The organism is Streptomyces sp. NPDC056479, from assembly GCF_042795335.1.
Lineage (GTDB): Bacteria > Actinomycetota > Actinomycetes > Streptomycetales > Streptomycetaceae > Streptomyces.
Map to the genome: position 1 here is coordinate 96881 of NZ_JBHTRZ010000009.1, position 54890 is coordinate 151770.

At 70.2% G+C, this 54890-nt stretch carries 55 protein-coding genes and 1 pseudogene (1 of these 56 cut by a window edge); 35 read left to right on the forward strand and 21 right to left on the reverse strand.

The genetic code is table 11. The features are described from left to right. The 3 genes and pseudogenes from ACFQ6S_RS31935 to ACFQ6S_RS31945 all read left to right on the forward strand — a co-directional run. Positions 1–176: hypothetical protein (locus tag ACFQ6S_RS31935; RefSeq protein WP_383418262.1), on the forward strand; the 176-nt coding region annotated here is incomplete at its 5' end. A gap of 75 nt (positions 177–251) precedes the next feature. Next, positions 252–439, forward strand: a pseudogene (locus tag ACFQ6S_RS31940) (hypothetical protein); the annotation flags it as partial. A gap of 54 nt (positions 440–493) precedes the next feature. Next, on the forward strand, positions 494–1042 hold the full coding sequence (locus tag ACFQ6S_RS31945) for a hypothetical protein (RefSeq protein ID WP_383417479.1): 549 nt from the start codon (positions 494–496) through the stop codon (positions 1040–1042). Here the strand turns inward: ACFQ6S_RS31945 and ACFQ6S_RS31950 are convergent, their stop codons facing one another. After that, positions 1043–2401, reverse strand: a complete 1359-nt coding sequence (locus ACFQ6S_RS31950) for a M14 family metallopeptidase (RefSeq protein ID WP_383417481.1) — start codon at positions 2399–2401, stop codon at positions 1043–1045. A 348-nt stretch (positions 2402–2749) separates the two neighbouring features. On the opposite strand from ACFQ6S_RS31950, the gene ACFQ6S_RS31955 reads away from it, so the two are divergent. The 4 genes from ACFQ6S_RS31955 (at position 2750) to ACFQ6S_RS31970 (ending at position 7906) form a co-directional block, all read left to right on the forward strand. Beyond that, positions 2750–5101, forward strand: a complete 2352-nt coding sequence (locus ACFQ6S_RS31955; RefSeq protein WP_383417483.1) for an ATP-binding protein — start codon at positions 2750–2752, stop codon at positions 5099–5101. A gap of 61 nt (positions 5102–5162) precedes the next feature. Continuing rightward, entirely contained in the window at positions 5163–6077 is a 915-nt protein-coding gene (locus ACFQ6S_RS31960; protein ID WP_383417486.1) for an anti-sigma factor RsbA family regulatory protein, read from the forward strand. 76 nt (positions 6078–6153) lie between these two features. After that, positions 6154–6528 (forward strand): hypothetical protein, encoded by a 375-nt coding sequence (locus tag ACFQ6S_RS31965; protein ID WP_383417488.1) that lies wholly within the window; start codon positions 6154–6156, stop codon positions 6526–6528. A gap of 55 nt (positions 6529–6583) precedes the next feature. Next, complete coding sequence (locus ACFQ6S_RS31970; protein ID WP_383417491.1) at positions 6584–7906, forward strand: Nramp family divalent metal transporter; 1323 nt, start codon at positions 6584–6586, stop codon at positions 7904–7906. Between the two features lie 6 nt (positions 7907–7912). On the opposite strand, the gene ACFQ6S_RS31975 is transcribed toward ACFQ6S_RS31970, so the two are convergent. Further along, positions 7913–9049 (reverse strand): hypothetical protein, encoded by a 1137-nt coding sequence (locus tag ACFQ6S_RS31975; protein WP_383417494.1) that lies wholly within the window; start codon positions 9047–9049, stop codon positions 7913–7915. Positions 9050–9151: 102 nt separating this feature from the next. Between ACFQ6S_RS31975 and ACFQ6S_RS31980 the strand changes: the two genes are divergently transcribed. Continuing rightward, the gene (locus ACFQ6S_RS31980) at positions 9152–9529 is read left to right on the forward strand and encodes a hypothetical protein (RefSeq protein ID WP_383417497.1); all 378 of its coding nucleotides are present in this window, start codon (positions 9152–9154) and stop codon (positions 9527–9529) included. A gap of 11 nt (positions 9530–9540) precedes the next feature. Here the strand turns inward: ACFQ6S_RS31980 and ACFQ6S_RS31985 are convergent, their stop codons facing one another. Continuing rightward, positions 9541–11244 carry a chitinase gene (locus ACFQ6S_RS31985; RefSeq protein WP_383417500.1) on the reverse strand — a complete coding sequence of 568 codons (1704 nt, stop codon included), beginning with the start codon at positions 11242–11244 and terminating at the stop codon, positions 9541–9543. Between the two features lie 277 nt (positions 11245–11521). On the opposite strand from ACFQ6S_RS31985, the gene ACFQ6S_RS31990 reads away from it, so the two are divergent. The 14 genes from ACFQ6S_RS31990 (at position 11522) to ACFQ6S_RS32055 (ending at position 22635) form a co-directional block, all read left to right on the forward strand. Then, on the forward strand, positions 11522–12331 hold the full coding sequence (locus ACFQ6S_RS31990) for a hypothetical protein (protein ID WP_383418264.1): 810 nt from the start codon (positions 11522–11524) through the stop codon (positions 12329–12331). A 60-nt stretch (positions 12332–12391) separates the two neighbouring features. Then, positions 12392–13099, forward strand: a complete 708-nt coding sequence (gene cpaB / locus ACFQ6S_RS31995) for a Flp pilus assembly protein CpaB (RefSeq protein ID WP_383417503.1) — start codon at positions 12392–12394, stop codon at positions 13097–13099. Between the two features lie 9 nt (positions 13100–13108). Next, positions 13109–14374 (forward strand): CpaE family protein, encoded by a 1266-nt coding sequence (locus ACFQ6S_RS32000; RefSeq protein WP_383417506.1) that lies wholly within the window; start codon positions 13109–13111, stop codon positions 14372–14374. Between the two features lie 50 nt (positions 14375–14424). Beyond that, on the forward strand, positions 14425–14745 hold the full coding sequence (locus tag ACFQ6S_RS32005; RefSeq protein ID WP_383418266.1) for a pilus assembly protein: 321 nt from the start codon (positions 14425–14427) through the stop codon (positions 14743–14745). Between the two features lies 1 nt (position 14746). After that, positions 14747–15109: a TadE/TadG family type IV pilus assembly protein gene (locus ACFQ6S_RS32010; protein ID WP_383417509.1), complete on the forward strand. Its 363-nt coding sequence runs from the start codon at positions 14747–14749 to the stop codon at positions 15107–15109. 12 nt (positions 15110–15121) lie between these two features. Further along, entirely contained in the window at positions 15122–16459 is a 1338-nt protein-coding gene (locus tag ACFQ6S_RS32015) for a CpaF family protein (RefSeq protein WP_383417512.1), read from the forward strand. 10 nt (positions 16460–16469) lie between these two features. After that, positions 16470–17417, forward strand: coding sequence for a type II secretion system F family protein (locus tag ACFQ6S_RS32020; RefSeq protein ID WP_383417515.1), 948 nt, complete (start codon positions 16470–16472; stop codon positions 17415–17417). 28 nt (positions 17418–17445) lie between these two features. Next, positions 17446–18333 carry a DUF5936 domain-containing protein gene (locus tag ACFQ6S_RS32025; RefSeq protein ID WP_383418268.1) on the forward strand — a complete coding sequence of 296 codons (888 nt, stop codon included), beginning with the start codon at positions 17446–17448 and terminating at the stop codon, positions 18331–18333. 20 nt (positions 18334–18353) lie between these two features. Further along, the gene (locus tag ACFQ6S_RS32030) at positions 18354–19697 is read left to right on the forward strand and encodes a sensor histidine kinase (RefSeq protein ID WP_383418270.1); all 1344 of its coding nucleotides are present in this window, start codon (positions 18354–18356) and stop codon (positions 19695–19697) included. Beyond that, a complete protein-coding gene (locus ACFQ6S_RS32035) occupies positions 19694–20446 on the forward strand; it encodes a response regulator (RefSeq protein ID WP_383417518.1) in 753 nt (250 codons plus the stop codon). The genes ACFQ6S_RS32030 and ACFQ6S_RS32035 overlap by 4 nt, the downstream gene beginning before the upstream one ends. Positions 20447–20579: 133 nt before the next feature. After that, positions 20580–20777 (forward strand): Flp family type IVb pilin, encoded by a 198-nt coding sequence (locus tag ACFQ6S_RS32040; RefSeq protein ID WP_383417521.1) that lies wholly within the window; start codon positions 20580–20582, stop codon positions 20775–20777. Continuing rightward, on the forward strand, positions 20774–21385 hold the full coding sequence (locus tag ACFQ6S_RS32045; protein ID WP_383417524.1) for a pilus assembly protein TadG-related protein: 612 nt from the start codon (positions 20774–20776) through the stop codon (positions 21383–21385). Before ACFQ6S_RS32040 ends, ACFQ6S_RS32045 begins: the two co-directional genes overlap by 4 nt. 34 nt (positions 21386–21419) lie before the next feature. Continuing rightward, positions 21420–21998 (forward strand): hypothetical protein, encoded by a 579-nt coding sequence (locus tag ACFQ6S_RS32050; RefSeq protein ID WP_383417527.1) that lies wholly within the window; start codon positions 21420–21422, stop codon positions 21996–21998. A 7-nt stretch (positions 21999–22005) separates the two neighbouring features. After that, a complete protein-coding gene (locus ACFQ6S_RS32055; RefSeq protein ID WP_383417530.1) occupies positions 22006–22635 on the forward strand; it encodes an OmpA family protein in 630 nt (209 codons plus the stop codon). A gap of 16 nt (positions 22636–22651) precedes the next feature. Here ACFQ6S_RS32055 and ACFQ6S_RS32060 read toward each other — a convergent pair whose 3' ends face one another. Beyond that, complete coding sequence (locus tag ACFQ6S_RS32060; protein WP_383417532.1) at positions 22652–23017, reverse strand: DUF192 domain-containing protein; 366 nt, start codon at positions 23015–23017, stop codon at positions 22652–22654. 70 nt (positions 23018–23087) lie between these two features. On the opposite strand from ACFQ6S_RS32060, the gene ACFQ6S_RS32065 reads away from it, so the two are divergent. Continuing rightward, positions 23088–23966 carry an LLM class flavin-dependent oxidoreductase gene (locus ACFQ6S_RS32065; protein WP_383417535.1) on the forward strand — a complete coding sequence of 293 codons (879 nt, stop codon included), beginning with the start codon at positions 23088–23090 and terminating at the stop codon, positions 23964–23966. Positions 23967–24021: 55 nt separating this feature from the next. Next, positions 24022–24510, forward strand: coding sequence for a GNAT family N-acetyltransferase (locus ACFQ6S_RS32070; RefSeq protein ID WP_383417538.1), 489 nt, complete (start codon positions 24022–24024; stop codon positions 24508–24510). Here ACFQ6S_RS32070 and ACFQ6S_RS32075 read toward each other — a convergent pair. Further along, positions 24495–25037 (reverse strand): DinB family protein, encoded by a 543-nt coding sequence (locus ACFQ6S_RS32075; protein WP_383417540.1) that lies wholly within the window; start codon positions 25035–25037, stop codon positions 24495–24497. The two genes, ACFQ6S_RS32070 and ACFQ6S_RS32075, sit on opposite strands and share 16 nt — an antisense overlap. A 6-nt stretch (positions 25038–25043) precedes the next feature. Between ACFQ6S_RS32075 and ACFQ6S_RS32080 the strand changes: the two genes are divergently transcribed. Next, a complete protein-coding gene (locus tag ACFQ6S_RS32080) occupies positions 25044–25829 on the forward strand; it encodes a methyltransferase domain-containing protein (protein WP_383417543.1) in 786 nt (261 codons plus the stop codon). A 13-nt stretch (positions 25830–25842) separates the two neighbouring features. Here the strand turns inward: ACFQ6S_RS32080 and ACFQ6S_RS32085 are convergent, their stop codons facing one another. Continuing rightward, positions 25843–27030 carry a winged helix DNA-binding domain-containing protein gene (locus ACFQ6S_RS32085; RefSeq protein ID WP_383417546.1) on the reverse strand — a complete coding sequence of 396 codons (1188 nt, stop codon included), beginning with the start codon at positions 27028–27030 and terminating at the stop codon, positions 25843–25845. A 786-nt stretch (positions 27031–27816) separates the two neighbouring features. Here ACFQ6S_RS32085 and ACFQ6S_RS32090 point away from each other — a divergent pair. The 4 genes from ACFQ6S_RS32090 (at position 27817) to ACFQ6S_RS32105 (ending at position 32864) form a co-directional block, all read left to right on the forward strand. Then, positions 27817–28590, forward strand: coding sequence for an isoprenyl transferase (locus ACFQ6S_RS32090; RefSeq protein WP_383417549.1), 774 nt, complete (start codon positions 27817–27819; stop codon positions 28588–28590). Positions 28591–28934: 344 nt separating this feature from the next. After that, positions 28935–30260: a PhoH family protein gene (locus ACFQ6S_RS32095; protein WP_383417552.1), complete on the forward strand. Its 1326-nt coding sequence runs from the start codon at positions 28935–28937 to the stop codon at positions 30258–30260. A 400-nt stretch (positions 30261–30660) separates the two neighbouring features. After that, complete coding sequence (locus tag ACFQ6S_RS32100; protein ID WP_383417555.1) at positions 30661–31374, forward strand: transglycosylase SLT domain-containing protein; 714 nt, start codon at positions 30661–30663, stop codon at positions 31372–31374. Between the two features lie 137 nt (positions 31375–31511). Further along, positions 31512–32864 (forward strand): AI-2E family transporter, encoded by a 1353-nt coding sequence (locus ACFQ6S_RS32105; protein ID WP_383417558.1) that lies wholly within the window; start codon positions 31512–31514, stop codon positions 32862–32864. Between the two features lie 24 nt (positions 32865–32888). Here ACFQ6S_RS32105 and ACFQ6S_RS32110 read toward each other — a convergent pair whose 3' ends face one another. Continuing rightward, on the reverse strand, positions 32889–33428 hold the full coding sequence (locus ACFQ6S_RS32110) for an alkyl hydroperoxide reductase (RefSeq protein WP_383417561.1): 540 nt from the start codon (positions 33426–33428) through the stop codon (positions 32889–32891). A gap of 5 nt (positions 33429–33433) precedes the next feature. Then, the gene (locus ACFQ6S_RS32115) at positions 33434–33988 is read right to left on the reverse strand and encodes a peroxiredoxin (protein ID WP_370264283.1); all 555 of its coding nucleotides are present in this window, start codon (positions 33986–33988) and stop codon (positions 33434–33436) included. A gap of 135 nt (positions 33989–34123) precedes the next feature. Here ACFQ6S_RS32115 and ACFQ6S_RS32120 point away from each other — a divergent pair, with 135 nt between their 5' ends. After that, complete coding sequence (locus ACFQ6S_RS32120; RefSeq protein WP_383417565.1) at positions 34124–35071, forward strand: LysR substrate-binding domain-containing protein; 948 nt, start codon at positions 34124–34126, stop codon at positions 35069–35071. A gap of 3 nt (positions 35072–35074) precedes the next feature. Here the strand turns inward: ACFQ6S_RS32120 and ACFQ6S_RS32125 are convergent, their stop codons facing one another. The 5 genes from ACFQ6S_RS32125 to ACFQ6S_RS32145 form a co-directional block, all read right to left on the reverse strand. Beyond that, entirely contained in the window at positions 35075–37411 is a 2337-nt protein-coding gene (locus ACFQ6S_RS32125; RefSeq protein WP_383417568.1) for an ABC transporter permease, read from the reverse strand. Continuing rightward, entirely contained in the window at positions 37408–38097 is a 690-nt protein-coding gene (locus tag ACFQ6S_RS32130) for an ABC transporter ATP-binding protein (RefSeq protein WP_383417570.1), read from the reverse strand. Before ACFQ6S_RS32130 ends, ACFQ6S_RS32125 begins: the two co-directional genes overlap by 4 nt. Next, positions 38094–38618, reverse strand: coding sequence for a PadR family transcriptional regulator (locus tag ACFQ6S_RS32135; RefSeq protein ID WP_383417573.1), 525 nt, complete (start codon positions 38616–38618; stop codon positions 38094–38096). The genes ACFQ6S_RS32130 and ACFQ6S_RS32135 overlap by 4 nt, the downstream gene beginning before the upstream one ends. A gap of 105 nt (positions 38619–38723) precedes the next feature. After that, the gene (locus tag ACFQ6S_RS32140) at positions 38724–38969 is read right to left on the reverse strand and encodes a hypothetical protein (RefSeq protein WP_383417576.1); all 246 of its coding nucleotides are present in this window, start codon (positions 38967–38969) and stop codon (positions 38724–38726) included. Beyond that, positions 38966–39934: an SPFH domain-containing protein gene (locus ACFQ6S_RS32145; RefSeq protein ID WP_383417579.1), complete on the reverse strand. Its 969-nt coding sequence runs from the start codon at positions 39932–39934 to the stop codon at positions 38966–38968. The genes ACFQ6S_RS32140 and ACFQ6S_RS32145 overlap by 4 nt, the downstream gene beginning before the upstream one ends. A 267-nt stretch (positions 39935–40201) precedes the next feature. On the opposite strand from ACFQ6S_RS32145, the gene ACFQ6S_RS32150 reads away from it, so the two are divergent. Beyond that, positions 40202–42601, forward strand: a complete 2400-nt coding sequence (locus ACFQ6S_RS32150) for a transglycosylase domain-containing protein (protein WP_383417582.1) — start codon at positions 40202–40204, stop codon at positions 42599–42601. Positions 42602–42686: 85 nt separating this feature from the next. On the opposite strand, the gene ACFQ6S_RS32155 is transcribed toward ACFQ6S_RS32150, so the two are convergent. The 4 genes from ACFQ6S_RS32155 to ACFQ6S_RS32170 all read right to left on the reverse strand — a co-directional run bounded on the left by ACFQ6S_RS32155 (position 42687) and on the right by ACFQ6S_RS32170 (position 49143). Beyond that, entirely contained in the window at positions 42687–44810 is a 2124-nt protein-coding gene (locus tag ACFQ6S_RS32155) for a SpoIIE family protein phosphatase (protein WP_383417585.1), read from the reverse strand. 292 nt (positions 44811–45102) lie between these two features. Beyond that, a complete protein-coding gene (locus tag ACFQ6S_RS32160) occupies positions 45103–45780 on the reverse strand; it encodes a DUF402 domain-containing protein (protein WP_383417588.1) in 678 nt (225 codons plus the stop codon). Between the two features lie 90 nt (positions 45781–45870). Beyond that, positions 45871–47256: a class II fumarate hydratase gene (locus ACFQ6S_RS32165; RefSeq protein ID WP_383417591.1), complete on the reverse strand. Its 1386-nt coding sequence runs from the start codon at positions 47254–47256 to the stop codon at positions 45871–45873. 219 nt (positions 47257–47475) lie between these two features. Then, positions 47476–49143 (reverse strand): fumarate hydratase, encoded by a 1668-nt coding sequence (locus ACFQ6S_RS32170; protein WP_383417594.1) that lies wholly within the window; start codon positions 49141–49143, stop codon positions 47476–47478. Positions 49144–49314: 171 nt separating this feature from the next. Between ACFQ6S_RS32170 and ACFQ6S_RS32175 the strand changes: the two genes are divergently transcribed. Together ACFQ6S_RS32175 and ACFQ6S_RS32180 are read left to right on the forward strand one after the other, a co-directional pair. After that, on the forward strand, positions 49315–49998 hold the full coding sequence (locus ACFQ6S_RS32175; protein WP_383417597.1) for a DUF1707 domain-containing protein: 684 nt from the start codon (positions 49315–49317) through the stop codon (positions 49996–49998). A 175-nt stretch (positions 49999–50173) separates the two neighbouring features. After that, the gene (locus ACFQ6S_RS32180) at positions 50174–50551 is read left to right on the forward strand and encodes a WhiB family transcriptional regulator (RefSeq protein WP_383417600.1); all 378 of its coding nucleotides are present in this window, start codon (positions 50174–50176) and stop codon (positions 50549–50551) included. A gap of 57 nt (positions 50552–50608) precedes the next feature. Here the strand turns inward: ACFQ6S_RS32180 and glpX are convergent, their stop codons facing one another. Next, positions 50609–51646: a class II fructose-bisphosphatase gene (glpX, locus tag ACFQ6S_RS32185; protein WP_383417603.1), complete on the reverse strand. Its 1038-nt coding sequence runs from the start codon at positions 51644–51646 to the stop codon at positions 50609–50611. A gap of 128 nt (positions 51647–51774) precedes the next feature. On the opposite strand from glpX, the gene ACFQ6S_RS32190 reads away from it, so the two are divergent. Further along, a complete protein-coding gene (locus ACFQ6S_RS32190; RefSeq protein WP_383417606.1) occupies positions 51775–52296 on the forward strand; it encodes a DUF4245 domain-containing protein in 522 nt (173 codons plus the stop codon). A 66-nt stretch (positions 52297–52362) separates the two neighbouring features. Here ACFQ6S_RS32190 and ACFQ6S_RS32195 read toward each other — a convergent pair whose 3' ends face one another. The 3 genes from ACFQ6S_RS32195 to xseA form a co-directional block, all read right to left on the reverse strand. Beyond that, positions 52363–52953 carry a malonic semialdehyde reductase gene (locus ACFQ6S_RS32195; RefSeq protein ID WP_383417609.1) on the reverse strand — a complete coding sequence of 197 codons (591 nt, stop codon included), beginning with the start codon at positions 52951–52953 and terminating at the stop codon, positions 52363–52365. Between the two features lie 167 nt (positions 52954–53120). Next, positions 53121–53375 (reverse strand): exodeoxyribonuclease VII small subunit, encoded by a 255-nt coding sequence (locus tag ACFQ6S_RS32200; RefSeq protein WP_383417612.1) that lies wholly within the window; start codon positions 53373–53375, stop codon positions 53121–53123. Positions 53376–53384: 9 nt separating this feature from the next. Beyond that, a complete protein-coding gene (xseA, locus tag ACFQ6S_RS32205; RefSeq protein ID WP_383417615.1) occupies positions 53385–54605 on the reverse strand; it encodes an exodeoxyribonuclease VII large subunit in 1221 nt (406 codons plus the stop codon). A 71-nt stretch (positions 54606–54676) separates the two neighbouring features. Between xseA and ACFQ6S_RS32210 the strand changes: the two genes are divergently transcribed. Beyond that, positions 54677–54890: the beginning of a hypothetical protein gene (locus tag ACFQ6S_RS32210; RefSeq protein ID WP_383417618.1), read on the forward strand. It continues 410 nt past the right edge of the window; 214 of the gene's 624 nt are visible here — the first part of the coding sequence; it begins with the start codon at positions 54677–54679; its stop codon lies beyond the right edge, outside the window.

Consider the following 54890-nt stretch of genomic DNA (forward strand, 5'->3'; position numbering starts at 1 on the left):
GTCTCGCATGTCAACGACGGTGCCCGCGAGCGGAGCTCGCTGATGGTTGCAGCTGGATCGTCGCCAAGTACTTCGGCATCACCGAGCGGGACACGTTGAAGACGTGGACCGTGCTGGAGAGTGTGCTGTCGGTGGCGGGGTTCGTGGTGGCGGCGGTGTTGAGTCTGTTCGTCTAGCGGTGATCGCGCCTTGATCGGGAGGTGCGGGATGGAGGCGGCCTTCGCTGTGTTGGTGGGGGCCGCCGGCTTCTTGGCTCGGTCTTCGTCTCGCATGTCAACGACGGTGCCCGCGAGCGGAGCTCGCTGATGGTTGCAGCTGGATCGTCGCCAAGTACTTCGGCATCACCGAGCGGGACACGTTGAAGACGTGGACCGTGCTGGAGAGTGTGCTGTCGGTGGCGGGGTTCGTGGTGGCGGCGGTGTTGAGCCTGTTCGTATAACGATGCGGGGGCTGGTTGTGCGGGACACAGGGTTGTCGACCATACTGCTCGGCTGTGGAGCAGCGCATAGGTTCAGGCAGCCAGCCCCTGGAGGGCGCCGGGTTCGACCCGGCCTTCATCCCCGGGCTCACCTCGCCCGCGTCGAAGAAGGAGGACGCGGCCGAGGACGGCGACGTCGAGGAGACGGTCCTCGAGAGAGCCGAGGAGCCCGAGGCGAAGGCCGATGTCGAGACCGGCGACGAGACCTCGGACGAGACCTCCGAAGAGGCCGACGTCCAGGACGATGACGATGACGACGACGAGGAGACGCCCGCCGACGGGCCCGTCTTCGAGGCCGCCGATCGCCGGGCCAGAATCGTCGTCGACCACAAGGGCGTAAGGCTCACCCTGGACGACCAGGAGTGTGAGTTCCGCTGGGACGAGATCGGCGCCCTGGAGACCGAGTCCCCGCGCTTCGGGAAGCGATACACCGTCACGGTGCACACTCCTGACCGCCGCTGGTACCCGATCGAGATCGAGGCGACGGCCAGGAGCCGCTTCAAGGAGTGGGACGAGCAACTGGACGCGGTCCTCGACGCCTACTTCGAAGACGACGCCGAGTAACTAACCGCAGTACTGGGCCTCCTTGCCGATGGACCGGTACATGCAGTCCGAGTTCTCCAGCAACTGCAGCACCGCATCCCGGTTCCGGGCCGTCTCCCGCTCGATCACCTCGTCGGGCGGGTAGAACCCGCCCCCTCCGGACCTCGGGTACATCTCGAAGGTGTACGAGAAGATCTTCTGGTTGCCCCACAGCCAGTCGTCGATCGACCCGTCGGTGATGTACAGATCGCTGGCCTGCTCCGGCGTGTAGCCGTTGCTCGCGGCCATCTTCTGCCCGACCGCGGCGAACGCGTTGCGGTCGTCGGCCGTCATCCCGGTCGTGGTGTCGGAGTACGTGTACCCGAACGGCCACAACACCAGCTCGCTGTACGTGTGGAAGTCGATCCCGGCCGTGATCTGCTGCTTGCCGCCGACGACCCGGCTGCGCACGAAGTTCGCGACCACCTTCACCTCGGGCGCCGACTCGGCGGACGCGCCCCGGTACGTCTCCGAGGACGTCGACCCCGAGGAACCGCCGCAGCAGCCCCACCGGTAGTTCCAGTTCCGGTTGAGGTCGGTCCCCACGGCCGACGAACCCGAGTTGGGCTGCCGGTTCTTGCGCCACGACCGGTAGGAGCCTGTGGCGATGTCGTACTCGCCGCCGTCCGGATTGAGGTCGGGCACGATCCAGATCTCCCGGTTGTTCACCATGCCGGTGACCCGGGAGTCGCTGCCGTAGTCGGAGGTCAGCTCGCGCAGCAGATACAGCGCCATCTCGACGGTGAGGTGCTCACGGGCGTGCTGGTGATGGGTGAACAGGACCTCCGGCTCGGCCTCGTCGGAGCCGACGTTGTCGCTGATCTTGATGGCGACGATGTTCCGGCCCTGGTACGACGTGCCGATGACCCGCTGGCTCGCGATGGAGGGGTTGGCCGAGACGATCGAGTTGATCTCGCTCGTCATCTCCGCGTAGTTGTGATAGCGCGAGTCGCCGGACGGGAAGTCGTACAGGCGTACGTCGTCCTCGCCGGCGGACCGGTCGGGGACCGCGCCGAGCGGGGTGACGTCGTAGCCGAGTGCCCTCAGCTTCTTGATCTGGTCCGCCCGGCCGGAGACGACGACGCCGTGGTCGTCGCTGGCGTCCACGGTCACGCCGGCCCGCTGAAGTGCCGTGCGGTCCTTGGCGGTCGCCTGCAGCCGGACCTCGTACTGCCGGATGTCGTCGGCCGACGAGGCCGCCTTGGCGGAGCCGTCGGCGCTGTCGGCGTTGGCCGACACGTTCGCCGAGAGCGGTGCCGCGAGGGTCAGGGCGAGCAGGGCGGCGAGGGCGGCGGTCCGTCTGCCGCTCCCGGCGCCTGAGCCGCGTATGCGAAGTCGCATGAATTCTCCTTGTGGGAGTGGGGGGTGGGGTTCAGTGCGACGTGCGGGTACGTGGTGCGGGTGTGGCGCTCATCGTGCGGCTATGGCATGAACGGGTCAAGAGCGGGCGGGGTGCCGATGGCGTGAACCATCCGAAAATCGGCCGCGCAGTGTACGCGCGCGGCCGCTGTGCGGAGCGGTCCCGGGGGAAGTCCACCCCGGGGTGTGATCCGGGCGTGCAAGGCGGCGCCGGGTGGGGGGAGTGTGGTGATCCGCGCAAGGGGAGAGCGGTGGGAGCGACGGAGTGGCGGGGACCGGCGCACCCACCGCCTCCCCAGCCTTCGACCACACCCGGAGGAACAGCTGATCATGGGCGGATCAGCGCCACGACGGGATCACCGACTGCCGGTCGAGACGACCAGCTTCGTCGACCGGCGCGCCGAACTGGCCGCCGGACGCGAACTGCTGGCGAGGACCCGGCTCGTCACGCTCACGGGCCCCGGCGGCGTCGGCAAGACCCGCCTCGCCGCACGCCTCGCGGCCGGCGTACGGCGCACCTTCCCCGACGGCGTGCGCTTCGTGCACCTCTCCGGCCTGGAGGACCCGGCGCTCGTCCCGCTCGCCGCCGCCGACGCGCTGGACCTGCACGACCACACCGCGCAGCCGCCGCTTCAGGCGCTGGTGGAGCGGTTGCGGGACCGCCGGCTGCTCCTGCTGCTGGACAACTGCGAACATCTGCTGCCGGCCTGCGCCGAACTCGCCGGGGCCCTGCTGCACGGCACGACCGGCGTACGGATCCTCGCCACCAGCCGCCACCGGCTGGGCCTGACCGAGGAACACCTGCTGGACGTACGCCCCTTGCCGGTCCCCGACCCGGACGGCGGCCCGGCCCTGGCCCTCTTCGCCGACCGGGCCGCCGCGGTGGTCCCCGGCTTCCGTCTCACCGCCGCCAACCGCGCCTCCGCCGCCCGTCTGTGCCGCCGCCTCGACGGCCTGCCCCTCGCCATCGAACTCGCCGCCGTCCGGATGCGCGTCCTGGACGTCGACCAGTTGCTCGCCCGCCTCGACGACCGCTACCGCCTGCTCACCGGCGGCAGCCCCACCGCCCTGCCCCGTCACCAGACCCTGCGCGCCACGGTCGACTGGAGCCACGAACTGTGCACCGGGGGCGAGCAGTCGGTATGGGCCCGGCTGTCGGTGCTGGCGGGGAGTTTCGACCTGGAGACGGCGGAGGCGGTGTGTGCGCGGGAGGCGGGGGCGGACCCTGAAGGGGCGTCGGCTCACGACCATGACGTCCTCGACGCCATCACCGGCCTCGTCGACAAATCCGTCCTGTCCCGGGAGTCCGGGCCCGACGGCATCCGCTACCGCCTCCTCGACACCCTCCGCCACTACGGCCTGGACCGTCTGCGCCGGCTCCCCGGCGAGGAGGCCGCGGCCCGGCGGCGCCAGCGGGACTGGATGCTGCGCCGCGCCGCGGCCTGTGAGAGCGCCTGGTTCGGGCCGGGGCAGCGGGAGATCGTCGCCCGGCTCCGGGCCGACCAGGACAACCTCCGTACCGCCCTCGACTTCAGCCTCACCACCCAGGGCGAATCCCTCACCGGACTGCGCCTCGCCGGCACCCTGTGGTTCTACTGGCACGCCTGCGGCGCCCCGCGCGAGGGCCGGATCTGGCTCGAGCGCGCCCTGGCCGCCAACCCGGAGCCCACCGGCGAACGGGCCCGCGGCCTGTGGATCGCGGGGCTCCTCGCCGCCGCCACCCACGACCTCACCGCCGGCCTCGCCCGCGCCCGCGACGCCCACGCGCTGGCAGGAGACCTCGACGACGAGGCGGAGGCGGCGCACGCCGAGTACGTCATCGGTGTCATCACCCTGTTCATGGACGATCTGCCGGCCGCGCTGAAGCACTTCGAGGCGAGCGTCGCCCGCGGCCCCGTCCCCGGCCAGCACCTCAGCCTCCACGGCCTGGACCAGGTCGAACTAGCCTGCGCCCTGGGCTTCCTGGGCGACGCCGACCGCGCGGTCGAGGTCTGCGAGCGGGCCCGGCGGATGTGCGAACGGCACGGCGAGGAGTGGGTGCACTCGTACGTCCTGCGGATCCTCGCCCTCGCCCGCACCGTGCAGCGGGACTGGCAACGGGCCGAACACCACGCCCGCCATGCCCTGCGCCTGAAACTCGCCGTGCACGACGTCATCGGCATCGCCCTGACCCTCGACCTCCTGGCCCGCACCGCCACCGAGACAGGCGCCCAGGAGCGCGCGGCCGTCCTGCTCGGCGCCGCCGACCGCACCTGGTCCGCCATCGACCGCGACCGCTGGGGCTCGGCGTCCCTTAAGTCCACCCGCCGGGAGAGCGAGACCCGGGCACGCGAGGCACTGGGCCCGCCCGACTACCGTCGGGCGTACGAGCGCGGCGCCGGACTCGACCTCACCGAGACCGTCGAGTACGCCGTCGACGACGGCAGAAGGCCCCCACGGCCCACGGCCGGCCGCAAGCCGAACGGCCGTCCCAGACCCGGCCGCGCCGCGACCGGCGTGCGCCTCACCCGCCGTGAGAGCGAGGTCGCCGAACTGGTCGCCCAGGGACTCGCCAACCAGCAGATCGCCGACCGCCTGGTCATCGCCCGCCGCACGGCCGAGGGCCACGTCGAACGCATCCTCGGCAAGCTCGGCTTCAGCAACCGCAGCCAGATCGCGGCCTGGGTGGCGGCCCAGCGCTGACACCCACGGCCGTCGAGGCGGCCGCAGCACCCCCGATCCGCACCCGACAGGAGCCCGTACCATGACCGCCCGACCCACCCCGCCCCAGGACCGTTTCGACCACCGTATGAGCGTCTTCGACACCGACGACGAGTTCCTGGCCGACGCCCTCCCCTTCCTCACCGAAGCCCTCGCGGCGCCCGGCGAGCCCCCACCGGTCGTCATCGCCGCCCCGGGCAACCTCGACCTGCTGCGCGACGCCCTCGGCACCGACGCGAAGGACATCGGCCTCGTCCCGCACACCGACTGGTACACCGGCTCCGCCGCCAACGCCATCGCCCAGGGCGCCGGTTACCTCGCCGCGAACGCCGGCCCCGGCGGCCGTGTCCATCTCCTGATGGAGCCTGTCTGGGGCGGCCGCGCGGGCCGCTCGCCGCGTGAGACCGCCGAGTGGATCCGCTACGAGGCCCTCGCCAACCTCCTCTTCGCCCCGCACGCCACGACCGCGCTGTGCGCCTACGACGCCCGCGTCACCGGCCCCGCCATCGTCGCCGCGGCCCGCCGGGCCCACCCCGGGACGGGTGTGTACGAGGACCCGTTCCGGCTCGCCGCCGAACTGGACGCCGTACCCCTGCCACCGCCGCCCGCCGACGCCGAGCGCCTCACCGGCCCGGCCCCTGCCGCCGACGCCGTACGCACCTGGGCCACCGTGCAGGGGCTGTCCGCCGCGGACGCGGAGCTGTTCGGCACGGCCGTCGCGGAGGCGGCCGCCGCCGTCGGCCCGCTCGACGGTGCGCTGCTGTGGGGCGAGGCCCCGGCGTGCGTCTGCGAACTGCGCACCGGGCACCGGGTCGACGACCCGCTCGCGGGCTTCGTACCGCCGGCCAGTGCGGAACTGGAGCCCGGACAGGGGCTGTGGTTCGCCCGTCAGGTGTGTGCCTACGTCGATGTGCGGGTCGAGGGGGACGGGGCGAGCGTACGGCTCCAGTACGGGTAGGGAGTTCCGGGTGCAGGTATGGAATCGGGTATTCCTCCCCATGCGGACGTACCCCCGTACCCCTCACCCTGGACCCATGCTGTACGGCTTCAATCCCCAACCGCCCATAGGGGCAGGCCATCTGAGCGTCGAGTACGAACCACGTCCCTCCGCGGTCGGCGAGGCCCGCGCGGCCGTCCGCCGGCAACTGGAGGGATGGGGACTCGCGGATCTGGAAGAACTGGCCGACGTGGCCGAGCGCCTCGTGAGCGACCTCGCCACGAACGCCCTGAGACAGGCGGCGAGCCGGTTCCGGCTCACGTTGTCCGCCGCGCACGGGATCCTGCGGTGCGAGGTACGGGACGGGGTGGGGAAGACGGTGTGGTTCGAGCTCGGCACATGCCGGTGCGCGCCGGGGCTCGTCGTCGGGGGTTCGTCCCACGGTCCGGGGGTGTCGCCGCGCCGCGGGTAGTCCGTCCGTGCCCGCCCTCTTGTCGACCCGGCCTCTTTACGGTTTCTTGATCTGCATGGCGGACACCACAGGTAACCCCACGTCGACTGAGGCATCCTCCGGCAGTAACCCCCCACCCGGCACATCCCGTTGGCGGTACATCGGGCCCGGCATCGTCGTCGCCGCGACCGGTGTCGGGGCCGGCGATCTGGTCGCCACCCTCATCGCGGGCAGCAACTTCGGATACACCCTGCTCTGGGCCGCGGTCATCGGCTGCCTGGTGAAGATCTCCCTCGCCGAGGCGGCGGGGCGCTGGCATCTGTCGACCGGCCGTACCCTCTTCGACGGCTGGGCCAGCCTCGGCCGCTGGACCACGTACTTCTTCGGCGTCTACGTCGTGATCTGGGGCTTCGTCTACGGCGCGGCCGCGATGTCGTCCAGCGCGCTGCCGCTGCAGGCATTCTTCCCGGACGTGATGGACCTGGAGTGGTGGGCCATCGCCTGCGGTCTGGTCGGCCTGGTCTTCGTCTGGTTCAACAAGTACGCCGTCTTCGAGAAGGTCATGACGGTCCTGGTGGGCGTCATGTTCGTGGTGACGGTGTACCTGGCGATCAGGGTCACCCCGAACCTCCCGGACGCCTTCGCCGGCCTGCTGCCCGTCCTGCCAGACGAGAAGGACTCGATCCTCAACACCCTGGGCCTGATCGGCGGTGTCGGCGGCACCATCACCCTTGCCGCGTACGGCTACTGGGTCAACGCCAAGGGCTGGACGAGCACCGGCTGGATGAAGGTCATGCGGCTCGACAACCGGGTCGCCTACGCCACCACCGGCATCTTCGTGATCGCGATGCTCTTCGTCGGCGCGGAGCTGCTGCACTCGGCGAACGTGGCCATCGCGAGCGGCGACAAGGGCCTGCTGCAACTGACCGACATCCTGGAGGCGGAGTACGGCACCGCGACGGCCAAGTTCTTCCTGATCGGCTTCTTCGCCACCTCCTTCACCTCCCTGATCGGTGTCTGGCACGGCGTGAGCCTGATGTTCGCCGACTTCGTCGCCCGCTTCCGGGGCCAGGGCGAGCAGAAAGGCGAGGAGGTCGCCTCCGGCGCACGCGAACGCTCCTGGCCGTTCCGCGCGTACCTGCTGTGGCTGACCTTCCCGCCCATCGTCCTGCTCTTCCAGGGCGAGCCCTTCCGCCTGATCATCATCTACGGCGTCCTGGGCGCGGCCTTCCTGCCGTTCCTCGCCGGCACCCTGCTGTGGCTCCTCAACTCCTCGCGCACACCGAGTCAATGGCGCAACGGGCCGGTGAGCAACGTGATGCTGGCGATCGCCGGGCTGCTGTTCCTGGTGCTGTGCCTGAAGCAGGTCTGGGACCAGCCGTGGTCGGAGTTCTTCTAGAGCCGTTCAGCTGAACCGGTCCCACTTCGGGCTGAGGGCGATCTCCCGCAGCTGCTCCATCGTCAGATTCGGGGTCGAGCGGAAAGGAACGCCACGGCTGGCGGGGTTGTACGCACTGATCACCACACGCAGACCGTCCGTCCGCAGCGTGTCGACGGTCCACATCACGCTCTCCTCGACGCCCTTGTCGCCCGGCCCCCGCCGGGTGGCGACCTTGGTGCCGTCGGGCAGCGTCTCGGCGTCGGCACCGTACGACTCGTCGGCCATGTCGGACGGGGTGTCCTGCTGGACGTCGATCAGGACCGTGGTCTCGATCGGGACGAAGTTCTTGGCCTTGACGTCGAAGACATCGACGTACGGGTAATCGTTGCGTGTTTCGAAGACTTGGCGGTTTTTGGGGAGGAGCGCAGCGAGGGTGTCATTGACTGCCTCCACGGTGGGCACCTCGCCCTCGCTCGGCGTGGGTGACTGCGCCCAGCCCTTCCGCTCGTCGACGACGGCGTCCACGATCCGCCGCCACACCCCGGCCGTGACCAGCTCTTTCAACTGCGCTGCGGACAGTGGAGGTTCGGCCCGACTAATGGGAGCCCCCGACGGGGCGGAGGAGTTCCATTCCGTGACGCTGACGTACTGCCCGCTGGAGGTGAGCAGCTGGGCCGACCACACCTTGGTGTCCAGGCGCCGGTCATCTTGGTATGCGTACGTTCTGAGCAGCGTCACGCGCGAGTGGTCGGGCAGCGAAGTCATTACGCAGTTGTCGTCCTCCGACCCGGCCGTGGTCGGACAGCCGATGGTCATCTCGCCCTGCATGTCGTTCGGGATATAGCGGTCGAAGCCGAGGCGGATGGCCGCCGGTCCCTTGCCGTCGTCGTAGACGATCTCCGTGCCATACGGACTGCTTCCTGCGCCCAGTCTGCTTGGCTCGGTGATCCTGCCCTCTGGCAGCATTTGCCTGAGTGCGGAGACCAGGTCGGCCCTGGAGGTGGGGCCGGGGGAGGGGGCGTGCGATTCGTCGCCCCGGGGACCGAGCAGGGCCGCGCCGATCGCGACGCATGCGATGACGACACCGGCCACCACCACGGCCCGCCACATCGGCCGCAGCCGTCGTACCCGTGCCTCGAAGTGCTCCTGACCGTGTTCCACGGGCACAGCAAACCACTGTGTTCGAATCGGCGAGGAAGAATGTCACCGCAGCACCGAGAGTTCACATTGGGCACCGCGAGCATTGGACCAAGGACCCGACGGATGACCGAGCAGCCACCACCCCCCATGCCGGGCTTCGGCCCACCCCCGCCGCAGTACGCCCCCGCACCGCCCGCGTACGCACCCGCCCCGGTCCCGGCAGGCCCGGAGTTCCTGGCCGTCGACAAGCGCAACGCGATCGTCGTCGACGCGTCCGGCGTCGTCTTCGAGATGTCCGGGCACACGCTGGAGTTCCGCTGGCCCGAGATCCACGGCGTCCACTACAAGGCGAGTCCGGACGGCAAGGCGCTGATGGTCGCCGTGGTCCACCCGGACGGCCGGTTCCACGAGTGCGCGGTGGAGGCCAAGCCCCGGGCGCGGCTGCAGGAGTGGTTCCCGCAGCTGGCCTGGGTGCTCGGCCACTACCGTCCGATGGGGTAGGTCGGTGGCGCCTACGGCAGCGCGTGCACGTGCGGCCCCACCGCGTTCGACCAGGCGTTGCCCGCCGTCGCGTCCCAGTTCGTCGACCAGGTCATCGCGCCGCGCAGGTCGGGATAGGTCCGCGAGGGCTTGAAGGAACCGCACCCCGTGCCCTTGGTCAGGCAGTCCAGGGCGCTGTTCACGACGGACGGCGCCACGTACCCGCTGCCCGCGCCCCGCGTCGAGGCCGGCAGGCCGAGCCCGACCTGGGACGGGGCGAGGCCGCCCTCCAGCTGGATGCAGGCCAGGGCGGTCAGGAAGTCCACCGAGCCCTGGCTGTAGACCTTGCCGTCGCAGCCCAGCATCGAACCGCTGTTGTAGTACTGCATGTTGACGACCGTCAGGATGTCCTTGATGTTCAGGGCCGTCTGGAAGTAGGAGTTCGACGTCGACTGCATGTCGATGGTCTGCGGCGCCATCGTGATGACCAGCGACGAGCCCGCCTTGGACGACAGGGAGCGCAGCGCCTGCGTCATGTAGGTGGCGTTGAGGCCGTTCTCCAGGTCGATGTCGACGCCGTCGAAGCCGTACTCCTGCATGACCGAGTACACCGAGTTCGCGAAGTTCGTCGCCGACGTGGAGTCGTTCACCGACACCGTGCCGCGCTCACCGCCCACCGAGACGATGACCTTCTTCCCGGCGGCCTGCTTCGCCCTGATGTCCGCCTTGAACTGGTCGACGGTGTAGCCGCCGAGCCCGGCCGAGTCCAGGTTGAAGGTGACCGCGCCCGGCGTCGTGGTCGCGTCCGCGAAGGCGACGGCGATGATGTCGTACTGGGACTGGACGTCGGCGAGCTTCTGGACGGTGGCGCCGTTGTTGAAGTTCTGCCAGTAGCCGGTCACCGCGTGCTTGGGCAGGGCCGGACCCACCGGGCCGGCCGTGGTCGTCCCCGTCACCGCCGCCGACTTCGGCGACTCACCGGCCGAGTTGGCCGCCGTGACCTGGAAGGAGTACGACGTCGAGGCCGCGAGCCCGGTCACGGTCGCTGAAGTGCCGGTCACCGCGGTCACCTTGGTGCCGCCGCGGTAGACGTTGTAGCCGGTCGCGCCCGAGACGGTGTTCCAGGCCAGGGAGACGGTCGAGGAGGTCGTACCCGAGACGCTGAGCCCGCTCGGGGCGCCGGGGATCGTGGGGGTCGGGTCGGTGCCACCGCCGCCGTCGGGGCCGAAGACCGACAGGTCGTCCGCGTAGTAGGCCGCCTGCCCGTACCACCCGTGCGTGTAGACGGACACCGAGGTCGTCGAGGCGCCGGTGGTGAAGGTGGTCGACAGCTGCTTCCAGGACGACGAGTCCGGCGTCCAGGTCGACACGTCGGTGGTGCCCGTGCCCGTGACGCCCAGGTAGGTGTAGCCGCCCTGCACCCAGGCGCTCAGCGAGTACGTCGAGTTGGGCTTCACCGCCACGGACTGGGTGCAGCGGGCGTTGTCCTGTCCGGCCGGGGTCGCCTTCAGGGCGGTGGCGCCGCCGTGCACCGGGGAGGACACGGTCGCGCCGCTGTTCGCGGAGCAGGTCCAGTTGGTCAGGCCGGACTCGAAGCCGGCGTTCTTGGCGTTGTTGACGTCCGCCGCGGCCGCGTGGCCCGCGCTGAGGAAGGTGAGGGAGAGGGCGGAGGTGACGGCTGCCGCCCAGAGGCGTGCCGGTCGGCCGCGGCGCCCCTGTCGTCTGTGTATGAACATGTCAACCAAGTTGGTCCAGACCAATCCGAGTGTCAAGAGATTCCGGTCATGGAGAATTGGCGTGCGCAACCTGCCCCGTTTTGGCGTGACTTGTGCGAACAGAGTTCCTTCCCGGCTACAGAAACGCTGTTCTCCGGCCATCGAGCCGTGGATACAGTGCTGAGATAGTCACGCAATGAAGTCATCTCGGTGCACCGGAGTAACACCGACGCACCGAAACCGGGCGGGAAACGGGGAGCGACGCGTGTCAACTGCCATTGCCGTGACCAGCGCCGACATGGCGCTGCCGGCGCAGGACGAGCGAACCGTGCCCGCCGTCGTGCTGGGGGACCTCGACCGGGAGCCGCTGGAACGGTCGTTGGCGGGCATGCAGACGCTGATCGAGCAGCACGGCCATGTGATCGTCGTCTGCTCGCAGGCCGCTCCCCGGGGCGTACAGCAGCGGCTGCACACCGTACGGTCCCTGCTGGAGAGCGACCGTATCGCCGTGTTCCGGCCCGAACTGCCCCCGCTCGGCCTCGCGGTCCTCGCCCGCCAGCTGCGCCAGCTCGCCTCCTGCGACCTCAGCCCCGGCATCCTCGCCTCGGCCGGCCGGCTGCTCACCCACTACATTCACGCCGGAGCGCTCCTCGGCTCCGTCACCAAGCTGGACCGCGTCCCCGTCGACCTCAAGTCGCACGCCAAGTCCTGGATGCCCGGCAGCCAGTTCGGCGTCCTCGCCCACCCCGGCCCGCAGCTGGTCCGCATCGCCCCGGGAGCCACCCTCGCCGGCCCGGAGTTCGGCACGTCGATGCTGGTCGCCCAGGGGCAGCTGCAGTCCGACTGGGTCACCGCCACCCTGGCCAAGTCCTGGAACGCACAGGGCCTGCGCGAGGTGGTCCTGCCCGCCGAGTCGGCCACCTGGTGGGGGACGGCCAAGCTGATCGAGTTCTGCGCCTATCTGCCCGACCTGTCGGTGCTTTACCAGCTCGTCACCTCCGTACGGCAGAACTCCTGTCACTGGTGCGGCATCGACGTCATCGGCGACCGCTGCGTCTTCTGCTCCGCCGTCCCGCCCACCCACGAGCAGCCGGCCCGCGCAGGCTGACGGACCCGGCCCCACCCCGACCGCCCCCCGACCGATTCCCCCAATGAGGTTGCACGGCTCATGAACTCCCGTCAGCGCCGCGGCGTGATACTCCTGCTCCTGTCGATCGTCTGCGCCCTCGGCGCCTTCGCCGGTGTCCTGTCCGTCATCAGCGACGTGAAGTCCAAGGTCGGGCCGGAGGTCACCGCCTACCAGCTCAAGCGGAACGTCGCCCCCTACACACCGCTCAGCGCGGGCCAGTTCGAGAAGATCGAGATGCCCGAACGGTGGCTGTCGGAGAACGCGGTCACCGATCTCCGCGAGGTCCGGGGCAAGATCGCCGTCACGAACCTGCGCAAGGGCTCCCTGCTCCAGAGCGACATGATCGTCGACCAGCCCGCCCTCCAGACCGGTGAGCAGGAGATCGCCATCATGATCGACGCCGCGACCGGAGTGGCCGGCAAGATCACCCCGGGCTCCAAGGTCAACGTCTACGCCACCTTCGAGGGCGAACGCGACGGCGATCCCGACCAGTCCAGGCTGATCGTGGAGAACGCCCGGGTCATCGACGTCGGCGAACTGACCTCGCTCCAGCCCGACGACAACGACAACGGCCGGCGGCCCACCGAGGCCGTCCCGATCACCTTCGCCCTCGAACCGATCGACGCCCAGCGCCTCACGTACGCCGAGTCGTTCGCCGACGAGGTCCGGCTCGCCCTGGTGGCACCCGGCGCCGACTCCGACATCCCCGCGACGAACCGCACGTACGAACTCGCCAAGGACAAGTGAGAGGCCCCCATGCCCACGAGGATCCTCCCGGCCGTCGGCGACGCGGACGCGGTCCGGTCCCTCACGACGCTGCTCAGCCAGCTCCCCGACGCCGAGCCGGTCGCCCCGGTGACCGACTCCACCCAGCTCGTCGACACCCTCGCCCGTCTCGCCGCCGAGTCCATCGACGAACTGCCCGAGGTCGTCGTGGTCCACGAGCGCATCGGCCCCGTCCCCGCCCTGGAACTCATCCGCGAGGTCGCCCTGCGCTTCCCGGCGGTGGGCGTCATCCTCGTCACCTCCGACGCGAGCCCCGGTCTCTTCCAGGCCGCCATGGACTACGGCGCCCGCGGCCTGGTCGCACTGCCGCTCAGCTACGAGGAACTGGCCAGCCGGGTCAACGCGGTGGCCCAGTGGTCCATGGGTGTACGGCGTCATCTGGGCGCCGGCGGTGATGTGTTCAGCGGCGTCGGCGGCACGGTGGTCACGGTGAGCGGCGCCAAGGGAGGCGTGGGGGCGACCCTCACCGCCATCCAGCTGGCCCTCGCCGCGCAGGCCTCGGGCCGCAGCGCCGCGCTGCTCGACATGGACCTCCAGACCGGCGACATCGCGTCCTACCTCGACATCCAGTTCCGCCGCTCGGTGGTCGACCTCGCCGCCATCAACGACATCTCGCCGCGGGTGCTGGCGGACGCGGTGTTCCGGCACGACACGGGCGTGGCGCTGCTGCTCGCCCCCGGCGACGGCGAACGCGGCGAGGAGGTCACCGACCGGGCCGCCCGCCACATCGTCAGCGCCCTGCGCTCCCGTTACGAGGTCGTCGTCATCGACTGCGGCGCCCAGCTGTCGGGCGCGAGCGCGGCCGCCGTGGAGATGGCCGACACCGCCCTGCTCGTCACCACGCCGGACGTGGTCGCCGTACGCGGCGCCAAACGCACGGTACGGATGTGGGACCGCCTGCAGATCCGCAAGGCGGAGGAGACCACGATCGTCGTCAACCGCCACACCCGCGGTACGGAGATCCAGCCCGCCCTGATCCAGCGCATCACCGGCACGGGCATCGCCGTCACCGCGATTCCCGCCAACTTCAAGGAACTCCAGGGCGCGGTCGACGCCGGCCGGGTGCACGAGCTGGACGGCAAGAGCACGGTGAAGCAGGCCCTTTGGGCGCTCGCGGGCGAACTGGGCCTGGTCAAAGGCACCGAGGGGGCCGTACAGCAGCGCCGAGTCGGCAGGGCGCGGGGCGCGGACCGGGCGGCGCTGACCTTCCGCAGGCGAAAGGAAATAGGGCGGTGAAGGGGCGGTTCAGGGACGACCGGGGGCAGGTGGCCGTCGAGTTCCTCGGGATGCTGCCGCTGATCACCCTGACGCTGGTGCTGCTGTGGCAGTGCGTGCTGGTGGGGTACACGTACACGCTCGCGGGGAATGCTGCGGACGAGGCGGTGCGGGCGGGGACGGCGTCGGAGGGGCAGTCGGCCTGCCAGGAGGCCGGGCTGGAGCACCTTCCCGACGCATGGCAGGGGGATGCCGGAGTGGAGTGCGGGGCGAGCGGCGGCTTTGTCACGGCGGATGTGACCCTCCGGGTGCCCGTCCTCTTCCCGGGCGCGATCGGCTTCCCGTTCACCGTCGAGGGCCACGCGGGGGCCGTACAGGAGGAGAAGGACTGAGATGCCGTACCGACTTCGCCCCGGCCGTGCGGGCCGCGACCGCGGTCAGGTCGCCATCGAGTACCTCGGGTTCATCCCGATCCTGATCCTCGTCGCCATGGCCGGCGTGCAGATCGGGCTCATCGCCTACGCCGCCCAGCAGGCCGGCACCGCGGCCAGGGCGGGGGCGCGGGCGGCCTCGCTGGACGGGAGCGCGCAGGACGGCTGTGTGAACGCGATCAGCGACTGGCTGTCCGTCAGCTGCTCGGAGGCGTCCGGCGGCGACTCGATCACCGTGACCGCCACCGTCCAGATCCCGTCCATCGTCCCCGGCTGGGACTTCGACGACGCCCAGAAGACCGCGACCATGCCGCTCGACCACTGAACGAGGATCCACATGAGTCTGAGGTCACGCATCAACTCCCCCGAGGAGCACGGCAGCCGGGGCGAGGACGGCCACCTGGTCTCCTCCTACCGGGCCAAGCTGCTGGAGGAGATCGACCTCGCGGAGATGAGCTCGCTGGCGGCGGCGGAGCGGCGGGCCCGCCTGGAACGGGTGCTCGGGCACATCATCAGCCGCGAGGGTCCGGTGCTGTCCACGGTCGAGCGCTCGCAGCTGATCCGCCGGGTGGTCGACGAGGCACTCGGCCTCGGCATCCTGGAGCCGCTTCTGGAGGACGCGTCGATCACCGAGATCATGGTGAACGGCCCGGACGCGATCTTCGTCGAACGCGGGGGCCGGGTGGAGCAGTTGCCGCTCCGCTTCCCCTCCCACGACCAGCTGATGCAGACCATCGAGCGGATCGTCTCGACGGTGAACCGGCGCGTGGACGAGTCCAATCCGATGGTCGACGCCCGGCTGCCCTCCGGCGAGCGCGTGAACGTCATCATCCCGCCGCTGGCCCTGACCGGCGCGACCCTGACGATCCGCCGCTTCCCGCGCTCCTTCACCCTGCACGAAATGACCGGCCTCGGCTCGCTCGACGAGCCCATGGTGTATCTGCTCGCCGGGCTGGTGCAGGCGAAGTTCAACGTCATCGTCTCCGGCGCCACGGGCACGGGGAAGACGACGCTGCTCAACGCGCTGTCGGGCCTGATCCCCGAGAGCGAGCGCATCATCACCATCGAGGACTCCGCCGAACTCCAGCTCCAGCAGGGGCATGTGATCCGCCTGGAGTCCCGCCCGCCGAACGTCGAGGGCAAGGGCCAGGTCACCATCCGTGACCTGGTCCGCAACTCGCTGCGGATGCGGCCCGACCGGATCGTCGTCGGTGAGGTCCGAGGCGGTGAGTCCCTGGACATGCTCCAGGCGATGTCGACCGGCCACGACGGCTCGCTGGCCACCGTGCACGCCAACAGCGCGGAGGACGCCCTGATGCGTCTGAAGACGCTGGCGTCCATGTCCGATGTCACGGTCCCCTTCGAGGCTTTGCACGACCAGATCAACAGCGCGGTCGACGTGCTCATCCAGCTGACCCGGTTCCCGGACGGCGCCCGCCGGATCACCGAGATCGCGATCCTGGACAGCCACGGGGCGGAGCCGTACCGCCTGGCGACGGTCGCCCGCTTCAACGCCCAACCGATGACGCCCGACGGCCGCGTCCACGGCGCCTTCGCGTACTACCCGCTGCCACGCCGCACCGCCGACCGCCTCTACATGGCGAGCCAGCCGATACCCCAGGCCTTCGGCGTCGCCCAGACCCCGCTCGAGCTCGCCACCCGAGAAGCCAGGTAGGACCCCGACCATGGACCTCCAGACCCGTATCACGCTCACCACCGGCATCGTGCTGCTGACCTGCGCGCTGGCCGTGCTGGGCGTCCACGCCTACGCCGCGGGGCGGGCACAGCGCCAGGCCCTGGTCGAGCGCCTGACCGCCACCGGCCAGCTCACCGGAGCCGGGGGCCGACGCCGCCGCTTCGTCGACCTGGACCGCCGGCTGCGCCGTACGAAACTGGGCAAACAGCTCGAACTGCGGCTGGTGGCCACGGGTCTGGACGTCACACCGGGCGAATTCTTCGTCTACATGCTGGCGACGGTGGCCGGCCTGTGGCTGATCGGCCAGGCGACCCTGGCCCCCTTCTTCGGCCCGATCGCGGGCCTGCTGGGCGTGTGGGCCGCGGTCCAGTTCCTCAACTGGCAGCGCCAGAAGCGCATCGAGAAGTTCATCAACCAACTCCCCGAACTCGCCCGCATCCTCGCCAACGCCGCCCACGCCGGTCTCGCCCTGCGCACCGCGATCGGCCTCGCCGCGGAGGAGCTGGAGGCCCCGGCGGGCGAGGAACTGGCCAACGTCTCCAACCAGCTGGCCCTCGGCGCCTCGATGGACGACGCCCTGGGCGAGCTCGCCGAACGCCTCCCGTCGCGCGAACTGGTCGTCCTGGTGACCACGCTGGTCCTCTCCAACCGGGCCGGCGGCCAGGTGGTGAGCGCGCTGCGGAACCTCACGGAGACGCTGGAGGAGCGCAAGGAGACCCGGCGCGAGGTCCGTACCCAGCTGTCCCAGGTGAGCATGACCTCGTACGCGGTCCCGGTGCTCGGCATCGGGTCGCTGTTCCTGATGAACGGGGTGAAGGACGGCGCCCTGGACCGGATGACGGGTTCGCCGCTGGGCCAGGCCGCGGTGCTCACCGCGTTCGGACTGTACGCGGTCGGCTTCATTCTGATCCGCCGCCTTTCGCGGATCGACGTCTGAGGGCGGGGGACAGCTGATGGAACTCGGAATCGGACTCCTGCTCGCGACGGTCATGGCCCTGAGCGTCTGGGGCGTCTTCGCCGGCATCCGCCTGTACCGGGCGGAGACCAGACTGCCCAGCGATCTCGCGCTGGCCCTGGAGATCGGCGCCACCCGAACCGGCGCCGTGGACTCGCTCATCGACCGCATGGGCATGCGCTACGCCCCCGCCGTACTGCGCCTGATGGGCCCGAAGCTGGTCGCCAAGTACCGCCGCAAGATCGACCTCGCGGGCAACCCCGGCGGCCTCACCATCGACCGCTATGCCGCCAGGCGCGCGGTGTACGGCTTCCTGGGCGCGGTCGGCTTCCTGGTGTTCCTGCTGCGCGGACAGTTCCTGGTGGCCTTGCTGCTGCTGGCGTTCGGCGCCTTCTGGACGGAGGTCGGCATCTGGTCGGCGATCCGGATCAGGAAGGACGAGATCGAACGCACCCTGCCGGACTTCCTGGACGTCCTCGCGGTCGTCGTCAGCGCCGGCCTGGGCTTCCGCCAGGCACTCGACCGGGTCGCCTCCAAGTACGAGGGCCCATGGGCCGACGAACTGCGCATCACCCTGCGCCAGATGGACCTCGGCATGAGCCGCCGCCAGGCCTTCGCGGAGCTCCGCCGGCGCAACGACTCCGAACAGGTGGCCATGTTCGTGACGGCGCTCCAGCAGGGCGAGGAACTGGGCGCGCCGATCGTGGACACACTGGTCGCCCTCGCCAAGGACATGCGCCGCACCGACGCCCAGAACGCCCGCCGGAAGGCGGCCCGCGCGGTGCCGAGGGCCACGCTGATGATCACGACGTTCATGGTTCCGGCGACGATGATCCTGCTGGGGGCGGGGCTGCTGCTGGGGTCGGGCACGGACTTCGGTTCGCTGACGGGGGAGTAGGGGGAGGGGCCGTGGCAGGCATGCCGTTGAGGGTGAGATCGGGGGCCGGGGGTGCGAGGTTCGGCCTCGGGCTGCTGCGAGGCCGTCGCCGGGCCGCGGACGGCTCCGGGGAGCCGGACCGGTCCGCGCGGATCCCGCTCCAGGTCAACGCCCTGCAGGCGATGTGCCGCCAGGTCTTCGGCTTCCGGCTCGCCATGATCGCGCTGTCCGCACCCGGGGCCCTGCTGGGCGCGGCGCCGGGCCTGGGCACCCGGCTGGTGGGCGCGGCGGTCGTGGTCACCTTCATGGGCTCCTACGTCCTGTTCCGCGACTGGGAACGCTTCGGCCCGCTCCTCCTGCGCCACCCCACCCTCCTGGCGGCGGACACCCTCTTCACGTCCCTGCTGCTGATCTCCGCGGGCCCGGACACGACTCTGGCCTACGTCAGCGTCTGCACCCCGCTGCTCGCCGGGATCGTCTACGGCTACCGGGGCGCCGCGGTCTTCGCGAGCGTGCAGTCCCTGATCCTGCTCCTTGCCTACGCGATCAACACGGACGCCCGGTCCGCGGGCCTGGCCGACAAGCTGCTCCTGCCGGGCCTGTGCGTCATCACGGGTGCGCTGGGCTCCTCGCTGCGCAACCTCATGCTCCGCTTCGGCACGGCGACCGAGGCGCTGACCACGGTCCGGGCGCGCCTCGCGGTCACGGAGGCGGTGAGCGCGGAACGGGCCCGGCTGGCCCGTGAGATGCACGACTCGGTGGCGAAGACGCTGCACGGCGTGGCACTGGCGGCCGACGGCCTCGCGGTCTCGGCGGCGGCGACCCCGCTGGACGCGGCCCGCATCGGACAGCAGGCGGAACTGGTCTCCCGCTCGGCCCGCAGAGCGGCGGCGGAGTCCCGGGAACTACTGGCCGACCTGCGCCGAGAGTCCGACCCGGACCGGATGACGGACGTGACACCCGAACTGGCGGATCAGACAAGGGACTTCACCGCGCGAACGGGCCTGCCGGCGACCTGCGACCGGATGGGCGAAGCCCCCGCACCGGCCGTTCCGCCCGCCGTGGCCCGCCAGCTCCTCACCATCACGGCCGAAGCCATGGAGAACGCCCACCGCCACGCGAACGCCACCCGGGTCGACATCCGGGCGGGCGTCCGCGGCGAGGTTCTCTGCCTGACGGTGCGGGACGACGGGCGGGGCCTGCCGCCCGACGCCACCCTCGACCAGCTCCGCCGAACCGGCCACTTCGGCCTGCTCGGCATGGCCGAACGCGCCGCGTCGATAGGCGCCCGCATCCACTTCGGCAAGGGCACCCACGCCCGTGGCACGGAGGTCCGCCTGGAACTGCCCCTGGCGGCCCTGACGACGACGAAGGCGATCCCATGAAGACGTCGGAATCACCCCCGCCCGCCACGCCGCCGCTCCGACTGGTCGTGGCCGACGACAACCCGGTGGTCCGGGCGGGCCTGACGGCCCTCCTCTCCACCCACGCCGACATACGGGTCGTGGCCGAGGCGACCAACGGCCACGAGGCCCAGGAGGCGGCCCGCCGGCACCGCCCCGACGTGATCCTCCTGGACGTACGGATGCCGGGCATGGACGGCATCGCGGCACTTCCGCATCTCGTACGCATCGCGCCGGTGATGATGCTGACGTACAGCGGGGAGTCCGAGACGGTCCGCGAGGCGCTGCGCCGGGGGGCCGCCGGCTATCTGGTGCACGGCGAGTTCACGACGGACGAACTGCTGGAGGCCGTACGGGATGTCCGGCGGGGGAGACCACGGCTGACGCCTACGGCGGCGGCTGCGGCGTGGCCATCGCTCGCGCAAGCAAACGATGAACTCCCAACTGTTACAGGGAATTCCGGGGAACCGCTTTCGCAAGTGCAATCGACTGTGGGACAGTCTTCGTCGTACAGATCGCGGTTCCGGCTGAGCAGGAGGGAGGCGGAGATCATGGACCTCATCGCAGCGGGCATGAACAACCAGCAGATCGCCGCCACCTGCTTCATCAGCGAGAAGACGGTCAAGAACCACATCAACCGGATCTTCGCCAAACTCCACAGCACCAGTCGCGCGCAGGCCGCCGCCAAGTGGCTGGGCACGGCGCCGGGTTCACACCCGGGACGGAGCTGACCGGCGATGACACAGCGATGGTTTTCGGCCGGGGCCGGGAATTGGGCCCAGGGACCCTCTGGTGTTCGGGGAATTCCCGCTTACTTTTCTCCCGAGACTTCTCACCGGACTTGCGAGCCCAGAGGGGAACACCATGAGCAACTGGATCCACACCACCGTCGAGAACCTGCGTTCCCGCGCCGTGCGGGACGACGAGGGGCAGACGGCGGTGGAGTATCTGGGCATCATCGCGGTGGTTGTGGCGATTGTGTTGGCCATTACGGGGACGGACATCGGGCAGACGATCTTCAACGCGATCACGGACAAGATCACCGAGGTCACCGGCGGTTGACGAGGCCCCGAAGGCACGACGCAGGGCAGGCCTTCCCCATCTACATCACAGTGGTGGCGGGTCTGCTCTTTCTCGCGTTCGCGTACCTTGCGGTCGGCCAGGCCGCGGCAAACAGGAACGGAGCCCAGACCGCCGCCGACGCGGCAGCCCTCGCGGCGGCGCAGGAGACCCGGGACCGGTTGGCGGGGGACTGGTTGGAGGTCGTGGCGGACCCGGCGAAATGGCGGGACATCCTCGACGGCGACACCGCGGTGCTCGACGGTTGCTGGCGGGCTTACGAACTCGCCGCCCAGAACGACGCGGATGTCGAAGGCTGCGGTCCGCAAGGACTGTTGGGCTACAAGGTCGATGTCGAGACCAACAAGTCCGTCGGTGATTCCATAGTCCCGGGCACGGAGGACAAGCACTCGACGGCGTCAGCCATCGCCGTGATCAAGCCGCTGTGCACCTTCGACCTTCCCGGCGGGGACGCCGACGAGGGCGACGGGAACGACACACTGCCACTGCCGCAACTCACCTGCGACGACACGAACTGGGACCCGGACCCGGACGACCCGAGCACCCTTCCGGAACCCGAGGACCTCTTCGACGTCCATCTGGCCGACTGACAAGCCAACGACGAATGACGAAGGAAGCAGAGGCATGAGCATTCGGTTCACCACGAAGGCCCGTAGGGGGATGGTCGCGATGACCGTCGCGGCCGGACTGGCCCTCGGTGCGGCCGGCTGCGGCAGTGGAGGCGACGACAAGAAGCCGGAGGCTTCGCCGTCCGCGCCCAGCACCGGCGGATCCGATCCGAGTGCTCAGGAGGAGCAGGCGGGTGACCCCTTGGCCGAGTTGAAGGGCCCCAACGGTCTGCTGCTCCAGATCGGCTCCGCCTCCCGGGACACGGGTGGATTCATCACGGTCAGTGGCGAACTGAAGAACGACGGCGACAAGACGCTGGCCATCCCCGCGCAGTTGAGCGGCAACGAGACCGAGATCATCAGGAACGGCCGCTCGTTCGGCGGGGCCACGCTGGTCGATTCCAAGGGGAAGAAGCGCTACTACGTCCTGAGGGACACGGACGGCCGCCCGCTCACCACCACGGGCATCTCATCCATCAAGTCGGGCGAGACCATCCCGGTGTTCATGCAGTTCCCGGCACCGCCCACCGACACGGCGGACGTGAGCCTCCAACTGCCCATGTTCGCGCCGGCCGACATCACGATCTCCGGGTGAGGCCCAAATGACCCGCACCCCCCGCCTCACCCTCACCCTCACCGCCGCCACGATCATGGTCGCCGCCAACATCCTCGGCGCCACCACGGCCGACGCCGACGACGACCCCGGCGTCCCGCCCGGCACCGAGGCCAGCGCCAGCGCCCCCGTCGAGGTGGACGCCAACGACCCCGACCTCAAGCTCCCGGAAGGCGCCACCCTCGCCGAACCCAAGGTCCTGGACATCAAGCAGGTCGTCGAGGACCAGAGCGGCGAGGAACGCCGGGAGGACACCAACGCGGACGTGAAGTTCGCGCTCCAGGCCGAGGTGCTGTTCCCCAAGGACAGCGCGAAGCTGACCGGCGAGGCGAAGGCCCGGATCGCCTCGATCGCGGAGGAGATCAAGACCCAGAACGCCACGCGGATCCGTGTCTTCGGGTTCACCGACAACCTGGGCTCCTTGGCCCACGGTGACGTCCTGTCCAGGCAGCGCGCGAACGCCGTACAGGGAGTCCTGGACTCGGAGCTGAACGACTCCACGGTCACCTACGAGGTCCGGGGCTACGGCGAGGAGTACCCGATCTCCTCGAACACGACGGAGGCCGGCCGCAAGAAGAACCGACGGGTGGAGGTCTCCTTCCCGCGCTCGGACGGCTGACCCGGCGGGGGCGGCCTCACCCCACGTCCACCGTCACCCGCACCCCGACCCGCACCCCCCACCCGGCCATCGCCCCCGCCTCCGCCTCCAGCACATGCCGGGAGCGGAGCCGGGGCAGCCCGAGCCGACCCGGCCTCATGGTGCGTACGGCGATGACGTTCAGCCGCCGGTCGAGATACGCGACGTCGATGGGTATGCGCATCCGGAACGTGTGCACGCTGCCGGCCGGCGTCAGCAGCATCGCCCCGTCGACGGCATCCCGCCCGAGCAGCCCCTTCGTACGGGCCCGGTACGACGAGGCCACCTCCAGGGGAACCGGCACATCCCCCCGCTCCCCGTGCACGACCAGGGCCCCATGCCCATCACGCCATCGCCGCGCCATCCTCGGCCGCCTCCCGCCACTGCAGAATTCCGGGTTGTCGGGCCAGTGTTACCCGGGTAGGAAAGGCCCCATGACCGGACTCGGCGCAGTATTCCGTCCCCAGCTCGCCCCCGAACGCCTCCGATCCGTCGCCCGGCTCGCCGACGAGACAGGCCTGGAAGAGCTCTGGCTCTGGGAGGACTGCTTCCGTGAGGGAGGGATCTCCACCGCGGCGGCCGCCCTCGCCTGGACCGAGCGTGTCAGGATCGGCATCGGGCTGCTGCCCGTGCCGCTGCGCAATGTCGCGATCACCGCCATGGAGGCCGCCAGTCTGTACCGGATGTTCCCGGGGCGGCCGATCCTCGCCGTCGGACACGGCGTGCAGGACTGGATGGGGCAGGTCGGAGCGCGGGCCGAGTCACCGGTGACTCTGCTGCGGGAGCATCTCGACGCGCTGCGGGCCCTGCTGCGCGGGGAGCTGGTGACCGTCGAGGGGCGGTACGTCAAGCTCGACGACGTCGCCCTGGACTGGCCGCCCGCCGAGCCGGTGCCCGTCATCGCCGGTGCCACCGGACCCCGCTCGCTGCGGCTGGCCGGTGCCGCCGCCGACGGGACGCTGCTCACCGCCTCGACTCCGCCCGAGGGCGTGCGCAGGGCGCGGCAGCTCATCGACGAGGGGCGGGAGTCGGCGGGACGTACCGGCGGCGAGCCGCATGAGGTCGTCGTCTATCTGCTCACCGCCACCGGGGCCGACGGGCCCGCCCGGCTCAAGGCCGAACTCGAGGCCGAGGGGGTCGCCGCCGTGCCCGACCTCGGGGTCGCCGGGGACGCCGGAGCCGTGGCGAAGGCCGTGCAACGGCTCGCGGACGCCGGTGCCGACACCGTGGTCCTCCAGCCGACGGGGGACGAGCCGGACCCGGAGGCGTTCGTGCGGTTCGTGGCGGAGGAAGTGCGGCCGTTGGTGCCCTAGGCCGTGTCCGGTCGGCACGAGGGCGTTGTCAGTGGCTGCTGCCACACTCCGAGGCATGAGCGTTGACCCGGGCATCGACAGCGTGGACGTCCGCATCCGGGAGGTCCTGGACTCCGACCTCGAGGCCTTCCTCGCCTACGAGCACGACCCGGAGGCCGTCCGGCGCTCGAGGTTCACACCCCGGCCGCGGGACGCCTTCATGAAGCACTGGCGGACCAGTGTGCTCGGCGACGAGACCTGTCTCGTGCGGACCGTCACGGTCGGGGACGAGGTGGCCGGCAGTGTCGTCTCCTGGTGGGACGGCGACCGCCGCTTCCTCGGCTACTGGCTGGGGCGGCCGTACTGGGGCCGGGGCGTCGGCACCGCGGCCCTCGCCCTCTTCCTCGACACGGAGCGGACCCGCCCCCTGTACGCCGACCCCTTCCACGCCAACACGGCCTCGGTACGCCTCCTCGAACACCACGGCTTCCAGCGGGCCGGCACCCTCCACCATGGCGAGGACGAGCATGTGCTGCTCGTGCTCCCCGGTCAGCCCGGCCGGTGATCCCCCATCGCCCCGTCGATCAGCTCGCGCACGATGTCCATGTGGCCCGCGTGCCGTGCCGTCTCCTCGATCATGTGGACGAGCACCCACCGCATCGACACCTCGGAGTCCCGCCACGAGGGCTTCCCCAGGGCCGTGAGCGACCGTTCGGCGATCACCCGGTCCGCCGCGGCGCGCGCACGGCCGTAGAAGTCGATGATCTGCTGTGTCGTCTCGCCCTGGTCCGCCCGCATGTCCTCGTCGCTGTACGGGTCGAACCACAGCGGCTCCACCTCGCCGCCGAAGGTCGAGACGAACCAGCCGTACTCCACCGACCCGAGGTGCTTGACCAGGCCCAGCAGGCTGGTGCCCGTCGGGGTCATCGGGCGGCGCAACTGCTCGTCGTCCAGCCCCTCCAGCTTCCAGACCACCGCGTCCCGGTGCCGGTCGAGGCCGGCCCGGAGTGTCGTCTTCTCATCCGCCGTGTACGTCGAGTTCGTCATGGCGCCGGAAATTATCAGCAGCCACTGACAGCGCCCTGCGATCATGACCGCATGGGACAGGACAGCGGGTCGTTCGAGGAGTTGGTCGCCGAGGGCGTCGCCGTCCCCACCGAGGGCTGGGACTTCTCCTGGTTCGAGGGGCGGGCCACCGAGGCGCGGCCCTCATGGGGATACGCGCGGTCCCTGGGCGGGCGGCTGGCCGCCGCCACCTCCGCGCTCGACATCCAGACGGGAGGCGGCGAAGTCCTGCACTTCGCCCTCGCCGCCGCTCCGAAGGCCCCGCCGCTCACCGTCGCCACCGAGGGCTGGCCGCCCAACGTCGCCAAGGCCACGGCCCTGCTCCGCCCGTGCGGAGTCCCGGTGGTCGCCGCGCCGGACGACGCCCCGCTGCCCTTCGCGGACGGCGCCTTCGACCTGGTGTCCAGCAGGCATCCGGTGCAGCCGCACTGGCAGGAGATCGCCCGCGTCCTCCGGCCCGGCGGCACCTACTTCGCCCAGCACGTCGGGCCCCACAGCGTCTTCGAGCTGGTCGATTACTTCCTCGGGCCCCAGCCCGCCGAGGTCCGCGACGGCCGCCACCCCGACCGCGAGCGCGCCGGCGCCGAGGCCGCCGGCCTGGAGATCGTCGAGCTGCGTGCCGAGGAACTGCGCATGGAGTTCCACGACATCGCCGCCGTCATCCACTTCCTGCGCAAGGTGGTGTGGATGGTCCCCGGCTTCACCGTCGAGGCGTACCGTCCCCGACTCCGCGCCCTGCACGAGCGGATCGGGTCCGAGGGCCCGTTCGTCGCGCACAGCACCCGCCACCTCTTCGAGGCCCGCAAGCCCGCCTCCTGAGCCGGCGTCACGCTCACGCGTGCGGGCCGACCGTCACCGGCCCGACCACCAGCTCCGCCTTCGCCTCCAGCACTTCCCCCACCCGCTCCGCCTGCTCGCCCAGCTCCCGCTCCAGCCGCGCCGACACCCGCCGTCCGACCAATTCCACGGTCACCGTCGTACGACGGCCCTGGCGACGCTGGTGCCAGACCCCGGCCACCCGGCCGTCCACCAGCACCACCGGAAAGTTCCCGGCCTGGCCTCCCGCGAGCGCCCGCCGGTACGCCTCCCCGGGGAACAGCGACTCCCGCGGCTGGGCGGCGATGGCGTAGGCGTCGAAGTACGGCAGCAGCCGCACCCCCCGCACCCGCCCGTCCGGGAACTCCGCGTCCCCCGCCGCCACCCAGCCCGCCGCCCCCTCGAAGCCGACCTCGTCGATCTCCCCGGCCTCCGCCAGCTCCGTGAACAGGGCGCCCGCCCAACCCGCCGGCGCCGCGAGCCACTTGGCGAAGTTCGCGGGTGTCGCGGGGCCGTACCCGCGCAGATAGCGTCGTACGAGCTCCCGCAGGGCCGCCTTTCCCGGGATCGGGTCGAAGGCCGGGGGGCGGGTGTACGTCACCTTGCGGCCCCGGTTCGGGCCGAAGCACAGGGCGCCCGACTGGCCGGCCCGGTGCATGACCTGCCGCCAGCGGGGCCACAGGTCCTGGAAGGCGGGCATCACCAGGTCGCCGGCCCAGGCACCGGTGCGTGCCACGACCTCCTCGCTCAGCTCGTCCACGGTCAGACACACCCCGTCCAGGGCGTCCCCGATCGCCGCCACGATCTGCTCCGCCTGCTCCGGCGTCACGCGCGTGTCCGGTGCGAACGGGCTCTGGCCCGTCGGAATCGCGGTCAGCGCCCCGCACCACAGCGGCAGTTCGGCGGCGGGGAGCAGATGCACGGTGCCGCGCGGGCCGAACGTCTTCACCAGCGAACGGTCCTCCCACAGCGCGGTCCGTACCTCCGCCCGTGTCACCCCGGCGGCCCGCACCCCCACCGACACCTCCGCCGCGGACAGCACCTGCGCATGCGCGCCCAGCATCGCCCCGACCACCTCCGCGACCGGGGTGCCGGGCCCGGCGGGACGGGCCAGGAACTGCCGCTCAAGCCGTCGCGCGCTCGCCCGGTCCCAGGTGATCTCCGGCTTCGCACCGCCCGCCGTCTTCTTCGCCATCGCTGTCATACGGCGACCGTAGGCCCGATGTAGGTCGGAAGCTGTCCGCCAGACGGCCTAGGCGAGCCGTCCGGTGCAAACCGTGCATCCGTGAGCGAAGGCCTCCGGCCCCCTGCGCATCCAAGGAACCCTCACCTTTTCCACATTGTTATGGCGGCCGACTCGTATTCCCTTCGCTCTTCACGTAAGTTCAGACCAAGGTAATTCGCGTACGCAAAGCTGCGCGGCGGCACCGCGCGGTGGAGGGGACTGCGCGGTGCCATGCCCCGGAACGGCCCCCTGTTGAACGCGCGTCGCGCCGACACCGCGTCCGCCCCGCGTGCTCCCGTGCGCCGTCAAGCGCGCGTTCGCGGTCGGGGTCACCCGGGCGGGGGATGCGCGGACAAGTCGCCAGGCAGGCCTCAAGGTGCGCCAAATCCTCCGGATCCGGCCCTATCTCACCCGTTTCCCCTGGGAATCCGCTGCCGGGCCGCCATGAATCCGCCATGAAAGGGCCGTTTCGTGGCCACCGGCCCGTCGCCGAGCGACTTCGGAGAGTAGTTGTGGCACGCCGATGCACGCAGCATCACTTACGAAGGGTTATGGTGGAAACCCCCCCTCGGGCCGGTCCGTCTCCCCCCCACGGACCGGCCCGTTTTTTCTGCCCGCGCCAGGGGGTGCATCCAAGTGCCGGGACCTGCAACGCCCCAAGGGGTGCGGGGCGCCCTCGCCCGCCGCACCCCATAACCACCGCCCAAGCCCCGCAGGGGTACGCTTCGCCGGAGGGGACCGCCGTACGGAGGGGCTGACGAACACGTGAACCTGCGCGACAAGCTGCGCGGCCTGCTGGTCAGGCTGTACGCACGCCGGGTGGAAGGTCACCTGGACCACGCTCAGGTGCCCAAGCACATCGGCGTCATCATGGACGGCAACCGGCGCTGGGCGAAGGCCTCGGGTTCCACCACCGTGCACGGTCACCGGGCGGGTGCCGAGAAGATCGAGGAGTTCCTCGGCTGGTGCAGCGAGACGGACGTCGAGGTCGTCACCCTCTGGCTGCTGTCGACGGACAACTTCGACCGGCCGCAGGACGAGCTCGGTCCGCTGCTCGGGATCATCGAGGACGTCGTACGGACCCTCGCCGCGGACGGCCGCTGGCGCGTGCACCACGTGGGCAACCCCGACCTGCTGCCCTCGCAGATGCAGAACGGGCTGAAGGAAGCCGAGGAGTCCACCGCCCACATCGACGGGATACTGGTCAACGTGGCCATCGGCTACGGCGGCCGCCAGGAGATCGCCGACGCCGTGCGCTCGATGATCGTCGACGCCCACGACAAGGGCACCGCCATGGAGGACCTCGCCGAGTCCGTCAGTGTGGACCTGATCGGCAGCCACCTCTACACCGGCGACCAGCCCGACCCCGACCTCGTGATCCGCACCAGCGGCGAGCAGCGGCTGTCCGGATTCATGCTGTGGCAGACAGCCCACTCGGAGTACTACTTCTGCGAGGTCTTCTGGCCGGCCTTCCGCAAGGTGGACTTCCTGCGGGCCCTTCGCGACTACGCGGCCCGGCACCGGCGCTACGGCGGCTGAGCACCTTCCGGCGCCTTCGGCGCCGTATACGGGCGCGGCAAAACCGACCCTCTCCGGGACAGAAGTAACAAGGAGTTCACCAGCGCGCCGTCATATGCGCTGGCATGGCGCCGCATGTTCGAGGGCATAAGCCAAGCAGGTCGACACCCGAACCACGGGTGTCGTATCTCAGCGGGCGGCGCCGGAGCCGTCCGCCCGGGAGGCCCTTTGCACCAGCCCCACCGTGCGGTCACGGCACGGAAGAAGACGCGGGGGGCCGGTTTTCGGCCCGTGCAGAGCGGCCGACGACCGGTCCAGCCCCACTCCGTCGCTCCCCGACCTCATCCGAGGGGGTACGTCCTTCCGTGGTGACCAGCACAAAGCGCCACAAGCCAGACCGGCGCACCTACGTTCTCGACACCAGCGTCCTGCTGGCCGACCCGAACGCCCTGAACCGCTTCGACGAGCACGAGGTCGTGCTCCCCATCGTCGTGGTGACGGAACTGGAGGCCAAACGGCACCATCCCGAACTCGGCTACTTCGCCCGGCAGGCGCTGCGCCTGCTCGACGAGTTCCGGGTGAGGCATGGCCGTCTCGATGCCCCCATTCCGATCGGGGATCTCGGCGGGACAGTCCGTGTCGAGCTCAACCACTCGGACCCCAGCGTGCTGCCCAGCGGCTACCGCCTGGGGGACAACGACTCCCGCATCCTCGCGGTCGCCCGCAATCTGCAGGCCGAGGGGTTCGACGTCACCGTCGTCTCGAAGGACCTGCCGCTCAGGATCAAGGCCTCGTCCGTCGGTCTCCTCGCCGAGGAGTACCGCGCCGAGCTCGCCATCACGGACTCCTCCGGCTGGACCGGAATGTCCGAACTGACCCTGCCGGGCGAACAGGTGGACATCCTCTTCGAGGAGGGGCACGTCTATGTCCCCGAGGCCTCCGACATGCCCGTGCACACCGGACTGACGATCCACTCCGAGCGCGGCAAGGCGCTGGGCCGGATCACGCCCGAGGGCAACGTCCGGGTGGTGCGCGGCGATCGGGAGGCCTTCGGCATCAAGGGCCGCAGCGCCGAGCAGCGGATCGCGCTCGATCTGCTGCTCGACCCGGACATCGGGATCGTGTCCATGGGCGGCCGGGCCGGCACCGGTAAGTCGGCGCTGGCGCTGTGCGCGGGTCTGGAGGCGGTGCTGGAGCGCCGTCAGCACCAGAAGGTGATGGTCTTCCGGCCGCTGTACGCGGTGGGCGGGCAGGAGCTCGGCTATCTGCCCGGCAGCGAGGCCGAGAAGATGAGCCCCTGGGCGCAGGCGGTCTTCGACACACTGTCCGCGGTCACCAGCCGCGAGGTCATCGAAGAGGTCACCGCACGCGGCATGCTGGAGGTGCTGCCCCTCACCCATATCCGCGGACGCTCGCTGCACGACGCGTTCGTGATCGTGGACGAGGCGCAGTCACTGGAACGGAACGTCCTGCTGACCGTTCTGTCCCGAATCGGCGCGAATTCAAGGGTCGTTCTGACCCATGATGTGGCCCAGCGGGACAATCTGCGGGTCGGGCGCTACGACGGTGTCGTGGCCGTCGTGGAGAAGCTGAAGGGGCATCCGCTCTTCGCCCATGTCACGCTGACGCGGTCCGAGAGGTCCCAGATCGCGGCCCTTGTGACCGAAATGCTGGAGGACGGGCAGATCTGACCCAAGTGCTCAACTTGCGGTAGCTACTCGTTGGTTGGCGCCGTTCGGAAAGGCAGTGAGCCTATCCGGGCGGCGCCTTGGCGCGTGCGGCTTTCCTCAAAACCCCTGGGACAAACAAGGTGTGAGCTTTCACACGCAACACAGAATTGCCTTGCGGCGTCCGGGTGCGGCAGAGTCTCACTCCTGTCAGGCCCCGCATACGACACACCTGTACCCCCAGCGGTACGGAACCACAGCAGCACCACAGCCAATTCCATAGCGCCGTCGTATGCCGCCCGAGTCACCACGCGGTGCTCCTCGCAAGGGAGTTGCCCATCGGGTCCGAGCCTCCCGTGACCCCGCAGTTGGGAGGCCAGAGCAAGGGGCACGATTGCGTCCGCCAGGGTCACCGAAGCGGACGATGCTGGAAGGAAACCGTGTGAGTCCGATTTCGGTCAGGGGATTCGCAGTGGCCTCTGCCACCGCGGTCACCGCTGTCGGAAGCGTCGTCGGCGTTGCCTCGGGCAGCACCGCGCAGAACAACGACGCCGAGGCGACGGCTGCCGATTCGACGCTCCTCGCGGACATACCCGCGGGCCAGCAGGCCCAGGTGCAGTTCGAGTCCATGTCGGCACAGGCCGATGTCCAGGCCATCGCCGCGGACACGAGCGCCAAGAAGGACGCTGAGGAGGCCGCCCGCAAGGCTGCCGCTCAGACCGCGATCGAGAAGAAGGAAGCCGCCGAGAAGGCCGAGAAGGCGGCGCAGGAAGCCAAGGAGCGTGAAGAGGCCGAGGCCAAGGCCTCCCGGTCCTCCGCAGCCGACTTCCCCGTCCAGAGCTCGTACACCGTCTCGCAGATCCAGGCGATGGCGCGTTCGATGGTGCCGAGCGACCAGTTCCAGTGCTTCAGCAACATCGTGGACCACGAGTCCAGCTGGAACTACCAGGCGGTCAACGCCTCGTCGGGCGCCTACGGACTTTTCCAGGCCCTGCCCGGTTCCAAGATGTCGTCCGTCGGTTCGGACTGGCAGACGAACCCGGCCACCCAGATCAAGTGGGGCCTGAACTACATGAACGAGCGCTACGACAGCCCCTGCGGCGCCTGGAGCTTCTGGCAGGCCAACCACTGGTACTGAGCCCGCGCTCAACCCTGCAGAGCCCCTCACCGTCCTTCGGTGAGGGGCTTTCGCGCTTCTCCGGGCGGGGCCATGTACGGTCGGACCGAACGACTCCGGGGGGAGTGGTGGGAACAGGCGGGGGAAGAGGACGGATCATGTCGCGAGTGCCAGGGTGGCTCGGCCGGATCGGTGCCGGGCTGACCGAGATGAGCGAGCGGTTGGACGAGCGCCGCGCCGCGGTGGAACGGGAGAGCGTGGAGTACGAGCCGGAGCAGCGGTCCGCCGTCGCCACGGCCACCCTCGCCGAACCCACGCCCGAGCCCCCCGACGCCCCACCGCCGCCCGCGGACCATGTCCCGCGGCCCCCCGACCACCCGCCCGCGGCCGCACCGCCCCGGCCCGACCCCGCACAGGTCGTGCCGTGGGGCGTACGGGTCGCGGCGGAGGCCGGCTGGCGGCTGCTGGTGCTGGCGGGCACCGTCTGGGTGCTGATGCGGGTCATCAGCGCCGTACAACTCGTCGTGCTGGCCTTCGTCATCGCCCTGCTCCTCACCGCGCTGATGCAGCCGTCGGTGGCGTGGCTGACCCGGCGGGGCGTGCCGCGCGGACCGGCCACCGCGCTGACCGCGATCCTCGGGTTCGTCGTCATCGGACTGCTGGGCTGGTTCGTGACCTGGCAGGTCATGGAGAACATCGACAACCTCTCCGACCAGGTCCAGGACGGCATCGACGAACTGCGCAACTGGCTGCTCAACAGCCCCTTCCACGTCACCGACAAGCAGATCAACGAGATCGCCGAGAACCTCCGGGACGCGGTCGGCGCCAACACCGACGAGATCACCTCGGCCGGCCTCGAAGGCGTCACGGTCATCGTCGAGACCCTCACCGGCATCCTGCTGGCGGCCTTCTCGACGCTGTTCCTGCTCTACGACGGCAAGCGGATCTGGCAGTGGACCCTCAAACTGGTCCCGGCCGCGGCCCGTCCGGGTGTGGCGGGCGCCGGGCCGCGGGCCTGGGCGACGCTGACGGCGTATGTGCGCGGCACGGTTCTCGTCGCCCTGATCGACGCCGTGTTCATCGGTATCGGCATCTACTTCCTCGATGTGCCGATGGCCGTCCCGCTGGCCGTCTTCATCTTCCTCTTCTCCTTCATCCCGCTCGTCGGCGCGGTGGCCTCCGGTGCCCTGGCCGTGGTCGTCGCGCTGGTGACGCAGGGCATCTTCACCGCGGTCATGACCCTCGCGGTCGTCCTCGCCGTCCAGCAGATCGAGGGCCACGTCCTGCAGCCGTTCATCCTGGGGCGCGCGGTCCGTGTCCATCCGCTGGCCGTCGTGCTGTCGGTGGCGGCGGGCGGCATGGTCGCGGGGATCGGCGGCGCGGTGGTGGCGGTGCCGCTGGTGGCGGTGACGAACACGATCGTGGGGTATCTGCGGGCGTATTCGCAGCAGACGGCGCCGACGAGCGCCGGTCCGCGACAACCGGCAAAGGACCCCGCCCACGAACAGTGAGCGGGGTCCACAGAGCAACCGCGCCTACTCGACGTCGGCCAGCACGGCCTCGGCTTCCAGGGTGGTGCCCACGGCCTGGATCACCGACGCGATCTTGAACGCCTCCTGGACCGTCTCCCGGTCCACGCCGGCCTTGCGCAGCACCTGCTCGTGCGAGTCGAGGCACAGGCCGCAGCCGTTGATGGCGGACACCGCGAACGACCACAGCTCGAAGTCGACCTTGTCGACGCCGGGGTTGCCGATGACGTTCATCCGCAGCCCCGCGCGCAGGGTGCCGTACTCGTGGTCGGACAGCAGATGCCGGGTCCGGTAGAAGACGTTGTTCATCGCCATCACCGCGGCCGCGGACTTCGCCGCGGTGTACGCCTCCGGCGAGAGGTTCGCCTTGGCCTCCGGCGCCAGCTCGCGCAGCACGATCGGGGAGCGCGAGGCGATCGCGGTGGCGAGCACCGTGCCCCACAGCTGCTGCGCCGGGAGGTCCGAATTGCCGATGACCGAGCCCAGGTTGAGCTTCAGGTCCTTGGCGTAGTCCGGTAGGCGGGACTTCAGGGAGTCGAGGGACATGTCACTCACTCTCCGGCAAGCAGCTTGACCGGGTCCAGGGTGTCCTCGCCCTTGCTCCAGTTGCACGGGCACAGCTCGTCCGTCTGGAGGGCGTCCAGGACCCGCAGGACCTCCTTGGGGTTACGGCCGACGGAGCCGGCGGTCACCATGGAGAACTGGATCTCGTTGTTCTGGTCGACGATGAACACCGCGCGCTTGGCGAAGCCGTCCTCGCCCTCGATGCCGAGGTCGCGCATCAGCTCGTGCTTGGAGTCGGCCATCATCGGGAACGGCAGGTCGCGCAGGTCGTCGTGGTCCTTGCGCCAGGCGTGGTGGACGAACTCCGAGTCACCGGAGAAGCCGAGCACCTGGGCGTCGCGGTCGGCGAACTCCTCGTTCAGCTTGCCGAAGGCCGCGATCTCGGTCGGGCAGACGAAGGTGAAGTCCTTCGGCCAGGCGAAGACGATCTTCCACTTGCCCTCGTAGGTCTTGTGGTTGATCGTCTCGAACTCCGAGCCCTTCTCCAGCGAGACGCAGGCGGTCAGTTCGAACTCGGGGAACTTGTCACCGACAGTGAGCACACGCTCTCCTTGCAGCGAAGAGACACCCGTTCGGTACAGGTGTCTCCCATGGGTTGGACCTTACCGATCCTGGCACAGGCTGCATTGATACGGGAAATAGCTACACTCGGTCAGGTTGATCGGAGGGATCTATCAGTGACCGTAGGTAAGAGGAGGCAGCCCAGCCTCGCCCAGCTGCGGGCCTTCGCGGCCGTCGCCGAGCACCTCCACTTCCGGGACGCGGCCGCCGCGATCGGCATGAGCCAGCCCGCCCTGTCCGGAGCCGTCTCCGCCCTGGAGGAGTCACTCGGAGTGACCTTGCTGGAGCGCACCACCCGCAAGGTGCTGCTCTCGCCCGCCGGCGAGCGGCTGGCCGTACGGGCGAAGGCCGTGCTGGCGGAGGTCGGGGCGCTCATGGAGGAAGCCGAGGCGGTCCGGGCCCCGTTCACCGGTGCCCTGCGCCTCGGCGTCATCCCCACCGTCGCGCCCTACCTGCTGCCCACGGTCCTGCGGCTCACCCACGACCGGTATCCGCACCTCGACCTCCAGGTGCACGAGGAGCAGACGGCGAGCCTGGTCGACGGCCTCACCTCCGGCCGCCTGGACCTGCTGCTGCTCGCGGTCCCGCTCGGGGTGCCCGGCATCGCCGAACTCCCGCTCTTCGACGAGGACTTCGTGCTCGTCACCCCGCTCGAGCACCGGCTCGGTGGCCGCGAGGGCATCCCGCGCGAGGCGCTGAAGGAGCTGAACCTGCTGCTCCTGGACGAGGGCCACTGTCTGCGCGACCAGGCCCTCGACATCTGCCGCGAAGCCGGCCGTGCGGACGCCCCGGTCACCACCACGGCCGCCGGGCTGTCCACCCTGGTGCAGCTCGTCGCCGGCGGCCTCGGGGTGACCCTGCTGCCGCGGACCGCCGTCAAGGTCGAGACCAGCCGCAGCAACCAGCTGCTCACCGGGTACTTCGCGGACCCGGCGCCCACCCGCCGCGTCGCCCTCGCCATGCGGGCGGGGGCGGCGCGGGGAGCGGAGTACGAGGAGCTGGCGGCCGCGTTGCGGCAGGCGCTGCGGCCGCTGCCCGTACGGATGCTGGACGGCGAGGAGTGAGTGTCACTCCGTGCGCAGACCGTCCGGCCGCATCAGCCGCAGCAGCGGCGGCAGGCTGAGCAGCGTCACCGCGAGCACGACCGCGGCGCCGATGCCCGTCATCGCCAGCACGCTCGCCCAGTCCACCCGCACCGACGTGTCGACCATCTTCAGCAGCACCGCGCCCAGCGTCAGTCCCACCGCCGACGCCAGCAGCAGACCCAGCGCGATCGGGATCGCCGTCTGCCACAGCACCGACAGACTCAGCGTGCGGCGCCGGGTGCCGAAGGCGACCAGGGACGACAGCAGCTTCTTGCGCTCGCGCAGCTGCTCCAGCTGGGAGACCAGCAGGCTCGCGCCGATCAGCATCAGGACGCAGGTCGCGCCGACGAACAGCCCGGTGCGGATGGACTGGAACTGCAGCGAGCGCGTGCTCGCCGTCAGGGTGTACACGTCCGACAGGGGGTCGAGCCGGGCGGCGCTGTTGCGCGCGTAGTCGGCGGCGTCCGGTTCCGTGAGGTCCAGTGAGAGGTACACCCGCTGGCTCAGACCGGCCTTCGCGCCCTGGGGCAGGGCGCCCTGGGTGAACAGCAGGCCGCTGCGCTCGTAGCCGGTCGGGTCCTCGCGATGCGCCGCCGTCTTGATGCCGGAGGGCACCTTCCAGGCCACCGTGTGGCTCGCGGTCCCGGCGTACGCCGGGTCGAAGTACACGGTGCCGCCCGGCTCGGCGAGCTTCTTCGTATCGTCGTCGTACTCGCCGCCGAGGATCTTGAAGACGTCGCCGTCGCGGCACGAGGCGAGTCGGGCCACCTCGCGCAGCTCGGCGCAGCTGCCGACGGCCACCTCCACCGACTTGTCCGGTTCCTTCGCCCGCTCTCCGGCCGTACCGAGGGAGAGGGCCGACGCATCGCGTACGCCCTTGGTCTGCGCCAGTTGCCGGCCGACCTCGGCCAGCGAGACGTCGCCATGCACGGAGACCTCCATCTGGGCCCGGTTCAGATCGTCGCCCGTGGGCTTGGTGTAGTCGCCCTCGACTCCGGAGAAGAGCATCTGCAACGCGATCGCCCCGGCCACCGCGACGGCGATGCCGTTGACCATGCGAGCAGCCGAGCCGCTGCTCAACTGGAGCCGGCGGACGGCCAGTTGCCAGGAGACCGAGCCGGTGTTCAGCCGGGCCACCACGGCCTCGACGATCCACGGCAGCAGCGCGGTGACGCCGACCAGCAGCAGCACGGTGCCGCCGATCACCATCCACTGGTTGAAGTCCCCGTTGCTGTTGCCCTGCCCCACCATCGGGTACAGCAGGGCGAGGCCGCCCAGCGGCAGCAGCAGCCGCCACCACAGCCGGCGGCGCGGGGGCTTCGCCGTACGGACCACGCCGAGCGGCTCGATGACGACCCCGCGCAGCGCGAACAGCGTCACCAGGACCGCCGCGGCCGGCACCGCCACGGCGACCAGCACCGCGAGCGCGGGCGACGGGTTGAGATCGCTGGGGAAGACGCTGATGTCCCGCACCTCCATCAGGGCCGCCAGCTGGCGCCCCACCAGGAAGAAGCCGGTGCCGAAGACGAGCCCGAGCAGCGCCCCGGCGAGCGCCTCGCCGCCCGCGATCCGGCGCGCCATCCGCCCGTCCGCGCCGACCAGGCGGAGCGCCGCGAGCCGGCGGTCCCGGCGCTCGCCGCCGAAGCGCACGGCCGCCGCGATGAACACCGCGACCGGCAGCAGCAGCACGATGAAGACGATCAGCACGAGCAGGATCAGCACCGGGTCCAGCGGGTCCTCGGCGTTGCCGGTGGAGGGGCCGAAGTAGTCGATGCGCTCGACGGTGCCGCCGGACAGCCGGTCCGCGAGGCCGGAGGCGCCCGCGTAGTAGGCGAGTTCGCCGGGTCCGATGAGCCCGGCCTGGGTGATGGTGCCGGTGACCTCGTAGGGGAGGCGCTCGCGCAGCAGCTTGCCCGAGTCGGACTTGAGCAGCCGGTCCAGCGCGGGCGAGACGACCATCTCGCCCTTCGCGGGGAACTTCTCGACGCCCGGCGGCATCGGCGCCCGCGCCCCCTCGGGCTCCATCAGCCGGCCGCGTACGTCCTTGCTGCCGAAGACGGTGTCGGTACGGGCGATGACCAGTGTCTCGTCCGACTTCGGCAGCACCTCCCCGCTGTACGTGAAGTCGTCCCGGGAGCCGCCGCGCCGGTCGCGCTCGGACAGTGCGCTCGGGATCGCGGTCGTCAGAAGCAGCAACGCCACTCCGAGGCCGACCCCGACGGCCGTCAGCAGGGCCCGGACCCAGCCCTCACGTCCGCCGCCGAAGGCGAACCGCACCCCCATGGCCAGATCCCCGGCCCACTGCCCCCGCGCCTTCATACGACCCGCTCCATGTCGCGGGACTTGCCGTCCCGTACGACGATCTCGCGGTCGGAGTAGGCGGCCACCCGCGCCTCGTGCGTGACGAGGACGACGGCGGCGTTGGTGGAACGGGCGGCGTCCGTCAGCAGCTCCATCACGCGCTCGCCGTTGAGGGAGTCCAGCGCGCCGGTCGGCTCGTCGGCGAACAGCACGCGCGGGCTGGTGACCAGCGCACGGGCGACGGCGACGCGCTGCCCCTGACCGCCGGAGACCTCGCCCGGCCGCTTCTTGCGCAGGTCGTCGACCTCCAGCCGCTCCATCCAGGACAGGGCGGCCTTCTCGGCCTCCTTGCGGGAGGTGCCGTTCAGCCGCAGCGGAAGGGCGACGTTCTCGACGCAGGTGAGCTCCGGCACGAGCTGCCCGAACTGGAAGACGAACCCGAACTCGGAGCGCCGCAGGGCACTGCGCTCGGCATCGCTCATGGTGGCCAGCTCGCGCCCGTTGTAGGTGATGGAGCCCGAGTCGGGCGGCACGATGCCGGCGAGACAGTGCAGCAGGGTCGACTTGCCGGAGCCGGAGGGGCCCATGACGGCGACGACCTCGCCGGGGTGGATGGAGAACTCGGCGCCGTCGAGGGCGAGGGTCGGGCCGTAGGCCTTGCGCAGGTCCTCGGCCGCGAGCAGGGAACCGGGAGGCGGAGTCACTTGGCCACCACCTCGGCCAGCTTGTCGAGGCGCGCGGCGGTCAGTTCCAGCCAGCGCAGGTCGGCCTCGAGATGGAAGAGGGCGTGGTCGCAGATGAGCTGGTCGGCCAGGTCCCCCTTCCGCTTGCGGTCGGTGAGGATCCGCATCATCCGCAGGTGCTCGGCACGCTGGGTGTCGAGGATGTCGGCCGCGTTGCGCCGGGTGAGCAGCGCGAGGACGACCTTGGTGTAGAGGGTCGACTGGAGGTACGGCTCCGGCTTCTCGGGCGTCGCGAGCCACTGCTGGACGTCGGTGATCCCGGCGTCGGTGATGGCGTACCGCTTGCGCTCGGGGCCGCCGCCGGGCTCGATGCCGTCGACTTCGACGAGACCGTTCTTCAGCAGGCGGGACATCGTCGAGTAGACCTGGCCGTAGTGCAGCGGCCGGTCGTGACCGAACTTCTCGTCGAAGGCCCGCTTGAGGTCGTAGCCGTGGCGGGGGCCCGACTCCAGGAGCCCTAGAAGGGTGTGACCGATGGACATGCCAAGGACTCTACATGGGGTGTATACGCCCCATGTATACGCGGAGTGTGTAGATCATGGCGGGGGGTGTGAAGGCCCAGGTGGGGGCCGATTGTCACGGTTCTGCTACTGAGGCTCGGGTGGTTTCGCCGGAGGGCGGCCCCGGCGGGGAATCGGCTTGGTCTCGCCCGGCAGACGCCCCGCCTCGGCGAGAGCGCGCCGCAGCAGGAACTCGATCTGGGCGTTGGCCGAACGCAGTTCGTCGCCGGCCCAGCGTGCGAGCGCCTCGTACACGGCCGGGTCGAGCCGCAGCAGCACCTGCTTGCGCTGCGGCCGACCTTGAGGGGCTGAACCCCCGGAGGGAACCGTCACTGGTAGAGCGTCCCGGTGTTGAGGACCGGCTGCGGGGCCCTGTCGCCGCACAGCACCACCATCAGGTTGGACACCATCGCCGCCTTCCGCTCATCGTCCAGCTCCACGATGTCCCGCTCGGAGATCCGCGCGAGCGCCGCCTCGACCATGCCCACCGCACCGTCGACGATCTGCCGCCGGGCCGCGACCACGGCCCCGGCCTGCTGCCGCTGGAGCATCGCGGAGGCGATCTCGGGAGCGTATGCGAGATGCGTGAAGCGGGACTCGATGATCTGCACGCCGGCCGCCTCCACGCGCGCGTGCAGTTCGAAGGCGAGCTTCTCGGTGATTTCCTCGGCGTTCCCGCGCAGCGACAGGCCGCCCTCGTCATGGGCGTCGTACGGGTACTCGATGGCGATGTGCCGTACCGCTGCTTCCGTCTGTGTGGCCACGAACTCCAGGTAGTTGTCCACCTCGAAGGACGCCTGCGCGGTGTCCTCGACCTTCCACACCACGACCGCGGCGAGCTCGATCGGGTTGCCGTAGGCGTCGTTGACCTTCAGTACGGCCGTCTCGTGGTTGCGCACCCGGGTCGAGATCTTCGTGCGGGAGGTGAAGGGGTTCACCCAGCGCAGCCCGTCCTCCCGGATCGTCCCCCGGTACCGCCCGAAGAGCTGGACGACCCGCGCCTCGCCCGGCGCGACCATGTTCAGGCCGCACATCGCCAGGATCGCGGCGATGGCGACCAGGATGCCGATGATGATCAGCGCCGCCTTGCCGCCGCCCCCGGAGACCGTGCCGGAGGCGGCGATCAGCCCCGCGCCGACCAGCAGCCCGACCAGCCCCAGCAGCAGGGCGAGCCCGCCGCCGATGCTGTGTGCCGTGAACTCACGTACGCGTGGCGCGGGCATCTCGGGTACGTCCGCGGTGACGGCTGCGGCGTCGGCCTTGTCGCCTGTCCTGTCGCCGATCTTGTCGTTCGACATGGGTGATATCCCCCGTTTCTTCGGAAGCCGTAGTGGGTTTCCACTAGCTTCGGTCTAGCTAAGTGATATCACTTTACCCCGAGCGGGCAACCCTATGCACCCCTGAGCCGTCGGTTCCGGTGGGACAGGTGCTGATTGTCACGTCCGCAAAAGACCGGATCGACCGGCCTTTGTCACATCTTCCGGTGTTAGCTTTCTGAGCTGACCTGAGCGGCGAACCTGTGTGGCAGCAGCGCACACAAGAACGAAGCGGAGCGGAACGGACCCATGGGACGAGCCGAAGAGAGACGAGCACGGCAGCGCGGTGGCCGCCGCGCGGCGCCCCGGCGTTCGTCCGGGACGCCGTCGAACACGGGGGCCGGCGAGTCGACCACCGTCATCGGCGCACCGTCGACCGCGGTCGGCGGCCGGGCCGCGGCCCGCCGGGCGGCCAAGGGCGGGGGCAAGGGCGGCGACGGCAAGGGCCGCATACGCCGGCTGTTCACCTGGAAGAAGATCCTCGGCACGTTCCTCGGCTTCTGCCTGCTCGGCATCGGCGCCTTCATCGCGCTCTACCTCGCGGTGGACGTGCCCAAGGACAACGCCGCCGCCCAGGCCGCACTGCGTCAGAGCAACGTCTACAAGTACAGCGACGGCACGACCCTGGCCCGCGACGGCGACGTCAACCGCGAGATCGTCGACCTGTCCAAAGTGCCCAAGAAGGTCCAGTACACGTTCGTCGCCGCCGAGAACAAGAGCTTCTACGACGACAACGGGATCGACCTGAAGGGCACGGCCCGCGGTGTGCTCAATACGGTGATGGGCAAGGGCGCGCAGGGTGGTTCGACCATCACCCAGCAGTACGTCAAGAACTACTACCTCAGCCAGGAGCAGACGGTCAGCCGCAAGCTCAAGGAGATGGTCATCTCCCTGAAGGTCGACCGCCAGATGACCAAGGACGACATCCTCGCCGGCTACATCAACACCAGCTACTACGGCCGCGGCGCCTACGGCATCCAGGCCGCCTCCCAGGCGTACTACCGCAAGGACGCCGAGAAACTCTCCGTCGCGCAGGGCGCGTACCTCGCCGCACTGCTCCAGGCACCGAGCCAGTACGACTGGCAGGCCGCGTCGGAGACCGGCAAGAGGCTGGTCACCAACCGCTGGAACTACGTCCTGGACAACATGGTCGAGGAGGGCTGGCTCGACCAGTCCGAGCGCCAGGCCATGACGAAGCTCCCGGAGCCGAAGGAGCCCAAGCCCACCGCCGGGCTGGAGGGCCAGAAGGGCTACCTGGTCGAGCTCGCCAACCGTCAGCTGGAGGACCGGCTGATGGAGGAGCAGGGCATCACGCGCTCCCAGGCCGAGGCCGCCGTCGTCGACCAGGGCTGGACCATCACCCTGAACGTCGACAAGAAGAAGCAGACCGAGCTGGAGAAGGCCGTCAAGGCCCAGCTGACCAGCAAGCTCGACAAGAAGAAGCGCAAGGTCGACGCGAACGTCCAGGCGGGCGCGGTCTCCGTCGATCCCGAGACGGGGAAGGTCGTCGCCCTGTACGGCGGCGTGGACTACTTCAAGCACTACACGAGCAACGCCACCCGCACCGACTACCAGCCCGCCTCCACGTTCAAGCCGGTGATCCTGGCCGCGGCCCTGGAGGAGAGCGCCGAGACGCAGTCCGGCAAGCCGATCACCGCGAACACGATCTACGACGGCACCAGCAAGCGGCCGGTCGTGGACGCCAACGGCAACAAGGTCGGCTTCGCGCCCGAGAACGAGGACGACCGCGACTACGGCGACATCACCGTCCAGACGGCGATGAACAAGTCCGTCAACTCGGTCTTCGCGCAGATGGGCGTGGACGTCGGCATGCCGAACGTCATGGACGTCGCCGGCAAGCTCGGCATGAACACCGAGAAGGAACAGGCCGTCCCGGCGCAGACCCTGGGCACCATGGGCGCGAGCCCGCTGCAGATGGCCGGGGTGTACGCCACCCTCGACAACCACGGCAAGAAGGTCACGCCCAGCATCCTCAAGAAGGCCGAGCACAACAGCCGTACGGTCGAGATCCCCGACCCGATCGGCGAGCAGGTCATCAGCCCCGAGGCCGCGGACACGGTGACCTCGGTGCTGACGGGCGTGGTCGACGACGGTACGGCCCGCCAGTCCGTGGCGAACAACCCCAAGAGGGACGGCCAGAAGGTCGCCGGCAAGACGGGTACCTCCGACGACAACAAGTCGGCCTGGTTCACGGGCTACACGCCTGACCTGGTCACCTCGGTGGGTCTGTTCGGCGAGGACGAGAAGACCCACGCCCAGACCAAGATGTACGGCGCGGGCGGCGAGGATCGCGTCAACGGCGGTGGCTTCCCGGCGCAGATCTGGTCGGCGTACATGTTCGGGGTGACCGACCCGGACGCCAGGTTCGACCTCGACACCGACCAGGGCGCGGCCGTCCAGCCGACGTGGACCCCGACCCCGACCGAGGAGCCGACGACCGAGGAGCCGACGGAGGAGCCGACGACGAAGGAGCCGACGGAGGAGCCCACGACGGAGGAGCCGACGGAGGAGCCGACGACGGAGGAGCCGACCGAGGAGCCGACGACGGAGGAACCGACGGACGAGCCGACGTCCACGCCGACGGACGACATCACCCTGGACCCGGTCAGACCCGGAAACAACCAGTAGGGCAGCGCCCCTTCAGGGGCGCGGGGAACTGCGCGATCAGCCACAACGCACCCGCAGTCGGCGACGTGCAGTTCCCCTACGGCGATCAGCCGCGATTCAACTCGAACCAGACAACCTTGCCGGTGCTCAAGCGCGTGGCTCCCCAGCGCCGAGCCAGCCGGTTCACGAGATACAACCCGCGCCCACCCTCATCCGTGGCCCGGGCCTGCCGCAACCGAGGCAACTGCGGTACATCGTCGCCGACCTCGCAGCGCAGCACATCGGTGCGCAGCAGCCGGAGCGTCACCGGCCGGGAGGCATACCGCACCGCGTTCGTCACGACCTCGCTGACCAACAGCTCGACCGAGTCGGTGAGTTCCTCCAGGCCCCAGCGGGCCAGGGCGCGCCGGGCCAGTTTTCGGGCACGGCCGGGTGCCGCGTCCTCCGGCTCCAGGAACCAGTACGCCACATCGCTCGGTGCGATGCCGTCGAAGCGGGCGGCGAGCAGGGCGATGTCGTCGTCCCGGTCGCCCGGGCCGAGCATGTCCAGCACCTCGTCGCACAGGGCTTCCAGCGGCGGCGGATGGTCCGGCCCGGTGAGCTGCGCGGTCGCGGCGAGCTTCTCGCGCAGCTGCTCTATGCCCGTCCACACGTCACGCAGGCGTGACTCGACCAGGCCGTCGGTGTACAGGAGCAGGGTCGCCCCGGCGGGTGCGTCCAGCTCCACCGCCTCGAAGTCGACGCCGCCCACGCCGATGGGCGCGCCCGCGGGGACGCGGAGCACCTCGGCCCGGCCGCCCAGGTGCAGCAGGACGGGCGGCGGATGGCCGGCGTTGGCGATGGTGATGCGGTGCGAGACCGGGTCGTAGACCGCGTAGAGGCAGGTCGCCATGCGGTCGGTACCCAGGCGCTGGGCCTGTTCGTCGAGGTGGTGCAGGACCTCCTGAGGGGGCAGGTCGAGGCCGGCGAGGGTCTGGGCCGTGGTGCGCAGCTGGCCCATGATCGCCGCCGAGGTCATGGAGTGGCCCATGACGTCGCCCACGACCAGCGCCACACGGCTGCCCGGCAGCGGGATCGCGTCGTACCAGTCGCCGCCCACCCGGGCCGTCTCGGCCGCCGGCAGGTAACGGGAGGCCAGCCGCACGCCGGTCGGGCGGGGGAGCGTCTCGGGCAGCATGGTGCGCTGGAGCTCGTCGGCGATGTACGCCTCACGGCCGTAGAGCACCGCCTTGTCGATGCCGAGCGCGCTGTGCGTGGCGAGCTGGGCGGCGACCAACAGGTCGTCGGGCTCGAAGGCGAGGCGCTCCGGGCGGCGCAGGAACACCGCGGCGCCGATGACCCGGCGTCGGCCGCGCAGCGGGGCGAGGATCGCGCGCTGCCCGTCGGGGATGATCAACTCGCCGTCGTCGCCGAGCAGTTCCGGCAGGGCGGCGCGGGCCGCGGGTGCGTCGGCGAAGACGGGACGTACGCCGCGCAGCACCTCGGCGAGCGCGCCGCCGGGCCGTACCTCGCACAGTTCGGCGGTGACGGAGGACAGTTCGGACAGCTCCGTCGGCTCCGGCTGCGCCCCCGCGGGCAGGAAGCCGCCCTCGGTGTCCCGCTCCTCGGGGATCCGGTCGGTGCGGCGCAGGCGCAGCACGACGGGACCGGTGGGCCGCTCGTCGCCGACCGGCAGCGGATCGCGCAGATAGACGAGGATCGCGTCGGAGAAGGTCGGCACGGTCGCCCGGCACAGCCCCATCACGATCTCGTCCAGGTCGATGCCGCGGGCGATCCGCCGGGTGGCGGCGCCCACGAAGCGCAGCCGGTCGCCGTCCCGCCGCATGGGCGTGGGCCGGCCGGGCACCACGCCCTGTCCGGTGCGCCGCTCGGCGGACGACTGCGGCTGCTCGGTGCCGGGCTGGGGCGGGATGGCCTCCGGGACGGGCCGCGGCCGGTGGCTGTCGGGCTCGGCGGCGACGGAGGGCTGCGAGTGCTCGGGGCCGTTGCCGGCGATGACTGGGGGCTCCTTGCTCGGGCCGGACGGGGCGGTGGTGCCCGGCGTGGAGGGGGTCTCTCCGGTGCGCGCCTGCGCCGGTAAGGCGCCGGCGCCTCCGGCTGCGCCGCCAGGGGGGTGCGGCGGCGCGGAGTGCGCCGCCGACGGTGTCGAGGTACGCACAAGCGCCCCGCGGTGCTCCGCAGGGTCCACGCCCGTCTCGGGGCGCTCGAAGGAGGTCGGCTGCTCCGTCACGCCTTTCGAATCCATCCGTCCGGGGCTGCGCGCCGCGCGCGCAGTTCGTCCCGCCGAAACTCCGATACCCGGAATACGTGCCCCAGGAACGGAATCCCCGCGTGGCCAGAGGCAGTTCCTGTGCCGCCGGTGGAGCGTCTGCCCGTCCCGGCGTTGCCCTGGTAACCCTCGCTCACGTCCTGCCGCCCCTCGGTGACGATCGGTCAAGCCCGGCGCGCACTCCGGTAGTTGCCCTTGCGCGCCCTTGCGGAGGACGATCCTACGTTTGTAGCCCGGGGGCGCATCAAGGGTCTCATGAGGACATGTGCGCGGGCGTGCGATCCCAGTCCTCAGGCAAAGAAGGTACAGCCCAGGAGGGATCCGGGCGCCAGTTCTGCCAGCCGTCGGCGAACGGCGGCCCCCAGGAGCGGATCACCTGCACCGCTTCGTGCCCGGCCCGGCGCACCCGAGTGGCCACCCGGTCGTCCACCAGCCCGTCCCGCTGGGCCTGCGCGAACTCGTCCTCGTCCCGCCAGTGCCAACTGCGGTCCGGGTGCACGGAGATGTCGAGGAAGTGGTCCTCGGAGTCGACTCCGCCGGTCCAACGGGTCAGCGGCTCCTCAAGATTCACGTACCAGTTCTTGAAGCGCCATCCGGGCTCCCAGAACAGCCACACCGACCACGGCTCACCGGGCCGCGCGAGCTTCAGCACCCCGGTCCCGAACCACCGGTCGTGCTGGACGGAACGCGGCTTGGTGTAGCGCGTCTCCAGGGGCTCCTCGTGCACGGACGTCCCGTCGGCGAGCACCGGCCTGACGCACTCGGTCCCCGGCGCGAGCCATACCGCGAGCGTCTCGGCGTCGTCGCGTACGACGGTGACCGGACGCGCGATATGGAAGCGAGGGCCGCCGTTCTCCCGGTACCGCCACAGGATCTGCGTCCCGGGCGCCCAGAAGCCCGTCGATCCGCCCGCTTCCACTCTCGTCGTCATCGCTCCACCGTCTGCCATGAACAGATATTAGGTGCCACAGGCATACGACGCTGCGGTGGCCGTCATGGTTCACACGGCCGTGATCATCGGTTACGGCCGTGTCATCCGCAGGACGTCGAGCGCCTCGTCCAGCTGCTGAAGGGTGAGGTCACCGCGCTCCACATACCCGCCCTCCAGGACGACTTGGCGAATCGTCCGCCGCTCGGCGAGGGCCTTCTTGGCGATCTTGGCGGCCTCCTCGTACCCGATGTACTTGTTGAGCGGCGTGACCACGGACGGGGACGACTCGGCGTACTCCAGGGCCCGTTCGCGGTGCGCGACGATGCCGTCGACGGTGCGGTCGGCGAGCAGCCGGGAGGCGTTCGCGAGCAGCCGGATCGACTCCAGGACGTTCTTCGCGATGACCGGGAGCATCACGTTCAGTTCGAAGTTGCCGGCGGCTCCGGCGGTGGCCACGGTGGCGTCGTTGCCGACGACCTGCGCGGCGACCATGAGCACGGCCTCCGGAATGACCGGGTTGACCTTGCCGGGCATGATCGAGGAGCCGGGCTGGAGGTCGGGCAGGCTGATCTCGGCGAGCCCGGTGCGCGGTCCGGAGGACATCCAGCGCAGATCGTTGGCGATCTTGGTCAGCCCGACCGCGATCGTCCTGAGCTGCCCGCTGGTCTCGACGATGCCGTCCCGGGCGCCCTGGGCCTCGAAGTGGTCCCGCGCCTCGGTGAGCGGAAGTCCGGTGGACCGGGCCACCTCCTCGATGACGGCGGCGGAGAAGCCGGGCGGCGTGTTGATGCCGGTGCCCACGGCGGTGCCGCCCAGGGGGAGTTCGGCGAGGCGGGGCAGGGACGCCTGGAGCCGCTCGACTCCGTACCGCACCTGGGCGGCGTATCCGCCGAACTCCTGCCCCAGTGTCACGGGCGTGGCGTCCATGAGGTGGGTCCGCCCCGACTTCACGACATCGGCGAACTCCTCGGCCTTGCGCTCCAGCGACGAGGCGAGGTGCTCCAGCGCCGGGACCAGGTCACGGGTGACGGCGGCGGTGGCGGCGATGTGGATGGAGGACGGGAAGACGTCGTTGGACGACTGGGAGGCGTTGACATGGTCATTGGGGTGGACGTCCCGCCCGAGCCGCTCGGTCGCGAGGGTGGCGACGACCTCGTTGGTGTTCATGTTGGACGAGGTCCCGGACCCGGTCTGGAACACGTCGACGGGGAAGTGCTCGTCCCACCGCCCCTCGGCGACCTCACCGGCCGCCTCCTGAATCGCCTCGGCGATCTCCTTGTCGAGCACCCCGAGCCGCGCGTTCACCTTGGCGGCGGCGCCCTTGATCCGGGCGAGGGCCTCGATGTGGGCCCGCTCGATGCGCTGCCCGGAGACGGGGAAGTTCTCGACGGCACGCTGGGTCTGGGCGCGCCACTTGGCGTGGGCGGGGACGCGTACTTCGCCCATGGAGTCGTGCTCGATGCGGTAGTCGCTCATGCCTGGGTAAGCGTGGCGGACGACGCGGTTGTTCCTGCCTTTGACCCGTCCGTGGCGCGGGGCCGCCTCTCAACGCCGGTCCAGGCATTTCAGCCTGTCCGGCGTTTGAGGACGAGGCCCGTTCAGGGCCGACAGCGGGGGTCTGGGGGCGGCAGTCCCCAGGGACGGGACGGGTAGGGGCGGCGGGGTCGAGATCCGTCTCCCGCCGCACCCGAGGCACTAGGCCAGCCCAGGGCCCCGCACAGGGATCGACGTGAACGTCGGCGCGGGGGCGGGATCCTGGAAGAAGTCGTTGCCCTTGTCGTCCACGACGATGAACGCCGGGAAGTCCTCGACCTCGATCTTCCAGACGGCCTCCATGCCGAGCTCCTCGTACTCGACGACCTCGACCTTCTTGATGCAGTCCTGGGCGAGACGGGCGGCGGGCCCGCCGATGGAGCCGAGGTAGAAGCCCCCGTGCGCATCGCACGCGTCCGTGACCTGCTTGCTGCGGTTGCCCTTCGCCAGCATGACCTTGGACCCGCCGGCCGCCTGGAACTGCTCGACGTAGGAGTCCATCCGGCCCGCCGTCGTCGGCCCGAAGGAGCCGGACGCGTAACCCTCCGGCGTCTTCGCCGGACCCGCGTAGTACACCGGGTGGTCCTTCAGGTACTGCGGCATCTCCTCACCCGCGTCCAGCCGCTCCTTGATCTTGGCGTGCGCGATGTCGCGGGCCACGACCAGCGGACCGGAGAGGGACAGCCGGGTCTTCACCGGGTACTTGGTCAGCTCGGCGAGGATCTCGTCCATGGGCTGGTTGAGGTCGATCTTGACCACGTCACCGTCGGCCTCGAGGTGCTCGGCCGTCGTCTCCGGCAGGAACCGGGCCGGGTCGGTCTCCAGCTGCTCCAGGAACACACCCTCGGCGGTGATCTTCGCGACGGCCTGACGGTCGGCGGAGCAGGACACGGCGATGGCCACCGGGCACGACGCACCGTGCCGCGGCAGCCGCACCACCCGAACGTCGTGGCAGAAGTACTTGCCGCCGAACTGCGCCCCGATCCCGATCTTCTGCGTCAGCTCGAAGACCTTCTCCTCCAGCTCCTTGTCCCGGAACCCGTGCCCGAGCGGCGAGCCCTCGGCCGGGACCTCGTCCAGGTAGTGCGCGGAGGCGTACTTCGCGGTCTTGAGCGCGTACTCGGCCGACGTGCCGCCGACGACGATCGCCAGGTGGTACGGCGGGCAGGCGGCCGTACCCAGCGAACGGATCTTCTCCTCCAGGAACTTCATCATGGAGGCCTCGTTCAGGACGGCCTTCGTCTCCTGGTAGAGGAAGGACTTGTTGGCGGAGCCGCCGCCCTTCGCCATGAAGAGGAACTTGTAGGCGCCGCCGTCGGTGGCGTACAGCTCGATCTGCGCGGGCAGGTTCGACCCGGTGTTCTTCTCCTCCCACATGGTGAGCGGAGCCATCTGCGAGTAGCGCAGGTTGAGGTTCAGATACGCGTCGTAGATGCCGCGCGAGAGGGCCTCCTCGTCGCCGCCCTCGGTCAGCACGTTCTGCCCGCGCTTGCCCATCACGATCGCCGTACCGGTGTCCTGGCACATGGGGAGGACGCCGGCCGCCGCGATGTTGGCGTTCTTCAGCAGGTCCAGTGCGACGAACTTGTCGTTGCTCGACGCCTCGGGGTCGTCGATGATGCGGCGCAGCTGGGCCAGGTGGGCCGGGCGCAGATAGTGCTGGATGTCGTGGATGGCCTCCTCGGCCAGCTTGCGCAGCGCCTCGGGCTCCACCTTGAGGAACGTCCGACCGTCGGCCTCGAAGGTGGAGACACCTTCGGAGGTCACCAGCCGGTACGGGGTGGTGTCCTCTCCCATGGGGAGCAGATCGGTGTACACGAACTCAGGCATGTCGCCCATTCCTCACTAAACAGACAGCGCGGCCGGCCTCCATTGGCAAGCGCCCACCAGCGTAGAACCTGCCGCCGGCAGCGAGCTTGTGAGGTAAGGCTCAGTTCGATGCCGGTCAAAGGGCGAGGAAGGGGGCTATCGCGATCTATCGTGTTTGGGTACGCTGCTGCCGTGGACCTTCAGAAGCGCACCGCACCCGCTGCCGCCGCCGAACTTCGTGCCTCCGACGCCGATCGGGACCGGATCGCCGACATCCTGCGCGACGCCCTGGCCGAAGGGCGCCTCACCGCCGACGAGCACGCCGAGCGGGTCGAGGGTGTCCTGGCGGCGAAGACGGTCGGTGAACTGGATGTGTTCATACGGGACCTGCCGGCCGCGCATCAGCGCCGCACACCGCATGCCCCCGCTCCCAGTCGCCCGGCCCCCGGCGCGATCCCGGAAGAGCCCGACGACAACGTGGTCGCGGTGTTCAGCAGCGCCGTCCGCAGGGGCCGCTGGCGCGCGGGCCGCCGTATCCATGCGTACGCGATCTTCGGCAGCGTGGAGATAGACCTCAGCGAGGCCCTCTTCGAGTACCAGCAGGTGGTGATCCGGGCGATCTCGGTCTTCGGCAACGTCGAGGTCCGCGTCCCGGAGAACGTCTCGCTGCGCGGCACCGGCGGCGGTGTGCTCGGCAATTTCGAGGTGGATCATCTCGACGCCGAGGACCCCGAGTCGCCGGTCGTCCATGTCGACGGCTGGGCCGTGCTCGGCAACATCGAGGGCAGGCCGAAACGGGGCAAGGTCGTCGCGGACATCCTCGATCGCGTTCAGCGCAAGGTCGACAAGAGTTTGCGCAAGCATCTGGATCATTGACGGTTGTGAAGTCAACCGCCCCCGGCGCGCCCCGCGATGGCGCCGGAGGGCCGTACGGCAATGCGCGGTACCCCTCGAAATCCAGCGGTTCGGAACTGACTGCATAGGCGCGCGCACAGCGGGTAGACCTTGCTGCATCGTCTCTCGCTCGCGAAGCCGTCGTCAGGAGTAGACCGTGCTGCAACCGCCGCATTCGTCCCTGCAGGTAGCTGCCGTTCCGGCCCAGCGGGTGCCAGTGCGAGACAGGGACCAAGACGCCCCATGGCACACCGAGGCCGTGTGCCGCCGCGACGAGGCCGGCCTGTTCTTCGCCCCTTCCAAGGAACCCACCGCGGCCCGTCTCTCCCGTGAAGAGGCGGCCAAGCGGGTCTGTGCCCGCTGTCCCGTCATGGTCGAGTGCCGTGAACACGCCCTCCTCCAGCCCGAGCCGTACGGCGTCTGGGGCGGTCTCACCGCGGCGGAACGCCGAGTGGTGCTGGCCCGGCGCCGCCGTCGTGACATGGAACTGAAGAAGGCGGCGAGGACGGCCGACCGGATAGCACAGGCGGGCTGAGAGCAAAGCAAAAGGGCGCCCCCTCCGCACAGGGGGCGCCCAACGTCCGCCTGGGCGCTACTTCGCGCGGTCGAAGTCGATCGCGCTGTACGCCCGCAGCTTGCTCAGCCGGTGCTCGGAGTCGATCCGCCGCACCGTCCCCGACTTCGACCGCATCACGATCGAGTCGGTCGTCGCGTTCTCCGACCGGTACCGCACACCGCGCAGCAGCTCACCGTCGGTGATCCCGGTGGCGACGAAGAACACGTTGTCCCCGGCGACCAGGTCATCGGTCATCAGCACCCGGTCCAGGTCGTGCCCGGCGTCGATCGCCCGCTGCCGCTCCTCGTCGTCCTTCGGCCACAGCTTGCCCTGGATGGTCCCGCCGAGACACTTCACGGCACAGGCCGAGATGATCCCCTCCGGCGTACCGCCGACGCCGAGCAGCATGTCGACGCCGGTGCCCTCACGCAGCGCGTAGATCGACCCGGCGACATCGCCGTCGGAGATCAGCTTGATCCGCGCACCGGCGTCCCGGATCTCCTTGATGATGCCCTCGTGCCGGGGCCGGTCCAGGATGACGACGGTGACGTCCTCCGGCGTGGACCGCTTGGCCTTGGCGACCCGCCGGATGTTCACGGCCACCGGCGCGTCGATGTCGACGAAGTCGGCGGCCTCGGGGCCCGTGACCAGCTTGTCCATGTAGAACACGGCGGACGGGTCGAACATGGAGCCACGGTCGGCCGCGGCCAGCACGGCGATCGCGTTGGGCATGCCCTTCGCGGTCAGCGTGGTCCCGTCGATCGGGTCGACGGCGATGTCGACCTCGGCCCCGGTTCCGTCGCCGACCCGCTCCCCGTTGAAGAGCATCGGCGCTTCGTCCTTCTCGCCCTCACCGATGACGACGACGCCGTTCATCGACACGGTGTGGACGAGGGTCCGCATGGCGCGCACCGCGGCGCCGTCGGCGCCGTTCTTGTCGCCCCGCCCGACCCATCGGCCCGCGGCCATCGCCGCTGCCTCGGTCACACGGACCAGTTCCAGGGCGAGGTTGCGGTCGGGGGCTTCGCTGGGTACTTCGAGCTCGGACGGCAGATGATGATGATTCTCGGTCATCGAGGCGCACCTTTCTGATACGACGACGGCCGGATGAGGGTGACCTCCCTGACTCTATCCTCGGGCGCGCAGAATGAGCAGGGGGCCCCACGGATGAGCAGGCGGGGGCACCTGCGACGATAGGGGGCGTGGCAGGTTCGAACGCTAAGCAGAAGTCGGTCCGCAACATGGTCCTCTCGCTCGGAGTGACCGTGCTCGCGGCGGGAGTCATCTATCTCTTCGTTCCCCATGAGGACGGCGCTCCCGACCTGCCGAGGGTCGACTACCGCGTCGAGCTGCTCACGGCCCGCCGCGCGGCGTCCTACCCGGTGGTCGCGCCCGAGGGCCTGTCCGACTCCTGGAAGGCGACCTCCGTCCGCTTCAAGGGCGACGACTTCGACGCCTGGCATCTCGGCTTCCACACCTCGGGCGGAGGGTACGTGCAGGTCGAGCAGTCGGCCGAGAAGCCGGCGACGTTCCTCGAGAAGGCCACCCAGGGCGGGCAGGCCACCGAGGTCACGGAGAAGATCGGCGACCGGACCTGGACGCGCTACACGGGCGGCCGCTACGACGCGCTCGTGCACCAGGAGAAGGGCGCGACGACCGTGGTCGCGGGCACGGGGTCCTTCGCACAGCTGACGCAGATGGCGCAGGCGCTCAAGGCGGAGTGACCCTGCCCGGACGAGAAAGGCCCCCGGCGATCGCCGGGGGCCTTTCGTATGCGCGGTGCGGTCGGATCAGACCGTGGTGACGACCTGGTCGAAGTCGAGACGCGGGGAGCGCGGGTACCAGGCGTCGGCGCCCGGCTTGCCGATGTTGACGACCATCAGCGGGGTGTGGTCGTCGTCCAGGAACTCCTTGCGGACGCCCTCGAAGTCGAAGCCGGTCATCGGGCCGGCCGCGAGGCCCGCCGCGCGGACGCCGACGATGAAGTACGCGGCCTGGAGGGCGGCGTTCATCCCGGCGGCGTTCTCGCGGGCCACGCGCTCGCTGAAGAAGACGTCCTTGGCCTGCGGGAACGCCGGGAACAGGGTCGGCAGCTCCTCGTGGAACTCGTTGTCCGCGGAAAGGATCGCGACCAGCGGGGCGGCGGCGGTCTTGGCCTGGTTGCCCTCGGACATGTGCTGCACCAGGCGCTCGCGAGCCTCGGCGGAGCGGACCAGGGTGATCCGCAGCGGGGTCTGGTTGAAGGCGGTGGGGCCGTACTTGACCAGGTCGTAGATCGCCTGGACCTGCTCCTCGGTCACCGGCTCGTCGGTGAACGTGTTCGCGGTGCGGGCCTCGCGGAACAGCAGGTCCTGCGCGGTGGGGTCAAGAACGAGAGACATGCGTGAACCTTCTCGGGAAGTGCGTGTGTGTATGTGTCGTGGCGCGTAAGCGGACCGGGGACCGCTTGACGTCGTCGACGGTACGTCAGACAAGTTCAAGGTTCAACAAAAAGCAGGGCGTGGTGATCCGCTTCACAGTCTCACCAGGCTTTACGCCACGACCCGCCCTACGGCCGGCCCTCGCCGTCCTCGCGCTCGGCCGACGCCTTCTCGGCCTCGGCCTCCTCCGTGAGGGCCGCGTCCAGCCGCGCCCGTGCCCCGTCGAGCCAGCGCCGGCACACCTTGGCCAGCTCCTCGCCCCGCTCCCAGAGCGCGAGGGACTCCTCCAGCGTCGTACCGCCCGCCTCCAGTCGCCGTACGACCTCGATCAGCTCGTCCCGGGCCTGCTCGTACCCGAGCGCCTCTTCCACCTTGCTGGTCATTCGCCCACCCTATGCATCGGCTCGTGCGTCGACTCGTACGGAGAACTCACCCTCGGCGACCCGCGCCCGCAGCGCCTCGTCCTCGGTCACCTCGCCCGGATCCCGGACCACATGACCGTCGGCCCGCTGGAGCACCGCGTACCCCCGCTTCAGGGTCGCCGCGGGGGAGAGGGCCACCACGCGCGCGTGCGTGTGCGTCAGCTCGGACTCGGCCCGGTCGAGGAGGTGGCCGAGGCAGCGGCGGCCGCGGTCGAGGAGGGAGGCCACATGGTCGGCCCGCTCGTCGATCATCCGGTGCGGATCCTCCATCGAGGGCCGCGCGAGGGCGTGGGCGAGCCCGCGCTCCTCCCGCTCGACGAGCGCCTCGACGCACCGCCGGGCCCGGTCGCGCAGCAGCCGTACGCGCTCGTACTCCTCCCCGACATCCGGTACGACCCTCTTGGCCGCGTCGGTCGGAGTGGAGGCCCGCAGGTCGGCGACATGGTCCAGGAGGGGGTTGTCGGGCTCGTGCCCGATGGCGGAGACGACCGGCGTGCGACACGAGGCGACGGCCCGCACCAACTGCTCGTCGGAGAAGGGCAGCAGATCCTCCACGCTGCCGCCGCCGCGGGCGACGATGATCACATCCACGTCGTCCGTCTCGTCGAGCTCCTTGACCGCCTGCACCACCTGCGGCACGGCGTGCACACCCTGCACGGCGACGTTGCGCACCTCGAAGCGGACGGCAGGCCAGCGATGGCGAGCGTTCTCCAGGACGTCCCGCTCCGCGGCCGAGGCCCGACCGCAGACGAGCCCGATGAGCTGCGGCAGGAACGGCAGCGCCTTCTTCCGCTCCGGTGCGAAGAGCCCCTCGGCGGCGAGGGACTTCTTCAGCATCTCCAGCCGGGCGAGGAGCTCGCCGACGCCGACGGGCTTTATCTCGGTGGCCCGCAGGGAGAGCTGGCCGCGCGGGGCGTACCACTCCGGCTTGGCCAGTACGACGACCCGGGCGCCCTCGCTCACCACGTCGGCGACGGCGTCGAACACCTGCCGATAGCAGGTCACGCTCACCGAGATGTCGTACGACGGATCCCGCAACGTCAGAAACACGACCCCGGCGCCGGGCCGCCGCGACAACTGGGTGATCTGCCCCTCGACCCATACCGCCCCGAGCCGGTCGATCCACCCCCCGATGAGCCGCGACACCTCACCGACGGGCAGGGGGGACTCCGGGGTCGTGTTCACAGCCATGCCGCGAGCGTAGCGGCCGGTACCGACAAAACGGTTTCGTCGGCCGGGAACGGCCGTGCGAGGCTGCCCGCATGTCCGTCGACCTCGGCTTTCCCGTCCTGCGCACCACCGACCCCGCCGTCGCGCTGCGCATCGCGCGACGTCTGGTGGCCGTGGGCGGCACACGGCACGCGGAGGTGATGGCCGACGTCGATCTGCCCGCGGTCGACGACGTGCTGCGGGCCCGTGCCCGGTGGCCCCAGGCGTGGTTCACGTGGGACGGGCCCGTCATGTGGGAGCGGGGCG

What these genes read in the sequence shown, in the direction of transcription:
- ACFQ6S_RS31950 (WP_383417481.1), bottom strand. Translation starts at nt 2,401, where the DNA reads ATGCGACTTCGCATACGCGGCTCAGGCGCCGGGAGCGGCAGACGGACC.
- ACFQ6S_RS31955 (WP_383417483.1), top strand. Translation starts at nt 2,750, where the DNA reads ATGGGCGGATCAGCGCCACGACGGGATCACCGACTGCCGGTCGAGACG.
- ACFQ6S_RS31960 (WP_383417486.1), top strand. Translation starts at nt 5,163, where the DNA reads ATGACCGCCCGACCCACCCCGCCCCAGGACCGTTTCGACCACCGTATG.
- ACFQ6S_RS31965 (WP_383417488.1), top strand. Translation starts at nt 6,154, where the DNA reads ATGCTGTACGGCTTCAATCCCCAACCGCCCATAGGGGCAGGCCATCTG.
- ACFQ6S_RS31970 (WP_383417491.1), top strand. Translation starts at nt 6,584, where the DNA reads ATGGCGGACACCACAGGTAACCCCACGTCGACTGAGGCATCCTCCGGC.
- ACFQ6S_RS31980 (WP_383417497.1), top strand. Translation starts at nt 9,152, where the DNA reads ATGACCGAGCAGCCACCACCCCCCATGCCGGGCTTCGGCCCACCCCCG.
- ACFQ6S_RS31985 (WP_383417500.1), bottom strand. Translation starts at nt 11,244, where the DNA reads ATGTTCATACACAGACGACAGGGGCGCCGCGGCCGACCGGCACGCCTC.
- ACFQ6S_RS31990 (WP_383418264.1), top strand. Translation starts at nt 11,522, where the DNA reads ATGGCGCTGCCGGCGCAGGACGAGCGAACCGTGCCCGCCGTCGTGCTG.
- cpaB (WP_383417503.1), top strand. Translation starts at nt 12,392, where the DNA reads ATGAACTCCCGTCAGCGCCGCGGCGTGATACTCCTGCTCCTGTCGATC.
- ACFQ6S_RS32000 (WP_383417506.1), top strand. Translation starts at nt 13,109, where the DNA reads ATGCCCACGAGGATCCTCCCGGCCGTCGGCGACGCGGACGCGGTCCGG.
- ACFQ6S_RS32005 (WP_383418266.1), top strand. Translation starts at nt 14,425, where the DNA reads ATGCTGCCGCTGATCACCCTGACGCTGGTGCTGCTGTGGCAGTGCGTG.
- ACFQ6S_RS32010 (WP_383417509.1), top strand. Translation starts at nt 14,747, where the DNA reads ATGCCGTACCGACTTCGCCCCGGCCGTGCGGGCCGCGACCGCGGTCAG.
- ACFQ6S_RS32015 (WP_383417512.1), top strand. Translation starts at nt 15,122, where the DNA reads ATGAGTCTGAGGTCACGCATCAACTCCCCCGAGGAGCACGGCAGCCGG.
- ACFQ6S_RS32020 (WP_383417515.1), top strand. Translation starts at nt 16,470, where the DNA reads ATGGACCTCCAGACCCGTATCACGCTCACCACCGGCATCGTGCTGCTG.
- ACFQ6S_RS32030 (WP_383418270.1), top strand. Translation starts at nt 18,354, where the DNA reads ATGCCGTTGAGGGTGAGATCGGGGGCCGGGGGTGCGAGGTTCGGCCTC.
- ACFQ6S_RS32035 (WP_383417518.1), top strand. Translation starts at nt 19,694, where the DNA reads ATGAAGACGTCGGAATCACCCCCGCCCGCCACGCCGCCGCTCCGACTG.
- ACFQ6S_RS32040 (WP_383417521.1), top strand. Translation starts at nt 20,580, where the DNA reads ATGAGCAACTGGATCCACACCACCGTCGAGAACCTGCGTTCCCGCGCC.
- ACFQ6S_RS32050 (WP_383417527.1), top strand. Translation starts at nt 21,420, where the DNA reads ATGAGCATTCGGTTCACCACGAAGGCCCGTAGGGGGATGGTCGCGATG.
- ACFQ6S_RS32055 (WP_383417530.1), top strand. Translation starts at nt 22,006, where the DNA reads ATGACCCGCACCCCCCGCCTCACCCTCACCCTCACCGCCGCCACGATC.
- ACFQ6S_RS32060 (WP_383417532.1), bottom strand. Translation starts at nt 23,017, where the DNA reads ATGGCGCGGCGATGGCGTGATGGGCATGGGGCCCTGGTCGTGCACGGG.
- ACFQ6S_RS32065 (WP_383417535.1), top strand. Translation starts at nt 23,088, where the DNA reads ATGACCGGACTCGGCGCAGTATTCCGTCCCCAGCTCGCCCCCGAACGC.
- ACFQ6S_RS32070 (WP_383417538.1), top strand. Translation starts at nt 24,022, where the DNA reads ATGAGCGTTGACCCGGGCATCGACAGCGTGGACGTCCGCATCCGGGAG.
- ACFQ6S_RS32075 (WP_383417540.1), bottom strand. Translation starts at nt 25,037, where the DNA reads ATGATCGCAGGGCGCTGTCAGTGGCTGCTGATAATTTCCGGCGCCATG.
- ACFQ6S_RS32080 (WP_383417543.1), top strand. Translation starts at nt 25,044, where the DNA reads ATGGGACAGGACAGCGGGTCGTTCGAGGAGTTGGTCGCCGAGGGCGTC.
- ACFQ6S_RS32085 (WP_383417546.1), bottom strand. Translation starts at nt 27,030, where the DNA reads ATGACAGCGATGGCGAAGAAGACGGCGGGCGGTGCGAAGCCGGAGATC.
- ACFQ6S_RS32100 (WP_383417555.1), top strand. Translation starts at nt 30,661, where the DNA reads ATGCTGGAAGGAAACCGTGTGAGTCCGATTTCGGTCAGGGGATTCGCA.
- ACFQ6S_RS32105 (WP_383417558.1), top strand. Translation starts at nt 31,512, where the DNA reads ATGTCGCGAGTGCCAGGGTGGCTCGGCCGGATCGGTGCCGGGCTGACC.
- ACFQ6S_RS32110 (WP_383417561.1), bottom strand. Translation starts at nt 33,428, where the DNA reads ATGTCCCTCGACTCCCTGAAGTCCCGCCTACCGGACTACGCCAAGGAC.
- ACFQ6S_RS32125 (WP_383417568.1), bottom strand. Translation starts at nt 37,411, where the DNA reads ATGAAGGCGCGGGGGCAGTGGGCCGGGGATCTGGCCATGGGGGTGCGG.
- ACFQ6S_RS32135 (WP_383417573.1), bottom strand. Translation starts at nt 38,618, where the DNA reads ATGTCCATCGGTCACACCCTTCTAGGGCTCCTGGAGTCGGGCCCCCGC.
- ACFQ6S_RS32145 (WP_383417579.1), bottom strand. Translation starts at nt 39,934, where the DNA reads ATGTCGAACGACAAGATCGGCGACAGGACAGGCGACAAGGCCGACGCC.
- ACFQ6S_RS32150 (WP_383417582.1), top strand. Translation starts at nt 40,202, where the DNA reads ATGGGACGAGCCGAAGAGAGACGAGCACGGCAGCGCGGTGGCCGCCGC.
- ACFQ6S_RS32160 (WP_383417588.1), bottom strand. Translation starts at nt 45,780, where the DNA reads ATGACGACGAGAGTGGAAGCGGGCGGATCGACGGGCTTCTGGGCGCCC.
- ACFQ6S_RS32165 (WP_383417591.1), bottom strand. Translation starts at nt 47,256, where the DNA reads ATGAGCGACTACCGCATCGAGCACGACTCCATGGGCGAAGTACGCGTC.
- ACFQ6S_RS32170 (WP_383417594.1), bottom strand. Translation starts at nt 49,143, where the DNA reads ATGCCTGAGTTCGTGTACACCGATCTGCTCCCCATGGGAGAGGACACC.
- glpX (WP_383417603.1), bottom strand. Translation starts at nt 51,646, where the DNA reads ATGACCGAGAATCATCATCATCTGCCGTCCGAGCTCGAAGTACCCAGC.
- ACFQ6S_RS32195 (WP_383417609.1), bottom strand. Translation starts at nt 52,953, where the DNA reads ATGTCTCTCGTTCTTGACCCCACCGCGCAGGACCTGCTGTTCCGCGAG.
- ACFQ6S_RS32200 (WP_383417612.1), bottom strand. Translation starts at nt 53,375, where the DNA reads ATGACCAGCAAGGTGGAAGAGGCGCTCGGGTACGAGCAGGCCCGGGAC.
- xseA (WP_383417615.1), bottom strand. Translation starts at nt 54,605, where the DNA reads ATGGCTGTGAACACGACCCCGGAGTCCCCCCTGCCCGTCGGTGAGGTG.